The organism is Streptomyces jumonjinensis, from assembly GCF_009600885.1.
GTDB lineage: Bacteria > Actinomycetota > Actinomycetes > Streptomycetales > Streptomycetaceae > Streptomyces > Streptomyces jumonjinensis.
The window spans coordinates 88,149-131,788 of record NZ_VCLA01000023.1 but is presented as its reverse complement, the minus strand read 5'-3'; the positions used below and the strand labels follow the sequence as shown (position 1 = coordinate 131,788).

At 69.9% G+C, this 43,640-nt stretch carries 43 protein-coding genes and 1 pseudogene; 19 read left to right on the top strand and 25 right to left on the bottom strand.

Annotation, left to right across the window (positions count from 1 at the left end):
- The first annotated feature begins 276 nt into the window (after positions 1-276).
- Positions 277-1,392, top strand: a complete 1,116-nt coding sequence (locus FF041_RS03165; RefSeq protein ID WP_153520921.1) for a hypothetical protein — start codon at positions 277-279, stop codon at positions 1,390-1,392.
- 112 nt (positions 1,393-1,504) lie between these two features.
- On the opposite strand, the gene FF041_RS03160 is transcribed toward FF041_RS03165, so the two are convergent.
- From FF041_RS03160 to FF041_RS03150, 3 genes are all read right to left on the bottom strand, one after another.
- On the bottom strand, positions 1,505-1,891 hold the full coding sequence (locus FF041_RS03160; RefSeq protein WP_153520920.1) for a hypothetical protein: 387 nt from the start codon (positions 1,889-1,891) through the stop codon (positions 1,505-1,507).
- A gap of 195 nt (positions 1,892-2,086) precedes the next feature.
- Positions 2,087-2,332, bottom strand: coding sequence for a DUF7848 domain-containing protein (locus FF041_RS03155; protein ID WP_456154179.1), 246 nt, complete (start codon positions 2,330-2,332; stop codon positions 2,087-2,089).
- Positions 2,329-2,553, bottom strand: a complete 225-nt coding sequence (locus tag FF041_RS03150; RefSeq protein WP_153520918.1) for a hypothetical protein — start codon at positions 2,551-2,553, stop codon at positions 2,329-2,331. The genes FF041_RS03155 and FF041_RS03150 overlap by 4 nt, the downstream gene beginning before the upstream one ends.
- 118 nt (positions 2,554-2,671) lie before the next feature.
- Here FF041_RS03150 and FF041_RS03145 point away from each other — a divergent pair, with 118 nt between their 5' ends.
- The gene (locus FF041_RS03145; RefSeq protein ID WP_153520917.1) at positions 2,672-3,415 is read left to right on the top strand and encodes a helix-turn-helix domain-containing protein; all 744 of its coding nucleotides are present in this window, start codon (positions 2,672-2,674) and stop codon (positions 3,413-3,415) included.
- A gap of 2 nt (positions 3,416-3,417) precedes the next feature.
- A complete protein-coding gene (locus FF041_RS03140) occupies positions 3,418-3,888 on the top strand; it encodes an NUDIX domain-containing protein (protein ID WP_153520916.1) in 471 nt (156 codons plus the stop codon).
- Positions 3,889-3,914: 26 nt separating this feature from the next.
- On the opposite strand, the gene msrA is transcribed toward FF041_RS03140, so the two are convergent.
- The 3 genes from msrA to FF041_RS03125 all read right to left on the bottom strand — a co-directional run bounded on the left by msrA (position 3,915) and on the right by FF041_RS03125 (position 7,267).
- Positions 3,915-4,628, bottom strand: a complete 714-nt coding sequence (gene msrA, locus FF041_RS03135) for a peptide-methionine (S)-S-oxide reductase MsrA (protein ID WP_153520915.1) — start codon at positions 4,626-4,628, stop codon at positions 3,915-3,917.
- A 141-nt stretch (positions 4,629-4,769) separates the two neighbouring features.
- Positions 4,770-5,771 carry a hypothetical protein gene (locus FF041_RS03130; RefSeq protein WP_153480672.1) on the bottom strand — a complete coding sequence of 334 codons (1,002 nt, stop codon included), beginning with the start codon at positions 5,769-5,771 and terminating at the stop codon, positions 4,770-4,772.
- A gap of 389 nt (positions 5,772-6,160) precedes the next feature.
- The gene (locus FF041_RS03125; RefSeq protein ID WP_153520914.1) at positions 6,161-7,267 is read right to left on the bottom strand and encodes a hypothetical protein; all 1,107 of its coding nucleotides are present in this window, start codon (positions 7,265-7,267) and stop codon (positions 6,161-6,163) included.
- A 241-nt stretch (positions 7,268-7,508) separates the two neighbouring features.
- Here FF041_RS03125 and FF041_RS03120 point away from each other — a divergent pair, with 241 nt between their 5' ends.
- Positions 7,509-8,666: a cystathionine gamma-synthase gene (locus FF041_RS03120; RefSeq protein WP_153520913.1), complete on the top strand. Its 1,158-nt coding sequence runs from the start codon at positions 7,509-7,511 to the stop codon at positions 8,664-8,666.
- A 126-nt stretch (positions 8,667-8,792) separates the two neighbouring features.
- On the opposite strand, the gene FF041_RS03115 is transcribed toward FF041_RS03120, so the two are convergent.
- From FF041_RS03115 to FF041_RS03100, 4 genes are all read right to left on the bottom strand, one after another.
- Positions 8,793-8,984, bottom strand: a complete 192-nt coding sequence (locus FF041_RS03115; protein WP_153520912.1) for a DUF1059 domain-containing protein — start codon at positions 8,982-8,984, stop codon at positions 8,793-8,795.
- Positions 8,985-9,032: 48 nt separating this feature from the next.
- A complete protein-coding gene (locus tag FF041_RS03110) occupies positions 9,033-9,284 on the bottom strand; it encodes a hypothetical protein (RefSeq protein ID WP_153520911.1) in 252 nt (83 codons plus the stop codon).
- On the bottom strand, positions 9,281-9,781 hold the full coding sequence (locus FF041_RS03105) for a sigma factor-like helix-turn-helix DNA-binding protein (protein WP_323391077.1): 501 nt from the start codon (positions 9,779-9,781) through the stop codon (positions 9,281-9,283). Before FF041_RS03105 ends, FF041_RS03110 begins: the two co-directional genes overlap by 4 nt.
- A 202-nt stretch (positions 9,782-9,983) precedes the next feature.
- On the bottom strand, positions 9,984-10,490 hold the full coding sequence (locus tag FF041_RS03100) for a MarR family winged helix-turn-helix transcriptional regulator (RefSeq protein ID WP_153480667.1): 507 nt from the start codon (positions 10,488-10,490) through the stop codon (positions 9,984-9,986).
- 155 nt (positions 10,491-10,645) lie between these two features.
- Between FF041_RS03100 and ilvA the strand changes: the two genes are divergently transcribed.
- The 3 genes from ilvA (at position 10,646) to FF041_RS03085 (ending at position 14,074) form a co-directional block, all read left to right on the top strand.
- Positions 10,646-11,881, top strand: coding sequence for a threonine ammonia-lyase (ilvA, locus tag FF041_RS03095; RefSeq protein ID WP_153520910.1), 1,236 nt, complete (start codon positions 10,646-10,648; stop codon positions 11,879-11,881).
- A gap of 274 nt (positions 11,882-12,155) precedes the next feature.
- Positions 12,156-13,220 carry an ATP-binding cassette domain-containing protein gene (locus FF041_RS03090; RefSeq protein ID WP_153520909.1) on the top strand — a complete coding sequence of 355 codons (1,065 nt, stop codon included), beginning with the start codon at positions 12,156-12,158 and terminating at the stop codon, positions 13,218-13,220.
- Complete coding sequence (locus tag FF041_RS03085; protein ID WP_153480663.1) at positions 13,217-14,074, top strand: ABC transporter permease; 858 nt, start codon at positions 13,217-13,219, stop codon at positions 14,072-14,074. Before FF041_RS03090 ends, FF041_RS03085 begins: the two co-directional genes overlap by 4 nt.
- Before the next feature lie 107 nt (positions 14,075-14,181).
- On the opposite strand, the gene greA is transcribed toward FF041_RS03085, so the two are convergent.
- On the bottom strand, positions 14,182-14,679 hold the full coding sequence (gene greA / locus FF041_RS03080) for a transcription elongation factor GreA (RefSeq protein ID WP_323371066.1): 498 nt from the start codon (positions 14,677-14,679) through the stop codon (positions 14,182-14,184).
- Between the two features lie 236 nt (positions 14,680-14,915).
- Entirely contained in the window at positions 14,916-15,320 is a 405-nt protein-coding gene (locus tag FF041_RS03075; protein ID WP_153520908.1) for a DUF4307 domain-containing protein, read from the bottom strand.
- A 177-nt stretch (positions 15,321-15,497) separates the two neighbouring features.
- Here FF041_RS03075 and mca point away from each other — a divergent pair, with 177 nt between their 5' ends.
- Entirely contained in the window at positions 15,498-16,379 is an 882-nt protein-coding gene (gene mca, locus FF041_RS03070) for a mycothiol conjugate amidase Mca (RefSeq protein WP_153480658.1), read from the top strand.
- The gene (locus tag FF041_RS03065; RefSeq protein WP_194291917.1) at positions 16,372-16,608 is read left to right on the top strand and encodes a hypothetical protein; all 237 of its coding nucleotides are present in this window, start codon (positions 16,372-16,374) and stop codon (positions 16,606-16,608) included. Before mca ends, FF041_RS03065 begins: the two co-directional genes overlap by 8 nt.
- Positions 16,609-16,679: 71 nt before the next feature.
- Here the strand turns inward: FF041_RS03065 and FF041_RS03060 are convergent, their stop codons facing one another.
- From FF041_RS03060 to FF041_RS03035, 5 genes are all read right to left on the bottom strand, one after another.
- Positions 16,680-19,883 carry a tetratricopeptide repeat protein gene (locus FF041_RS03060; RefSeq protein ID WP_153520907.1) on the bottom strand — a complete coding sequence of 1,068 codons (3,204 nt, stop codon included), beginning with the start codon at positions 19,881-19,883 and terminating at the stop codon, positions 16,680-16,682.
- Positions 19,884-20,026: 143 nt separating this feature from the next.
- Positions 20,027-20,536 carry a hypothetical protein gene (locus FF041_RS03055; RefSeq protein WP_153520906.1) on the bottom strand — a complete coding sequence of 170 codons (510 nt, stop codon included), beginning with the start codon at positions 20,534-20,536 and terminating at the stop codon, positions 20,027-20,029.
- A gap of 149 nt (positions 20,537-20,685) precedes the next feature.
- Complete coding sequence (locus tag FF041_RS03050; protein WP_153483001.1) at positions 20,686-20,922, bottom strand: hypothetical protein; 237 nt, start codon at positions 20,920-20,922, stop codon at positions 20,686-20,688.
- A gap of 248 nt (positions 20,923-21,170) precedes the next feature.
- Positions 21,171-21,578 (bottom strand): PIN domain-containing protein, encoded by a 408-nt coding sequence (locus FF041_RS03040; RefSeq protein WP_323391073.1) that lies wholly within the window; start codon positions 21,576-21,578, stop codon positions 21,171-21,173.
- Positions 21,575-21,847 carry a hypothetical protein gene (locus tag FF041_RS03035; RefSeq protein WP_153520904.1) on the bottom strand — a complete coding sequence of 91 codons (273 nt, stop codon included), beginning with the start codon at positions 21,845-21,847 and terminating at the stop codon, positions 21,575-21,577. Before FF041_RS03035 ends, FF041_RS03040 begins: the two co-directional genes overlap by 4 nt.
- 212 nt (positions 21,848-22,059) lie before the next feature.
- Between FF041_RS03035 and cas3 the strand changes: the two genes are divergently transcribed.
- The 7 genes from cas3 (at position 22,060) to FF041_RS03000 (ending at position 31,927) form a co-directional block, all read left to right on the top strand.
- The gene (gene cas3, locus FF041_RS03030; RefSeq protein WP_153520903.1) at positions 22,060-24,576 is read left to right on the top strand and encodes a CRISPR-associated helicase Cas3'; all 2,517 of its coding nucleotides are present in this window, start codon (positions 22,060-22,062) and stop codon (positions 24,574-24,576) included.
- A 96-nt stretch (positions 24,577-24,672) separates the two neighbouring features.
- Positions 24,673-26,490 carry a type I-E CRISPR-associated protein Cse1/CasA gene (gene casA / locus FF041_RS03025; protein ID WP_194291915.1) on the top strand — a complete coding sequence of 606 codons (1,818 nt, stop codon included), beginning with the start codon at positions 24,673-24,675 and terminating at the stop codon, positions 26,488-26,490.
- Between the two features lie 46 nt (positions 26,491-26,536).
- Positions 26,537-27,199, top strand: a complete 663-nt coding sequence (gene casB, locus FF041_RS03020) for a type I-E CRISPR-associated protein Cse2/CasB (protein ID WP_153520901.1) — start codon at positions 26,537-26,539, stop codon at positions 27,197-27,199.
- Positions 27,196-28,392, top strand: coding sequence for a type I-E CRISPR-associated protein Cas7/Cse4/CasC (gene cas7e, locus FF041_RS03015; RefSeq protein WP_153520900.1), 1,197 nt, complete (start codon positions 27,196-27,198; stop codon positions 28,390-28,392). The genes casB and cas7e overlap by 4 nt, the downstream gene beginning before the upstream one ends.
- A 14-nt stretch (positions 28,393-28,406) precedes the next feature.
- Positions 28,407-29,159, top strand: a complete 753-nt coding sequence (gene cas5e / locus FF041_RS03010) for a type I-E CRISPR-associated protein Cas5/CasD (RefSeq protein ID WP_153520899.1) — start codon at positions 28,407-28,409, stop codon at positions 29,157-29,159.
- Positions 29,156-29,860: a type I-E CRISPR-associated protein Cas6/Cse3/CasE gene (gene cas6e, locus FF041_RS03005; RefSeq protein ID WP_153520898.1), complete on the top strand. Its 705-nt coding sequence runs from the start codon at positions 29,156-29,158 to the stop codon at positions 29,858-29,860. Before cas5e ends, cas6e begins: the two co-directional genes overlap by 4 nt.
- Positions 29,861-29,902: 42 nt before the next feature.
- Positions 29,903-31,927, top strand: coding sequence for a thioredoxin domain-containing protein (locus FF041_RS03000; RefSeq protein ID WP_153520897.1), 2,025 nt, complete (start codon positions 29,903-29,905; stop codon positions 31,925-31,927).
- Between the two features lie 126 nt (positions 31,928-32,053).
- Here the strand turns inward: FF041_RS03000 and FF041_RS02995 are convergent, their stop codons facing one another.
- Both FF041_RS02995 and trhA read right to left on the bottom strand, forming a co-directional pair.
- Entirely contained in the window at positions 32,054-32,719 is a 666-nt protein-coding gene (locus tag FF041_RS02995; RefSeq protein ID WP_449657495.1) for a TetR/AcrR family transcriptional regulator, read from the bottom strand.
- 150 nt (positions 32,720-32,869) lie between these two features.
- Complete coding sequence (gene trhA / locus FF041_RS02990) at positions 32,870-33,544, bottom strand: PAQR family membrane homeostasis protein TrhA (protein WP_153483012.1); 675 nt, start codon at positions 33,542-33,544, stop codon at positions 32,870-32,872.
- A 380-nt stretch (positions 33,545-33,924) separates the two neighbouring features.
- Between trhA and FF041_RS02985 the strand changes: the two genes are divergently transcribed.
- Positions 33,925-35,760, top strand: a complete 1,836-nt coding sequence (locus FF041_RS02985; RefSeq protein ID WP_323391070.1) for a phosphoenolpyruvate carboxykinase (GTP) — start codon at positions 33,925-33,927, stop codon at positions 35,758-35,760.
- 298 nt (positions 35,761-36,058) lie between these two features.
- On the opposite strand, the gene FF041_RS02980 is transcribed toward FF041_RS02985, so the two are convergent.
- The 6 genes and pseudogenes from FF041_RS02980 to FF041_RS02955 all read right to left on the bottom strand — a co-directional run bounded on the left by FF041_RS02980 (position 36,059) and on the right by FF041_RS02955 (position 40,677).
- A complete protein-coding gene (locus FF041_RS02980) occupies positions 36,059-36,445 on the bottom strand; it encodes an SCO4983 family protein (protein ID WP_153520895.1) in 387 nt (128 codons plus the stop codon).
- Positions 36,446-36,599: 154 nt separating this feature from the next.
- A pseudogene (locus FF041_RS02975) lies at positions 36,600-37,810 on the bottom strand (pyridoxal phosphate-dependent aminotransferase).
- Between the two features lie 429 nt (positions 37,811-38,239).
- Positions 38,240-38,473 (bottom strand): chaplin, encoded by a 234-nt coding sequence (locus FF041_RS02970; RefSeq protein ID WP_153520894.1) that lies wholly within the window; start codon positions 38,471-38,473, stop codon positions 38,240-38,242.
- Between the two features lie 376 nt (positions 38,474-38,849).
- On the bottom strand, positions 38,850-39,260 hold the full coding sequence (locus FF041_RS02965; protein WP_323371532.1) for a rodlin: 411 nt from the start codon (positions 39,258-39,260) through the stop codon (positions 38,850-38,852).
- 489 nt (positions 39,261-39,749) lie between these two features.
- The gene (locus FF041_RS02960) at positions 39,750-40,160 is read right to left on the bottom strand and encodes a rodlin (RefSeq protein ID WP_153483016.1); all 411 of its coding nucleotides are present in this window, start codon (positions 40,158-40,160) and stop codon (positions 39,750-39,752) included.
- Between the two features lie 223 nt (positions 40,161-40,383).
- Positions 40,384-40,677, bottom strand: coding sequence for a hypothetical protein (locus FF041_RS02955; RefSeq protein ID WP_153483018.1), 294 nt, complete (start codon positions 40,675-40,677; stop codon positions 40,384-40,386).
- Between the two features lie 438 nt (positions 40,678-41,115).
- Here FF041_RS02955 and FF041_RS02950 point away from each other — a divergent pair, with 438 nt between their 5' ends.
- Complete coding sequence (locus tag FF041_RS02950; RefSeq protein ID WP_153520893.1) at positions 41,116-42,300, top strand: DUF3344 domain-containing protein; 1,185 nt, start codon at positions 41,116-41,118, stop codon at positions 42,298-42,300.
- A 64-nt stretch (positions 42,301-42,364) separates the two neighbouring features.
- Complete coding sequence (locus FF041_RS02945; protein WP_323391068.1) at positions 42,365-43,564, top strand: glycosyltransferase family 4 protein; 1,200 nt, start codon at positions 42,365-42,367, stop codon at positions 43,562-43,564.
- Positions 43,565-43,640 lie beyond the last annotated feature (76 nt).

Genomic DNA, 43,640 nt, shown 5'->3' with positions numbered 1-43,640 from the left:
CAGATCACCCCTTGCCACCAGCCCAGAAGCCCTAACTTCACGGCCTTGGGCTTTAGGCAGCCACCATGGGGCGAGCCTCGAAGATCGGGGCCCACACCGGGCCTTAGCGGGCAGGTCCACAGACCGCCCGAATCGCCAGCAGCTTACGGGCCCCGATCTCTCGCCCCATGGCAGCTCCCGCCCAAAGCCGCTCCACCGATCTTGATGACAGTAGCAGGGGTAATCTTCGTCAAATGAGCTCGACAGTATGTCGCTCTGATGGCATAGTCGCTTTTTGTGACGACGGAAATGCAGACTGCGGTAACTTGGTCCGGAATATTTAACGATGCGAACTATTTTGGCCGCTATTTCCGCGATCTGATTCGACATGAAAGTGAACCCTTGGAATCCGCGTCGGCCTTGTGCATGGCGCCGTATTTCTCGCTGGCTATGCATGAGTCGCTACAAAAGGCGAAGATGGTCGACGCGAACATCTCTGCGGCGTTTGAGCAGGATACGACTACGGTCAGCGCCCGATCCCGACACTCGTTGAAGCTGTTCGAGGACAATAAGCGAGGGATTGAGGGGCAGATTTCATATTTCCGGGACGAGATTTTCGCTGCACATTCTGACGTATTTCTTGATGGCGCGCGACCCTTGGCTCTATTCGCGAGGGGTGATCTTTCCTTGCATGGCTATAGTGGGAGACTCGTAACAACCTCACATGCTGCGATGTTCCATCTCGGATTTGAGCCGAGGGAGCTGCTTACACAGGGGTTCGGATCGCATATTCATGCGGTTTATGAGGAGTATGGATCATATTTCGCTGGTTTGGGGGCCAGTCTCGAAGACCAGGGGGGCGAGACATTTGCCGCAGGGCTGAATGCTTCGGTCCTGGACAAGTCGTACGATGTACGCGCCAGTGACTACTATCGAGGAGTCTTCAACGGGCCTGGCTTTCCGGAACTGAACGCGATTCTCACAACTTTCCGGGCAATGCTCAACTTTGCCGAGATCGTTGTATCGCTCAGCCCTGATCGTCAGAGTATCGACTACACCGCGTTTAAGATTGGATATATTTCCGTTTATCAGGTGTTGCGCAGCGTGCAACTTCTGCTAAATGATCCAGCCTACCCCCTAACTGTGCGATCCGTTGCTCTCGCTGATCGGATTGTGAGTCTTGAATCGGCGCAGGAAATTTTGAATCCTAGGGCCAGGCGTTTTCGTAACATGGTGGTCCACTATAATTTGCCGCATGATATAGATGAATCCAAGGTGGACTTGGATGAGTCTCTTTTTGGTGTAGTGCCGATCTACTTCCCTCTGCATAACTCTGCGAGCCTTATGCAGTTGATGAAAGAGTGTGTAGTTGTCGCTGCCGCGCTTTTTGATGAGTGGGCGGTAGGTGATTGATCCGACAGGTGGGGGATGTCTCTGGTGAGAATCGGGCACCGCGCAACTTGTGCTGCGGAGATCCAGGTTGTGGCAGGGGAGATGTGAGGGCTTGGGGCTGGCTATTCTCTCGTCAATGGCCAGCCTGCCTCGAACCTGCCTCCCCCGTCCCATCCCGTTGCGCCGATTCCCCTCTGAACGCCCGCGCCATAGCGAAGGCCACCTCAGCAGGAAGCGACACCCGCAGCAGCCCCGACCCATCCGGAGCCGCGTCCGCCGTCGCCGTCATCTCCGACGTGTCGATGCCGGCTGCGTCCATCGCGGCAGCCAGATCCGCCGCCGCGTTCCTCGCGCGTCGCCACCCCGCCAGGTAGTCGACCCCTTGCGTCCACACCCAGGCGTCCGGGTCCAGGACTCCGTCGCTGTCGACGCCCGGGTCTATCGGCTCGTGCTGCACAGAACGTCCCCTCAGGAAGCTGAAGTTCAGCACCTGGGCCGTAGCTCCGCTGATCAGCGGCATGGCTGCGGCCCCAGTACCATCGGCACTGGGGTCCGCGAGGGCTCCGGGCCGGATCACCCCGGTAGCTGTCCAGGCGAGGGGTGGTCCGGTCTCAATGTGTGGTGGGTCAGTGGGTGCTTGGGTCGCTGAGCAGGGAGGCGGATACGACCGCCGCCAGCCAGGAGATCAGCACCAAGGCGTGGAGCAGGGTCCGTCTCACCGGCGATCCCCGTCAGCGGGGACCAGGCGCCAGGGGCGAGCGGCCATTTCGAAGTAGCGCAGGTGCGTGGGGTTCGCGTCGGTGTGGGCGAAGGCCCAGTCGCGTACGGCGTCGAAGTCGCCCTGCGCCCCGGACGCCACTTCGCATGTCGTGCAGACCAGTTCGTGGATCATCTCCGGTGCGTCCCTGACGGGATCCGGGCGCATGATCCACCGGGCGGGGTGTAAGCCGAAGCGCCTCACAGGGCACGCACGCTGTTCGCATTCCGTTCGGCCAGCCGCTTCCGGAGCCGGTCGGAGGCATCGGCCGGCTGGACGTTCTCCGGGGAGGCGTCCCACTCCAGGCCGCCCCCGGGCGGGCGCAACTGTACGTAGGGGCCGACGTGACCCATGACCGTACCGATGCGCCTGGTAACGGAGTCCAGCGCCAGAGTGCCCACTTCCAGGGCGGAGTTGTTCGTCATGGGGGGAGGATCACGCGGGTCACCAGGACGGGGATACCTCCCCCAAAACCCATTTGGGGACGTCCTGGCTGCGGTAGAACGTCCCTAGCAACGTCCCCAGCTCCAGGGAGAGACTGCGATGCCGAACGAACGGCTCCGCGCCGCCATGGCAGCCGGTGGGTGGACCTATGCCACTCTCGCGACGAAGGCAGAGGTCGACCCGAAGTCCGTTGAACGGTGGGTCAATCTGGGCCGCACGCCACGTCGAACTACGGCCCTGCTCGCGGCAGAGACCCTAGGAGAAGACGTGCACACCCTGTGGCCCGCACTGCGTCAGGCCCGTGCCGCCCGCGCTGTCAGCCCGGAACTGGTCGCCCTCTACGAGAAGCGGGCGGACGTCCCGGTGTCGGTCATCACCGACATGTTCGCTCAGTCCCGCGAGCACATCGACGTACTGGTCTACGCCGCGATCTTCCTGCACGAGGCGTATCCGCGACTCAATGATCTGCTGCGGGAGCGCGCCGCCGACGGCTGCACCGTACGGATCGCTCTCGGGGACGCGGACAGCCAGAACGTCCGGCAGCGGGGCGAGGAAGAGAAGTTCGGGCACGGCATCGAGTCCCGGTGCCGACTGGCCCTGATGCACTACCGGCCGCTGATCGGGGTACCGGGCATCGAGGCCCGGACCCATGGGACGACGCTCTACAACTCCCTCTTCCGGGCAGATGATCAACTGTTGGTCAACGCCCATGTCTGGGGAGTGAACGCCTACGGAGCCCCCGTCTGGCACCTCAGGCGCAACGGTGCCGGAGGGATCTTCGACACCTACGCGCAGAGCTTTGACGCCGTATGGGCGACGGCGTCCCCGATCCGCGAGGAGTGACCATGGCCCGTACCGAGTTCTACGACGATCCCGAGGCCCCCGAGCCGAACAGTCTCGTTGTCGCCGCGTCGGCCGTCGTGACCGACGAACAGGGGCGCATCCTGCTCCAGCGGCGCCGCGACAACGATCTCTGGGCCCTGCCCGGAGGCGGCATGGATATGACCGATTCCCTCCCCGGCACGGCGGTGCGCGAGGTCCGGGAGGAAACGGGCCTGGACGTCGAGATCACGGGGCTGGTCGGGACGTACACCGACCCCCGTCATGTGATCGCCTACTCGGACGGCGAGGTGCGGCGGCAGTTCAACATCTGCTTCACGGCCCGCGTCACCGGCGGCGAACTCGCCATCTCGGACGAGTCCACCGAGCTGCGGTTCGTCGCCCCGGACGATCTCGCCGGCCTGCCCATGCACCACACCCAGCGGCTCCGCATCGGGCACTTCCTCGAACGCCGCGACCGGCCCTATCTGGGATGACAGGGCCGGATGACGAAGGCTGAGGACTACTTCTCCTCGGGGTCCGGGGACGCCGTCAGGCCCGTCGGGCAGGACGCGCCCCAGTTCGTCTCGAACGGGTCACCCAGCTTGACGCCCGTGCCGCCGATGCCGCAGTAGCCCGCCGGATTCTTGTAGAGGTACTGCTGGTGATATGCCTCGGCCGGATAGAAGGGGCGGCCCTCCGCCGGGAGGATCTCCGTGGTGATCTGGCTGTGGCCGGAGCCGGTCAGGACCTTCTGGTAGGTGTCGCGGGACGCCTTCGCCGCGGCTTCCTGGCCGGGGGAGTGGGTGTAGATCGCGGAGCGGTACTGGGTGCCCACGTCATTGCCCTGGCGGAAGCCCTGGGTGGGGTTGTGGGACTCCCAGAAGATCTTCAGCAGCTGCTCGTACGACACCACCGACGGGTCGTACACCACCCGGACCGCCTCGGTGTGGCCCGTCATGCCCGAGCACGCCTCGTCATACGTCGGGTTCGGGGTGTAGCCGCCCTGATAGCCGACCAGAGTCGTCCAGACACCGGGGGTCTGCCAGAACTTCCGCTCAGCGCCCCAGAAACAGCCCAGGCCGAAATCCGCCGTCTCCAGGCCCTCGGGGTAGGGGCCCAGCAGCGTATTGCCCAGGACCGTATGGCGGTCGGGGACGGTGAAGGACGGTTCGGCGCGGCCTCTCAGCGCCTGCTCGGGGGTGGGGAGCTGGGGAGTGCGATGGGACAGGAACATACGGGGCTCCTCGGGGATTGCCGACCGTAGACAGAACGCGCACGGCCGTCCCCGAATTCCCCCGGTCCGGGCCGCGGGCAGCGGGGAAAGCGGCTGGTCGGCGGCTGGCCGCGGGCCGTGCCGGCGGGGCAAACCCGCCGGTCAGCGGCGGGTCATATTGACCGCCAGATCGCGGAAGGCGCAGTAGGTCTCCGCCGGATCCGCCGCCTCGCTCCACGGGAACGCGCCCACATACCCGTCCACCAGCCGGAACTGCTCCAGCGCCAGTGCGCCCCTGCCCTGCCGTACACAGAAGTACGCCAGCACATGGCGAATCTCCGCCAGATACGGATGATCGGCGTCCGCCGCGGTCACGTCCTCGTGGAGGCGGTCGACCGCCTCCATCACCTCCCGCGCCCCGTACGCCTTGCCGTCCCCCGGCCCCTCCCGGTGCGTCAGCCACGCGGTGAGCCAGAGCGAGCTGATCAGCCGGCCGGGCGGGGCCGAGGCCGCCGCGTCCTCCGCGAAGCCGAGAGCCAGCTTCCGGGAGCCGGAGCACTGGCCGCTCCAGTACGCGAGAGCCGCCCGGTGCGCCGGCAGATGGTGCGGATCGCGGTCCACCGTCCGGGACCACACCCGGCGCATCTCCTCGGGCGGGCGTCCCATGCCGATTCCGCGCCAGATGTCCGCCACATACGGCGTCGGATCGCGCTCGCCCAGCTCCTTCGCCCGCGCTATCTCCTGGCCCGCCCGGCTGAGCAGGCGGAAGAAACCCTCGCTCCGCTCCCGCTCGGTCCGCGCGGGCCGCTCACCGTCCCGGATCTGCCAGGCCAGATCGATCATCGCCTTCGCCTGCACCGCCGGCGCCCCGGGATCATCCGGCCGGTCCGAGCGCCAGTGCCGGAGCCACACATCGTCCCGCCGGGCCGCGCCCGCGAGCCCTTCGATCACCGCCGTACGCCGGTCCCACCGGGCGCCGGTGGCGACCAGGTACTCCGCGCCCGGCCGCCAGTCCCCCGAGTGCGCCGCCGTCACGACCCGCTCAAGCCCGGGGTCGGGCATCGCCCGCGCGGTGTTCTGGCACTCCCGGGGCAGCAGCCCCAGCTCGGCGAGCCGCTCCGCGCCCACCGGCCGGTCCAGTCTGCGCCCCAGCCGCAGCCCCATGCCGAAACGGGCCCGGGAGCGGAGGCCAGGACCGCCGGATCTGGCCCCGTGGCCATGGGCATGACGCCCAGACGCAGACGGCACGGATGACGCAGACGGTACGGGCGGTACGGACGACGGGGGTTTTGAACGGCGCGAGAACAGAGACATGGACCCGGACCTCTCTCAGTGGCCGCGGAAGGCGCCCGTCGGCCGGGGCCCCGGCCGCCCAGCGGGACACGACCGCGCGATGAGCGAGGGCGTGACACCCGCACGACAGGGCGGACCGGCACGTAGGGGAGTCGGAGTATCACCTTGTGTCGGCTCCGGCCGCAACCACGCATGCGTGATACCGCTATGCGCCCGGCCACCCGCCCGCGCGGCTCAGGCCGGGCCGTCCCGCGGCCCCGTCAGCGCGGCAGCGTCGCCGGGCTCCCGCCGTTCGCCTCGTATCCCGCCACCGCGAGATTGCGGTACACCGTGTACTCCGCCGCGGGGTCCTCGCTGAACGTCCAGGGCAACGCCCCCACATGGCCGTCCACCTGGACCAGCTGGTTCATCGCCTCGGCCCACCGCTCCGACCTCACGAGGAAGAACACCAGCAGATGCCGCACATGCGCGAGCATCGGATCGCCCGGGCGGGCCGAGTGGGCCGCGAAGAGCGCGCCGTCCATCGCCTTGGACACCACCGCGGTCCGGAAGAAGTTCTGCACCATGACCAGGTCGGGGAGGTGCTCGTACACCGCGAACAGCGGCAGCGCCGCCAGCAGCGAGCCCTGCGGGGCGCGCGCCGCGGCCGTCGTCGCGAAGTGGTCCGCCTCCTCGCGGCTGCCGTGCCACTTCTCGCACCAGTAGTGCAGCGCCGCCAGATGCGCGCCCATGTGCTGCGGCGCGCGGTCGATCACCTTGGCCCACACCTGGTCGAACTGCTCATGCGGATACCCGAGGCCACGGGCGATGGCCAGCTCCACGATGTACGGAACGGGGTCGCCGGGCGAGAGCAGCGCCGCCTCCGCGCAGACCGTACGGGCCTCCTCCAGGATGATCCGGAAGTCGTCGGCGCCCACGGTGGAGGACCGCCACGCCTGCTGCACCAGAAACTCCGCGTGCACCTGAGCGGCGCCCGCGTCCTTCGGGGACTCCGAACGCCAGGTGCGCAGCCAGGCGCCGCCCGCCCCGGGCCGCTGCTGCAACTCCAGCGAGGCCGCGCCCGCGAACGCCTGCACCCGCTGCCAGCGGACCTCGCCGTCCTTCGGCGTCCCGGCCAGCAGCTGGGAGGCCGCCCGCCAGTCCTGGGTCCGCTGGACCACGTCGAGCACATCGAGCAGATCCTGGTCCGGCCCGGGGAGCCGGATGTCCTGCTCCTCCTGGCGTACGAACCCGTACGTCTCCGGGTCGGCGGCGTCGGGCGTGCCGGGGGCGACCTGGCGGATGCCGCCGCCCCTGCGGCGCAGCACGTAGGGAACGATGACCGCGGTCAGCATGCCCATCGCGATCAGGAACCAGAGAATGTCCATGCCGCCATTCTCCAGGACACCGCCGGGACCGGGCCACGCCCTGGTGTGCGCCCGCCACCGCCGCCCCGGGCCCGGCGCCGGAGAACCCCCGCGCCGGGCCGGTTCTCAGGAGCGATGACCGCGTCCGAGGGCCGGTTCTCAGGAGCGACGACCGTGTCCGAGCGCCGGCGCCCAGGCGCGACGACCGTGCCCGGTGCTTCGGCTCTCCGGCGCGAAGACCGCGCCCGTATACGCTCGTCCCATGAGCCATCAGCACAGCTCCCAGCACCGTGAGACCCTCGCCATCCACGCGGGCAACACAGCCGACCCGCTGACGGGCGCGGTCGTTCCGCCGATCTACCAGGTCTCCACCTATAAGCAGGACGGCGTGGGCGGACTCCGCGGCGGATACGAGTACAGCCGCAGCGCCAACCCCACGCGTACCGCGCTGGAGGAGAACCTCGCGGCACTGGAGGGCGGCCGGCGCGGACTCGCCTTCGCCTCCGGGCTCGCCGCCGAGGACTGCCTGCTCCGTGCGCTGCTCGCACCCGGAGACCATGTGGTGATCCCGAACGACGCGTACGGCGGCACCTTCCGCCTCTTCGCGAAGGTCGTCGCGCGCTGGGGCGTCGAGTGGTCCGTCGCCGACACCTCCGACCCGGCCGCGGTGCGCGCGGCCCTCACCCCCCGGACCCGGCTGATCTGGGTCGAGACCCCGTCCAACCCGCTGCTCGGCATCACCGACATCGCCGCCATCGCGGAGATCGCGCGCGCCGGGGGCGCCCGGCTGGTCGTGGACAACACCTTCGCCACCCCCTATCTCCAGCAGCCGATCGCGCTGGGCGCGGACGTCGTCGTGCACTCCCTGACCAAGTACATGGGCGGGCACTCGGACGTCGTCGGCGGCGCGCTGATCGCGGCGGACGCGGAGACCGGCGAGGAGCTGGCGTACCACCAGAACGCGATGGGGGCCGTCGCGGGCCCCTTCGACTCCTGGCTGGTGCTGCGCGGCATCAAGACCCTGCCGGTCCGGATGGACCGGCACAGCGAGAACGCCGGCCGGGTCGCCGAGATGCTCTCCCGCCACCCGAGGGTGACCCGGGTGCTCTACCCCGGGCTGCCGGACCACCCCGGCCATGAGATCGCCGCGAAGCAGATGAAGTCCTTCGGCGGGATGGTCTCCTTCCTGGTCGAGGGCGGCGAAGAAGCGGCGGTCGCGGTCTGCGACCGCGCGAAGCTGTTCACGCTCGGTGAGTCCCTGGGCGGCGTCGAGTCCCTGATCGAGCATCCGGGCCGGATGACGCACGCCTCGGTCGTGGGCTCCGCGCTGGAGGTGCCCGCCGCGCTGGTACGTCTCTCGGTGGGCATCGAGGCCATCGAGGACCTGCTCGCGGATCTCCAGCAGGCGCTGGCGGTCTGACCGGGCCCCGGGAGGGCCCGTCCGACCGGGCCCCCGGAGGGCGGCCGGTGTCCCTGGGGCACCGGCTCGCCCGGCTCCCCGTGTCCATGGGCCGCCGGCGCTCGCCCGTCTCCCCGTGGACGGCCGTCAGGCGGAGACCTTCTCGTCCTCCAGCATCGTACGGATCTGCGCCCGCAGCTCGGGGGAGTCGGCGTGCTGATGCACGGAGACCGCGTGCTCGGAGGCGGCCTTCACGACTTCTTCTTCCTCACCGGAGATCGTGAGGGTGCACTTCGTCTCGCTCGGGAATTTGCGGCAGTCGGCGACTTTTCTGGTCATGACGACCTCCTTGGTCAGCTCGGGTACCGCTTTTCCAGGGTAGTCCGGTCACCACACCTTGAGCGCGGGCGTCGTGTGCACCGTCGTCCGCGCTCCCCACGGCTCGACGGCCGCCGCCCACACCGTGAAAGCGATCACCGCGAGCATCAGCAGCGCCCAGGCCGCCCGGCGCACCGTACGCCGCCGGCGCAACCGCTCACCGTGGGTCACCGCACGCTCCACGAGCCCGGTGGGCACCGGTGCGGGACGGTCCGCCAGCATCCGGCGGACCTGTTCCTCCCGGCGGCTGAGACGGCTCATCCCGACGCCTCCGCGGTCCGTTTCGTGGGGGCCGGCCGGCGCTCCCGGCCGGCCGCGCCGGGCGGCGGTGCGCACAGCGCCGCCACCGCGCGGTGGAGATGCGTCCGCACCCGCTCTGCCGGGAGACCGGTCATCGCCGCCGTCTGCTCCTCGGCGACCCCTTCGTACAGCCGCAGCACCACGATCGTCCGCTCCCGTGGGGTGAGTCGGTCCAGTACGCCGCCCCGCGTCCGCCGGCGCCGCCATGCGCCGTGCTCGAAACGGAAGGCGAGTTCGTCGCGGGCGCGGCTGTAGGGGTCCTCGCCGCGCAGCCGGTCCCATCCCGCGTAGGTGTGGGCGAGCGCGTGGGCCAGCAGCCGCTGGGCATACGGATTGTTCTGCGGCGTCTCCGCCGTCAGCAGCGTCGCGGTATGCAGCAGCCGGCCCGCCGCGCCCGCGACGAACGCTTCGAACTCGCGGGCACGGCGGCACCGGGACCCCGTCCGCCGCTTGCTCACGTCCTCATATAGAGGCAGCGGCACGGCCTCGGTCAAGAGGGCGGTTCCCGGACGCCGTGCCCGGCTCCACTACCCAGGTGGTCGGCGAACCCGGGTCGTACAGCGGATCGGCGGGGCGGTACAGCGGATCGGCGGGGCGGTCACCTCGGGGCCTGCGCTCCGGGCTCCGGCGGCCGGGCCAGGGGAGCGCGGGCGGGCCGGGTTATGAGGCCCCGGCCTGACCCAGTGGCGCCGGACCGGCCTGGCGGGCCGAGAGCGCGGTGTTGAAACGGGTCAGCAGGGAGCAGAACGACTCCCGTTCGTGCTCTGTCCAGCCATCCGTCACCTGCGCCATCAGTTCGCGCCGTGACGAGCGGACCTCCTCCAGTCGGGCCTGTCCGCGCGGGGACAGCTGGAGCACGACCGCGCGGCCGTCCTCCGGGTGCGAGGTGCGTTTGACGAGGCCGGTGTCGACGAGCGGCGCGACCTGGCGGGTCACGGTCGATGAGTCGATGCCCATCCCCGCCGCGAGCGCCTTGACGCCCATCGGGCCCTCCCGGTCGAGCCGGTTGAGCAGCAGATAGGCGGCGCGGTCCATGGAATTGCGGACCTGGCCGACCCCGCCGAGCCGGGTCTGCTCCGCGCGGCGGGCGAACAGGGCGACCTGGTGCTGGAGAACATCGAGGAGGCCAGGATCGAGCTGAGTCGTCATGTCCTGAGAAGTGGGCATGGCCAGGGGGCTCTCTCGTGCGGTGGTCGATTGGTGGGGGACAGAGTACGCGGCTGTGACGCGGTCCGGACGGGCTTGGGGAAACCCATAGGAAGCGGTTCACCGAGAGGGGATCCGGAGGGCTGTCTACCGTATGAGCTGCGAGACTTGAGGCCATGAGCTTCCGCCTGTCTGACACCTTTCGCCCGGTCATCCTCGACGACGTCCGGGGGGCGCGGAAGATGCTCGCCGGGGTCGCGCGCACCACCGCGATGGAGGGCAGCAGGCATCTGTCACAGCTGGTGGGCGCACCCGTCCATCTCAAGTGCGAGAACCTTCAGCGGACCGGCTCGTTCAAGCTGCGCGGCGCGTATGTACGGATCTCCGGGCTGCGCCCCGAGGAGCGCGCGGCGGGCGTCGTCGCCGCCTCGGCCGGAAATCACGCGCAGGGGGTGGCGCTGGCGTCCTCCCTGCTCGGAGTGCGTTCCACCGTCTTCATGCCGATGGGCGCACCGCTGCCGAAGGTCGCCGCGACCCGGGAGTACGGCGCGGACGTACGGCTGCGGGGCCAGGTGATCGAGGAGACCCTGGACGCGGCGCAGGAGTACGCGAGCCGTACGGGCGCGGTCTTCATCCACCCCTTCGACCACCGGGACATCATCGCCGGGCAGGGCACGGTGGGTCTGGAGATCCTGGAGCAGTGCCCGGAGGTGCGCACGATCGTCGTCGGCATCGGCGGCGGGGGGCTCGCGGCGGGGATCGGGGTCGCGGTCAGGGCGCTGCGCCCCGATGTCCGGCTGATCGGGGTGCAGGCGGAGGGGGCCGCGGCGTATCCGCCGTCGCTGGCGGCCGGGCGTCCGGTGTCGGTCGACGGGCTGGCGACGATGGCGGACGGGATCAAGGTGGGCCGCCCCGGGGATCTGCCGTTCGCGATCATCGCCGATCTCTTCGACGATGTCCGTACGGTGTCGGAGGACGCGCTCTCCAGCGCGCTGCTGCTCTGTCTGGAGCGGGCGAAGCTGGTGGTGGAGCCGGCCGGGGCGGCGCCGGTGGCGGCGCTGCTGAGCGAGCCGCACGGTATCGCGGGGCCGGTGGTGGCGGTGCTGTCGGGCGGCAATGTGGATCCGCTGCTGATGCAGCGCATCCTGCGGCACGGAATGGCCGCGGCGGGCCGCTATCTGTCGCTGCGGCTGCGGCTGACCGACCGTCCCGGGGTGCTGGCGGCCCTGCTGGGGTCGCTCTCGGTGCTCGACGCCAATGTGCTCGATGTGAGCCATGTGCGGACCGATCCACGGCTCGGGCTCTCGGAGGTGGAGGTCGAGCTCCAGCTGGAGACCAAGGGGCCGGAGCACTGCGCGGAGGTGGCGTCCTCGCTGCGTGCGGCGGGGTACACGGTCACCGTCGTCGGCTGAGGCGGAGGCGGAGGCTGATCGGCCGGGTGGATCGGCAGGATGGATCGGCCGGATGGCCGGATGGCCGGATGAATCGGGCGGGCCAAGTCGCGATATAAATCTTGCCCTGTCGCGATGTATCTCGTTATCGTGTGGCCCCTGTCTCGCCCCGGAGCTCCCGGCCCGGCCGCGTCCTGAAGACCAGCGGCCCACGGCGGTGATCCGGGCCATCCGCGGCGTCCGACGGCCCGTCCACGGCCCGTTGGACGCATCCGCCCCACCCTGGGAGACCTCTATGCCAGGCGCCATCTACGCCGAGGGTCTGATCAAGACCTTCGGCGAGGTCAAGGCACTGGACGGCGTCGATCTCGACGTCCCCGAAGGCACGGTCCTCGGACTTCTCGGCCCGAACGGCGCCGGGAAGACCACCACCGTACGCGTGCTGACCACCCTCCTCCGGCCGGACAGCGGAAAAGCCGTCGTCGCCGGGATCGATGTGCTGACGCACCCCAACGAGGTCCGCCGCTCGATCGGTCTGTCCGGTCAGTTCGCCGCGGTGGACGAGTATCTGACCGGCCGGGAGAACCTCCAGATGGTCGGCCAGCTCTATCAGTTGACCGCGCGCGACGCCAAGGCGCGGGCGGCCCGGCTGCTGGAGCGGTTCAATCTCGCGGACGCCGCCGACCGCCCCGCGAAGACCTACTCCGGCGGTATGCGCCGGCGGCTCGACCTGGCGGCGGCCCTGGTGGTCTCGCCGCCCGTGATGTTCATGGACGAGCCGACCACCGGTCTCGACCCGCGCAACCGCCAGCAGCTGTGGGAGGTCATCCAGGAGCTGGTCAGAGGCGGTACGACACTGCTGCTGACCACCCAGTACCTGGAGGAGGCCGACCGTCTCGCCGACACCATCTGCGTGGTCGACCACGGGAAGGTCATCGCCCGGGGCACCGCCGACCAGCTCAAGGACCACACCGGCGGGGAGCGGGTCGAGGTCGTGGTGCACCAGCCCGACCAGATCGCGCCCGCCCGCGAGGTGCTGGCCGGTCTCGGCAAGGGCGAGGTCTCCGTCGACCGGCACACCCGGAAGCTCACCGTCCCGGTCGCCGGGGGCGCGAAGCTCCTCGCCGAGGTGATCCGCGAACTGGACTCCCGGGATGTGGAGATCGACGACATCGGACTGCGCCGCCCCACCCTGGACGACGTCTTCATCTCGCTCACCGGACACGCGGCCGACCAGCCGGCTCAGGAGACCGCCGAGACGGCCGAGACCGCCGATACCGCCGAGACCGCCGAGATCGCCCCCGCCCGTCAGGAAGAGGGGCGGGCCGGCCGCGCCTCCCGTAAGGAAGGCGTCAAATGACCGCACCGGCCGAGCTCTTCAAGGCCGCGGCCCCCCGGCCACGCGGCGGGATCGTCCAGTCGGTCGCCGACTCGCTCGTCATGGCCCGGCGCAATCTCATCAGGATGACCCGTATTCCCGAAATGATCATTTTCGGCCTGATTCAGCCGATCATGTTCGTGGTGCTCTTCACCTATGTCTTCGGCGGATCGATCCAGGTCGGCGGCTCCACCTCGGCGCAGGCATACCGGGAGTTCCTGATGGCCGGGATCTTCGCCCAGACCGTCACCTTCGCCACCGCGGGGGCCGGCGCGGGCATCGCCGACGATATGCACCGGGGGCTCATCGACCGCTTCCGGTCGCTGCCCATGTCCCGGGGCGCGGTCCTCACCGGACGTACGCTCGCCGATCTCGTCCAGACCGCGCTCACCCTGGTCGTGCTCGCCGCGGTGGCGCTCCTGGTCGGCTGGCGGACGCATGAGCACCTCGGCAAGGTGCTGCTCGGGTTCGTCCTCCTGCTGCTGCTCGGATACGCCTTCTCCTGGATCGGCGCCCTGATCGGACTGTCGGTGCGCACCCCCGAGGCGGCCACGTCCGGCGGGCTGATCTGGCTGTTCCCGCTGACGTTCATCTCGAACGCCTTCGTGGACGCCAACCAGATGCCGACCGTCCTGCGGCACATCGCCGAGTGGAACCCCTTCAGCGCCACCGTCCAGGCCTGCCGCGAGCTCTTCGGCAACCTCCCGCCCGGCTTCCAGGCCTCGGACGCCTGGCCCATGCAGAACCCGGTCCTGGCCTCGGTCCTCTGGTCGGTGCTGATCCTGGTGATCTTCCGGACGCTGGCGGTCCGCAAATACCGCTCGGCGAGCGGCTGAGACGGGGCCGTCCGCTCTCGGCGGAGTACGACATGCCCTGACCGGGCGGGCGGGAACGGAAGAGGGCCCCGGGGAGAACCTCCCCGGGGCCCGTCGTATCGGTGCGCTCAGCCGGTGTAGGGCTTCGCGGCGAGGATCTTCACCGAGGCCGACCTGCCGTTCGGCAGCTCGTACTCGGCGGTGTCGCCGACCTTCTTGCCGTTCACTCCGGTGCCGAGCGGGGACTGCGGGGAGTAGGTCTCGATGTCCGAGCTGGCGTACTCACGGGATGCCATCAGGAACGTCAGCGTGTCGTCCTCGTCGCCGTCGAAGGCGATCGTGACGACCATGCCGGGCTCCACGATGCCGTCGTCCGCCGGGGCCTCGCCCACCTTCGCGGTGTCCAGGAGCTGGGTCAGCTGGCGCACACGGAGCTCCTGCTTGCCCTGCTCCTCCTTGGCCGCGTGGTACCCGCCGTTCTCCCGCAGGTCCCCCTCCTCGCGCGCCGCCTCGATCTTCTTGGCGATCTCGGTGCGCGCGGGACCAGACAGGTACTCCAGCTCGGCCTTGAGCTGGTTGTACGCCTCCTGGGTGAGCCAGGTGACGTTTTCGCTGGTCTGGGTCACAGGTGCTCCTCGTAGGTACTGGGAATACAAAGCATCGCCCTACCCAGAAGCATGGAGCCTTCATGGATGGGCGAAACCACGAGCCTAACAATTTTGCCGCGGTAGGGGGAGGACAAAAACCATCAGAATTACATCAGTGCAGGTCAGGGCCGGTGCTGAAGGCAGCGCTCCGGCGGTTGTCACCGAGCGGGCACGCCACTGGTCCAGAAGCCTTCACGCCCCTGCGGGCGCGGGCGCTATTCCCCGGCGCACTGCACCAGCTCGGCGCTGGTGGCCCGCGCGGTCGTCCGGACCGTGACCACCTGGTCGATCCGGGTCTCGTCCGCCCGGTCCACGGCCACATCGAGACGGCCCACCTCCGCGCCGTCCTCGGAGCGCGAGCGCACGGTGCAGGAGCCGGTGACCCCGGCGTCCTTGCGGATCTCCAGATGGACCTGGACCTCACGGTCCGAGGAGACCGAGAACTTGATCAGCTCGGCGCTGATCTTCTGCTCGGTGATGTAGTCGTAGCCGAACCAGCCGACCATCGCCAGGAACCCGGTCCCCAGCACGGCACCCAGGATCTTGAGCCGACGGTCGGCACGCTGGTCCGCGGAGCGGCCGTAACGGCCCTCGGGAAGCTGCTCGCGCACGGCGCTCATGACCAAGTCCTCTCAAGGGGATCCCCCTGGCAGGAGGACGCCGGAATTTTCCGTCCCCCGATTCGGTCACTATAGAAGCCGTCCATCCGCCATCCGACCGCCGCCCCACGGTGACGCACCACGGGGCGGGGCACCGACCACCATGCGACCGTGCGACGAATCTTTGAGGATCGAGTCTTGACTGAGCAGCTGCGACTGATGGCCGTTCACGCCCACCCCGACGACGAGTCGAGCAAGGGCGCTGCCACGATGGCCAAGTATGTGTCCGAGGGGGTGGACGTGCTGGTCGTGACCTGCACGGGCGGCGAGCGCGGCTCTGTCCTCAATCCCAAGCTCCAGGGTGACGCGTATATCGAGGAGAACATCCACGAGGTGCGCAGAAAGGAGATGGACGAGGCCCGGGAGATCCTGGGCGTCGACCAGGAGTGGCTCGGCTTCGTCGACTCCGGGCTGCCCGAGGGCGACCCGCTGCCGCCGCTGCCCGAGGGCTGCTTCGCCCTGGAGGACGTGGAGAGCGCCGCGGGCCGGCTGGTCCGCTCCATCCGCTCCTTCCGCCCGCAGGTGATCACCACCTATGACGAGAACGGCGGCTATCCGCACCCCGACCACATCATGACCCACAAGATCACGATGGTGGCCTTCGACGGTGCGGCGGACGCCGAGCGCTTCCCCGAGTCCGAGTTCGGGCCGGTCTGGCAGCCGCGGAAGCTCTACTACAACCAGGGCTTCAACCGGCCGCGTACGGTCGCGCTGCACGAGGCGCTGCTGGCGCGCGGCCTGGAGTCCCCGTACGGGGAGTGGCTGGAGCGCTGGAAGGAGTTCCAGCGCGACGAGCGCACGCTGACCACGTATGTCCCCTGCGCCGACTTCTACGAGATCCGGGACAAGGCGCTGATCGCGCACGCGACCCAGATCGATCCGGACGGCGGCTGGTTCCGGGTGCCGATGGAGCTCCAGAAGGAGGTCTGGCCCACGGAGGAGTACGAGCTGGCGAAGTCTCTGGTCGATACCTCCCTCCCCGAGGACGACCTCTTCGCGGGCATCCGCGAGAATGCCTGATATGAGCGCAAGCGCAAACCTCGCAATGATGCACACGGCCACCCTGGCCAAGGAGCTCGACGAGAACAAGGTCACCCCCGGCGTTCTCGGCTTCCTGGTCTTCGCCGCGCTGGCCGTGGGCGTATGGGTGCTGATGAAGTCGCTGAACCGGCACATGGGCCGGGTCAACTTCGAGGAGGCGCCGGCCGAGCGGCCGGACGCCGCCGTACCGGGGACGAAGAAGGTCTGAGCACGGGGTTCCGCCACGGCTCAGCGGGCCCCCGCCCGGGGGCCCGCTGAGCCGTGCCCTCGCCGGGAGCGCTAGGCGGCCCCCGGCACCGGGACGCCCATCACCTCCCGGGCCTGCCGGCCGGGCACCAGCCCCAGCTCCCACGCCTGCCAGCCGTCCTCCAGGCGCACCCCGCGCTCCAGCATCACCGTGAGCGCCTTCGCGCAGTCCTCCAGCCTGCCGTCCCGGGCGGCGTGCGCCGCGCCCATCAGCCGGACCAGCTCCTCCTGCGCGACGACGGCGCCGACCTCGGCCCCGCCCGGGGAGGCGTACGGCAGCAGGGTGCAGCGGAGGAAGCGGGCCCAGTCGCCGCCGCGCTCGTCGCCGTACGAGTCGAACAGCTCCGCCGCCTCGTCGCAGAGCCCCAGCGCCTGCCCGGCGCGGAGATTCCCCGCGTCGATCACGGCGAGCTCCAGACAGGTCCATGCCTCCCCATGGGCGACCTTGATCCGGCGGAAGTCGGCGCGGGCGTCCAGCAGCAGCTGACGGGCGAAGCCGGAGTTGCGGAGGTTGCCGGTCCGCGCCGCGCGCTGGTCGCGGGTGACCCGGCCCGCGTGATGGCGGGCGCAGGCCAGCCCGTACACATCGCGCATCCGCGAGAACATCGTGCGCGCCCGCTCCAGCTCCCGTACCGCCTGGTCGCGGTCGCCGCTCTCCTCCAGGGCCTGCCCCAGGTAGTACAGGGTCCACGCCTCACCGCGCGCGTCCTCCTCGTCCCGGTGCCGGGCGAGCGCCTGCCCGAGCCGCTCGGCCGCCGCCGCCGGATCCCCGTCCACCAGCCGGGCCCGGGCCAGCTGGGTGAGCGCCCACGCCTGGCCCCGGCCGTCGCCCGTACGTCCGTACAGCTCCAGCGCGGTCCGCAGCTCCGACTCGGCGCGCTCCACATCGCCCATCCGCAGACAGACCTGGCCCAGCTGGAAGTGGGTCCATGCCTCGCCGTGCAGCGACTCGCCCTTCCGGTGCAGTTCGAGCGCCGTCGCCAGCAGGGCGAGCGCCTCGGCCAGCTCGGCCTGGTCGCGGCGGACCGCGGCGAGCGCGTGCAGGGACCACGCCCGGTCCGCGGCCTGCTCCGGCGGCGACTGGAGCTCGATCGCCTCCGTCAGCCGGGTCGCGGCCTCGGTGAGATTGCCCTGGTGGTGCAGGGTGATGCCGAGCGAGCAGAGGGCGAGCGCGGTGCCCGCCTCGTGCTGCGCCTCGCGGTAGCGGCCGACGACGGAGGAGAGGGTGGTGCGGGCCTTGTCCAGCTCGCCGAGCTGACGGGCCGCGATACCGGTGCGCCACTGCACGGAGCGCTCCAGCAGCCCCTGGTCGACGGCCTGGGAGAGCTCGCTGATCTCGCCCAGCCGGTAGAGGTCGCCGCGCAGCAGACAGTAGTCGGCGAGCGCGCCGAGCAGATGGACCACGGCCTGCTGGTCCACGCCCTCGGAATGGCGCAGCGCGGAGGTGATGAAGCTGGATTCGTCGTCGAGCCAGCGCAGCGCCGAGTCGAGCGAGGAGAAGCCGTGGGAGCCGAATCTCCCCGCCCGGGTGGACATCTTGCCGTCCACCATGCGGATCACGGCTCCGGCGAGGTCGGCGTGGTTGCGGATGAGCCGTTCCTGTGCGGCGGTGCGGTCGGCGGCGTCCTCCTCGTCGCGGAGCCGGTCGGTGGCGAAGGCGCGTACGGCGTCGTGCAGCCGGTAGCGGCTGGAGCGGACCCGGTCGACGAGTCCGGCGTCCGCGAGCGAGGTCAGCAGGGACTGTGACTCCTGCTCGTCGGCGGCGAGCAGGGCGGCGGCGGCAGCCGCGCCGAGGGAGGCCCGGCCGGCGAGCGCCAGCCGGCGCAGCAGCCGCCGGCCCGGCTCGGGCTGGTCGGTGTAGCGCAGCCAGAGGGCGCGTTCGACCGGGCCGTGGGCGCTGTAGGCCGCCAGGTCGGCGGCGAGCCGCTGGGCGGTGCGCTCGCCGAGCGAGGAGCCGGCGATCCGCAGGGCGAGCGGCAGCCCGCCGCAGAGCTCGCGCACCCGCATCGCCGACTGCCCGTCGTAGGGGTCTTCCGACGGTCCGGCGACGGCCTGGAGCAGTTCCTCGGCTCCGGCGTCGTCGAGGGCCTCGACGGGGAGATGGTGGACCCGGGCGGGGGTGCCGGGCGGGAGTTCCAGCGGTTCGCGGGCGGTGACGAGCACCAGGCTGTCGGAGCGCTCCGGGATGAGGGCGCGGATCTGCTCGGGGTCGTCGGCGTCGTCGAGGATCACCGCGACGGGGAGGCCGGTCAGCCGCTGGTGGTAGAGGTCGCCGAGCCGCTTCACCTGCTGTTCGGCGGATGAGCTCTCCCGGAAGAGGAGTTGCTCGCGGGGTGCGCCGAGCCGGTTGAGGAGATGGAGCAGGGCGTCACGGGTGGTGAGGGGCTCTCCGCTGGCGCCGCGCAGATCGACGAGGCAGGCGCCGCGGAACTGGTCCTTGAGATGGTGGGCGGCGCGTACGGCGAGGGTGGTGCGGCCGGAGCCCTGCGGTCCGTGGAGTACGACGACGGTGGGCCTGGTCTCGGTGGCGGCGCGGGCGGCGCGCACCCACTGGGCGATCCGGGCCACCGCCTCGCGCCGGCCCGCGAACGGGCCGTCCGGTTCGGGGAGCTGGCCGAAGGACTGGGCGAGCAGGGAACGGCTCCGGGCGGCGGCGCTGCGGTCCGCGCCGCGCAGCTGGGGCGCGGCGGCGGGCTTCTGGGGCGTCCGCGCCGTGGCGGCGAGCACCCGTTGCTGGTCGAGGAAGGGCCGGATGCCGCGTACCTCCAGGGCGGTGAGCCACTGGAGCCGCAACTGCTCGGCGCCGCCGGGCTGTCCGAGCGCTCCGGCCCGGCGGTGGGCCGCGGGCCAGTGGGCGGCGGTCGCCTTGGCGACGGTGGCGGCGGCTCCGGCGACCGCGACGGCGGCCCCGGCGGCCAGCGCGGTGCCGGCCGTGGTGCCGAGGGCGATGTCGGCGCCCACGGCGGCGGCCGAGGCGACGGCGGTCACCAGTGCGGGGGCCACGATATGGCGCCTGTCGAACTGGGCGGACAGGGGCTGCCGGGAGGCTTCCGCCTCGGTCAGGGCCTGTTCGTAGGCGGTGTACTCGTCGGCGGCGTTCGCGGCCATGGCGTCGAGCGCCGCCCGCCCCCGGGCCAGCAGCACCTGGGTGTCCGTACGCCCGCCGGTGCGCCGGGCCTCCTCCTCGATCGCGCGTGCCAGCAGTCTCTCGGCTTCGGTCCGGTGGCTTTCCCGCATGGGGGTCCCCCTCCACTGTTCCGTGTTCGTTTCCCTTCAGGTGTCCGGGGTGCGGGGCTTCCATGCGCGGGAGGGGGAGATCGTCCGGGTGGTCTTGTGCCGGGCGTCCGCGGGCGTCCGCGGTGGTTCTCGGTCGCTCTCGGTCAGCTGGGCAGCCGGTCGGGCCACCAGGGCGGTACGTTGCCGACGGCGCAGCGGCCCCGGTCGGGGTCGTTGCCCCCGGCGGCGGGAGTGCCGAGCCAGGCGAAGTGCCAGAGGGCCAGGGCGGCGAGCGCTCCGGCGAAGACCGCCCAGGGTGCGAGCCGCCATGCTCCGTGCCGCCATGCTCCGCGCTGCCGTCCGCGCCGTCCGGTCCACCGCAGCAGCGCGGCGGGCAGCCCCCAGGCGATGAGTCCGGTGAACGCGGCGGCGATGACGGTGAGCGGCGCGCTCCAGGTCCACCAGTCGAACAGGCCGGGGTGCTCGCGCAGGATCACATTGCACTCCTGCCGCGCGGCGCGCGAGAGCCGGTCCGCGCCGTATCCGGCGAGCCCGCCGAGCAGGAGGCTGAGACAGCCGGGGGCCCAGGGGGCTCCGGGGTCGGGGCGGCCCGCGGCGGGGCGGCCCGGCGGAGGGCGGTCGGCGAGGAAGCGGTCCAGCGGCGAGCGGTCCATATGAGCCCGGGACGCGGACGCCGCACCGCCGGTTCCCTCGCAGCCCGGGATCACGGCGAGATCGGGGGGAACCGGGGGAACGGGATCTGTGGACCGGGGCGGCCGACCGGAGTTCAGGGGCTGAGCGGACCGGGTTCAGCGGACCGGGGTCAGTAGAACATCCACGCCGGAACCAGATTGCCGTTGACGCTGAAGACGACGTCCCCGGACAGACACGCCGGAGGCGAGTTCGCCACGGTGACCGCGTCGACGGGGTCACCGTAATTTCCCATCCAGTGCCATTGCCTGCTGTCTCTGCGCCCGGCGATGCGGCTCTTGGCCTCCACCCCCTCCTGCGCGGTGAGTACTCGGTCGGTGGCGACGCCGACATCGTTCTGGCCGTTCATCGCGACTCTCCTTTCCTGCTCGACTGGTTCCAGGATGCGCCGCCCCCCACCGCCCCGCCACCGCGTCCCGTCGTGATGCCGAATCGGCCGCCGGACAGGGGTGATTGATTGTTTCGGGGTCATCAATTGCCGTGGTGAACTGTTCACCGTGCGGAGGCCGGCAGCGCGCGGTCCCCGTGCTGCTCAGCGTCGGGTACTCCAGCTGCCACTGGTGCCAGTGAACTCGCAGACCCAGTAGTCGGTGGTGCTTACACGTCTCTGATGATCACGCGCTTCCCGCAGAGCTTCGACCAGTCGTCACGGTCGGAGGTCAGGGCGATCACGGGGGCCGGAGCGCGGAGCGCGAGCGCGGCGACGAGGGCATCGATCGCGTACTTGTGCCCGTGCAGCCCGCCTGCGTCCCGAAGCAGCGCTACTGCGGTCAGCGAGTCCTCCTGGCTGACCGGTTCCACCCGCAGCCGGGAGAGCACCCACTTCAAGCGCGCCAGATCAGTCTTCCCGTGTACTGCTTCAACGATGGTCAGTGCGGACACGAGGACGGGAACCCCGACCTGCCGGGATGCCTCGATGCGAGCCGCCATGCCTCGGTCGTTGCGTAGGAGCAGGGAGAGAGCCTCGGAGTCGAGCACCAGCGAGCGGGCTGGCTGCTCCTTCACGCGGCGCCCCGCTCGACATCCTCGGCGTTCACGTCTCCGAACAGCTCGCGACGAGCGGCTTCGATCTCCTGCTCCGTGAGCGCGCCGTGCTCTTCCTCATGGGCCGCGACGATCTCGGCGAGCCCGTCCATGGCGAGCTGGTGTCTGACAGCTTCGGTGATGTAGCTGGACAGGCCGCGGCGGCCGGTTCGGGAGCGGAGCTCGCTGACCAGCTCGGCGGGCATGGACACGGAGATGTTCTCGGTGGTCCCGGGGCGGGATGGCTTCATGGCCCTAGTGTAATACATTGTCTATTACAGGGAGAGGGTTTGTGAGGGAGCGAGGGCTTGCGGTGCTCCGCGTACTCCGAGGTCGACATGGCGGGGGAGCCCTCTCGACCCGTCGCGAGGACAGCAGGCGGGATTGATGGAGCGGCGGTTCGTAGGGGGTGAGGAGCGGAATTCCCGCCCGTCGGTGTCCGGCATTTGGTTGGGTGGGCGTCGTGTCCCTCTCGAACGGTGAATTCCGCCTGCCAGTCGATGTCCGTCCGATCTGGGGGAAGCTGGGCAACGGTTCCCGGCCGCACCCCCTCATCTGTCATGCGTTGGACACCGCGGAAGTGGCGTCCCAGTTGTTCGACCTATGCCTTGGGCCCTATCTCAAGAACCGTCTGGAAGCGGCGCTGGAGCCGCTCGGGGACGCGCGGGAGTGGGCCGCGAGGCTGGCGGGACTGCACGACCTGGGCAAGTGTTCACCCACCTTCCAGGGGTTGAGGGCGGACGTCGCCAAGACGCTGCTGCCAGAGTCCGATCACGCGGCCATCGACCGGTTGCGGGAAGGTCCGAGGAGTTCCGGGGCGCGGACGGATGTGGCGCACGGGCTGATCAGCGCGCTGTACGTACGGAAACTGCTGGTGAAGTGGGGCGCCTCGGCGGAGACTGCCGAGTCCATCGGGGTCGTGCTTGGCGCTCACCACGGGTACGTTCCGGGCCCGGCCGATCTCCGGCAGGTCTCCTACAAGCGCGGTGCGATCGGAGGGGAGACCTGGGCCACCCGTGTGGAGGCGCTGGCCGACGAGTTGTGCAGGTTGCGTCGCACCTCGGAAGGTGAGCCGAGTGCGGCCGACTGGGCGCGGGTGACGATGGACGGGCCTGCGGAACTGGCCCTCGCGGCGCTCACCTCGGTCAGTGACTGGGTCGCGTCCGATCGGAAGGAGGTGGCCCACGCCGGTGCGGGCGTCGACATGACCGCGTATGCCGCCGGAGTGGCAGCGACCGAGCAGCCGAAGGTCAAGTCCTTGGGGTGGGAGGCGTGCACGGTACCCGAGGACACTTCCTTCGGATCGTTGTTCCCCCAGAGTTCCGAACGGCGCGACCTCCAGACCCGGCTGGAGCAATTGGTCGCCGGTGAGCGAGGACTCGGGGTGTTCCTGTTGTCCGCGCCGACCGGTGAGGGCAAAACGAAGGCTGCCTTGCAGGCTGCGGCTTGCATGATCCGTCTGCATCATCTGCGGGGGTTCCACGTGGCCATGCCGACCAGGGCGAGCGGTAACCAGGCGTACGAGGTTGCCGCCGAACTGCTGAGGCCGTGGGATGGACACGCAATGGGTCGGCTAAAGCTGTTCCACGGCGCCGCGGGCGAGTACCTGGACCGGCGGTCCGCCGCCGGTCCGCCACCGTTGTGTCCCGAGTGCGTCGCGGAGGACGGCGGCTCCGGGGCATCGGAGCAGTTCGGGTGCGACAGTGACGCGCAGGCGAAGGCTCAGCTGTCCTCCAAGGCCGATCACCTGAATCCGCTGGTGGTGAGCACTGTCGATCAGGTGTTGAAGGCTGCCGTTCGCTCGGGGCACGTCTTCGTGCGACTGGCGGGGCTCTCGGGCAAGGTGATCATCTTCGATGAGGTGCACGGCTACGACGTGCACGCGGGGGTTCTGTTCGAGACCTTGTTGTACCGATTGGGCGTGCTGCGGACACCGGTGGTGCTCCTGTCGGCGACCCTGTCGACTCGCCAGCAGCACGCCTTGGTGAACAGCTGGCGGGCGGGAGCCCTGGGGCTGTCGGTGGGGGAGCTGCCGGAACCCGAAGTTCCGGGGACGGCCGCCTATCCGCGGATCCTTTCCGCCGATGTCTCCGTCGGGGGCACGGTGTCCGCGGTGGGCGTCACCGCCGCTCCCGTCAACCGTGACCGGGTGGTCCAGCTGCACTGGGTGGATCGGCAAGACGTCGTGGAACTCGCCTTGCGGGAGGCGCGTCGGGGTCGGAACGTCGCGATCGTGCACAACCTCGTCGGGGAGGCGGAGAGGGACTGGGAGTCGCTGCGGAGGGCGGTGGGGGACGTGGCCGGGCAGACCGTGGTGACGGAGTTGATTCACGGGCGGCTCGATCCGGCGGAGCGGCTCGCGGCGGAAGGGCGCCTGCGCGCCCGCTTCGGGCCGCGGGGTTCGATGACCGCAGCGGCTGGGAGCGGGGGATCGGTCGTGATCGGCACCATGGTCCTGGAGAGCAGTCTCGACCTGGACTTCGACGTGATGATCAGCGCGGTGGCGCCGATCGACAGCCTGATCCAGCGGATGGGACGGATCGGGCGGCACCGGGTGGGCGCCGAACGGCCTGAAATCCGGTTCGTCCTCATCAGGGTGCCGGAGCCGCGCTCAGGACGGAAGGCGGTCAATTTCAGTTACGCCGTGAACGTGTACGACGAGGCGATCCTTCTTCGCACGTTGGCGGTGCTGAGGGAGCGGGACGTCATCCAATGCCCCGACGAGGTACAGGAATTACTCGACAGGGTGTACGACGACGGCGAGGAACTGCGTTCCCCGCTCGGATGGGAGGAGCAGTGGGAACGTGCGGCGGCCCGGTCAGAGAGGGGCACGCCGAAGGCGGGTCGCGAGGCGCTGATGGCCCGCATCCCCATGTCACCGGGTACGAGATGGGGTCTGCGGACCCTCACGGAATTCGGTCGTGCTGGTACCGGCACACGTCAGAGCGGCCATAGAGCCGACCGGGACCGCAAGGCCTGACCGAACTCCACGGCCGGGGCGATAGGCCATTTTCGGGCAAGCTCGCTGCCTCTTGGCCGAATGTATGCGAGATGGCCGCGATTTCTTGAGGAACGTGTGCGCGGTGCGCCGGGATTCGCTTCACTGATCCCGCGCCGCAGTTCCAGAAGACGGAGGGGTCGAGTGACGTTCGATTTGTTGCGCGAACCCTGGCTTCCAGTGCTTCCGCTCGATTCCGACCACATCACCCAAGTGAGTCTGGTCGACCTCGTCCTCAACGCGCACCGTCACCGCCGCCTCGTCGGCAGCAGCCCGACGATGACGGCGGCGCTGCACCGGCTCGTGCTGGCCCTCCTACACCGGGCGTTCACCCCCGATGACGACGACTGGGACGAGCTGTGGATGGCCGACCCAGCACATCTGCTCGACGAGGAAGACGAGTTCCGACGTCGGCTCGATCGCTATGTGGAGCGCACGGAGCCCCGGTTCGACCTGTTCGATGCCCACCGGCCGTTCCTGCAGTGCCCGGATCTCGCGAGGCGTCCCTCGTGGAATCCCGCCAAGGATGCCGAACCGCACCAGAGCACCGCCGTCCTCGTCGCGCCGTGGGCCACCGGCAACAACCGCACCCTTTTCGACCACACCACCGCCACCGAACGGCCGGAACTGTCACCAGCCGAGGCCGCGCGCTGGCTGGTCACGTTGCAGGCGTACGACACCGGTGGGCAGAAGACCGGATACGAGAAGAGCCCGGCCTCTTCACAGACCTCTCTGGGCAGCTACTTCGGATGCGCCCTCCTGGAGGGGGACACGCTCCGCAGGACCCTTCTGCTCAACCTCGTCGCGTACCGGCCCGACGAAGGGCGTCCGACCGGTACCGGCCCTGCGGATCGGCCCGCCTGGGAGGACGACGAGGTGCACCGGCCCGATCCGGGCCCGCCGCGTCCCCCTCGGGGGCTCACCGACGCCTTGACCTGGCCGTCGCGGCGGGTGCTGCTCTTCCGCGGCCGGGAGGCCGCGGGGGCTTCGGTCGTGGGTGTGCTGCGCACTCCGGGGACCCGTCTCGACGGTGACTTGTCCCAGGACGTGGAACCCATGGCGGCCTTCCGCGAACGGTGGATCTCGGATTCCAAGCCGGCACGCACCGTGCCCGTTCGGCTGGAGGGGGTGCGCGGCGTGTGGCAGTACACGCAGGAGTTGTTGTTGCCGGAGGTCGCGCGCTGGAGCCGCTCCGGCCGTAAGTACCAGGGCAAGGCGGGGGAGAAGAAGCTCGCGTCGAAGAACAAGCTCGTTCCCTCACTGGTTCCCGGAGCCGAGCCCGCCCGGTTGCGACCCCTTGCGGTGTCCAGGGTGGACGGTTCGCACGTCATCCCCGACTCGACGGTGTTCACGCTGCGGGTCTTCGGACAGGAGTTGGGAAAGAACGGCGGGAACATCGTCGCGTGGTACGAGGAGGAGGTTCCGGCCCCCGTCGCCCTGATGCGGGCTCGTGATCGCCGTATCGGGTACGTCATCGGAGAAGCCGTCGCCTATGCCGACAACCTCGGTAACGCCCTGCGCGTGATGGAGACGACCTACCGCCAGAGTTTCGCCCCTCCGTCCTCCGGCCGTCGCGGAAAACCGTCTGCGGCCTTGCGGCGCGCGGCTCTGGAAATCGACTTCTGGCCGAGGGTGGCTGAGCCCTTCAACGAACTCGTTCGGCGTCTCGGCGTCTCGGTGGGTTCGGACGCCGAGATCGAACAGGCCGCGACCGAATGGGCGGACGTCGTTCACGGCACTGCGGGCCGGGCCGCTCGACGCTGGGCGGAGGACGTCGGACGACGAGACCGGGAGCTTTTGGCGGCCGGTGAGAGCTACACGCACTACCTCCGTGCCGCCACGTGGCTCCGCGACCGTCACCGCGAGAACCTCGCCCAGTACACGGAGGTCTCATGAGCTGTCGAACACGGACGACGAGAATCGACGCGAGGAGGAGCGCCCGATGACGGTACGGACCGAAGCCCGTGAGGAACGGCAGACTCGGCGTGACGCGTTCGTCTCCCACCTGCACTCCCTCGCGACGGCGCGGGAATCGGACGCCACGCATCTGGTGGCCCGAGGGCGTGCGGAGCTCGCCGTGCTGAGCCGGGGCTTCAGCGGCGGGCGACACCAGGCGCAGGCGTACGGGATCGTCGTCCCGTACGGCCCGCCGGAAGAGGAGCAGGGCGTCTGGCTGCTGGTGAGCGGTCTCTTCGCCCTGCACCCCCTGCCCCGCTCGCTGGGCGGACCACACGCACCGACCCTCGCCCGTTCCCTCGGGGCTCTCGCACGGGCGAAGGGGAGTTCGGTCGAGCGCCGCTTCACCGAACTCGTTTCCGTGGAGGGCGCGGCCCTGGAACACCAGGTGCGCCAGGCTGTGCGACTCCTGCGCGGCAGCCACACGCCGTTGAACTACGGACGGCTCCTCGACGATCTCGTCGTCCTCCTCTCGACGGACCAGACGGATCACCGGGTGAAGGAGCGGCAACGCGTGCGACTGCGCTGGATCAGCGACTACCACCATCACCCGGTCGCCCGGTCCCGGAGGGCGGACGACGAGCCGGGCGGCGACCCTGGCACCCCGCTCGACCAGGCCCCCGATTCGACCACCCAGGATGACGAATGATCATTGAGCTCCACCTGCTCCAGTCCTTCCCGGTCAGCAACCTCAACCGGGACGACATCGGGCAGCCGAAGACAGTGCGGTTCGGCGGGGTCACCCGGGCCCGGATCTCCAGCCAGTCACTGAAACGGGCGGCACGTGAGCTCTTCACCTCACACGGCCTGGAAACGGGTGACATCGGGCGGCGGACGAAGCAACTGCCGGAACGGGCCGGCATTCTCCTCGCTGAGCGCGGCAAGTGCGAGGTGGGCAGGGCGCAGCTGGTGGCCCAAGAGGCGCTGGCGGCGTTCGGATTCGGGGTGACCGAGGACCGGGGGCGGTCCGAGTACCTGTTGTACGTGGGACCGGCCGCCGTGGAGCATCTCGCGGACTACTGCGAGAAGCGCTGGGACATCCTGGAAAAGGCGCTGGAGAAGGAGGAGAAGCGCAAGGCGGACGCGAAGAAGGCGTCACGGACCAAGGTCAAGCCGACGCAGAAGGAGCTCATTGAAGCGCGGAAGGTCTTCGACTCCTCCCGGGTCGCCGACATCGCGCTCTTCGGCCGGATGATCGCCGACAACCAGGACTTCTCCGTGATCTCCGCCAGCCAGGTCGCCCACAGCATCTCCACCCACGCCGTGGCCAACGAGTTCGACTTCTACACGGCCATGGACGACATGCGGCCGGCCGAGGAGCCCGCCGCGGACATGATGGGCACCATCGACTACAACGCGGCTTGCTACTACCGCTACGCCAACCTGGACACGGACCGTCTGCTCCGCAACCTCTTCGGTGAGGAATCGGTGCCCCCGGAGGAACTCTCCGCCGAGGACAAGACGCTCTTGGTCCGCAGTGTCCGGGCCTGGCTTCGGGCCTTCGTCCACGCCGTCCCGCGCGGCAAGCAGAACTCCATGGCCGCGCCGACGGTCCCCGACGTCCTGTTGGGAGTCGCACGCACGGACGGGGCGTGGAGCCTCGCTAACGCGTTCCTCTCGCCCGTCGGCGACGTTGCGGACCTGATGGACACGTCCGCCCGGCGCATGACGGGTTACTTCGATCAGATCCGTGACTTCTACGGGGACGAGGAGCTGCGCGGCGTGCACTACGGCTCCCTTGATCCGAGCGGAGGGCTCTCCGACCGCCAACCACGTGGTTGTCAGGAGGCGAAGGGCATCGATGCCTTCGTCGAGGGGCTCATCGGCTCGGCCGGTCTCTGAGGAGCGGTGCGGTGATGTCCACCCTGATCCTGTGCCTCGACGCTCCCATGCAGTCCTGGGGCGTCTCCTCCCGCTTCGACCGCCGGGACACGGCCCGTGAACCGACGAAGTCCGGCATCGTCGGTCTGCTCGCGTCGGCCCTCGGCGTGGCGAGGGACGACGACGATCGCGTTCGGGAACTCGCCACACTGTCGATGGGCGTTCGGGTGGACCGCGAAGGCGAGCTGGAACGCGACTTCCACACCGTTTCCAACGTGCCCAACACCGAAGGCGGTGCGGGAGCCACCGTCGTCAGCGAGCGGTTCTACCTGTCGGGGGCGCTCTTCCTCGTGGTTCTCGAAGGAGCGGACGAGGAGGTGCGCGGCCTGTACCGGGCCCTGAGACGTCCTCGATGGCCCCTGTTCCTCGGCCGCAAGGCATTCCCGCCCGGTACTCCCGTCGTACACCCGGACGAGAGCCGTGCGGTACACGACGGTCACGTGGACGACGTGCTGGAGGGCCATCCTTGGCTGGAGACACGTCCAGCGCGGCTGCGCCGTGCACGCGAGCGCCTGGACGCGGGTACACCGCTGCACCTGCGGACCGTGCGCGACACCGTGCCCGTGTTCGTAGGAGCCGAGTTGCGCCACGACCACCCGATCTCATTCTCGGCACGGCGGCGGCACGGAACGCGCGCGGTACGTGTCGGTCACGTCCCTCTGACCGCTCCGATGCTCCCACGACAGCCGGAGGCCACCTCGAAGTCCGAACAGGTGGGAACAGCATGAGCCTCTGGCTGACCCGGTTGACCCCCGATCTGCGCAGAGGGGACGTGTTGAACGACCTGAATGACGCCCACTTGATGCACCGCCGCGTCATGTCCCTCTTCCCCGACCGCCTCTCCGACACCCCCCGCAGCGACGTGGGTGCCCTCTACCGGACGGAGCCCGTGCGAGACGCGGTACAGGTCCTCGTGCAGAGTCACGTGCAGCCCGAGATCGGACGCCTGCCCGAGGGATACGCCGAGACGGGGGTGCTGCACCTGACGTCGTACCTCGACACGCTCGCGGGGGGCATGCGGGTGCGCTATCGGATCGCTGCCAACCCTTCGAAACAGTTGGCCGTTCCCTCGGCGGGAGGCGGCCGGGTCGGGCAGCGGGTGGCCTTGCACGGGGAGGCCGCCGAGGAGTGGTGGAGGTTGCGTGCGGCCAAGGCGGGGCTCCGTCTCCAGTCCGGGCTCGTGACCCCCCGGCATCCGCTCGTCAGCCGACTCCGCGCACGCGCGGGCCTCCGATTTCACCTCGCACAGTTCGACGGGGAGGCGGAGATCCACGACGTGTCCGCCCTGCGGCGAGCCATGTGGGAGGGAATCGGAAGAGGCAAGTCCTACGGCTGCGGGCTGTTGAGCATCCTGCCGGTCCGGCAACCCACCAGCGAGCCCGCCGACCACGGACGCCCCCCCCACCTGACCGCGGCACGCCGTTCCTGACTGGCGGGTGGGGTGAAGCGGGCGGGGGCATAGGTTGGGGGGATGCCGAATCGACTCGTGGGGGAGACCTCCCCCTATCTGTTGCAGCACGCCGACAACCCGGTCGACTGGTGGCCCTGGTCCCCGGAGGCCTTCGCGGAGGCCCGGCAGCGCGCGGTCCCCGTCCTGCTCAGCGTCGGGTACTCCAGCTGCCACTGGTGTCATGTCATGGCGCACGAGTCCTTCGAGGACGACGCCACCGCCGCCTATCTCAATGAGCACTTCGTCTCCGTCAAGGTCGACCGCGAGGAACGCCCCGACGTCGACGCCGTCTACATGGAGGCCGTGCAGGCCGCCACCGGACAGGGCGGCTGGCCCATGACCGTATTCCTCACCCCCGACGCCGAACCCTTCTACTTCGGCACCTACTTCCCGCCCGAGCCGCGCCACGGCATGACCTCCTTCCGCCAGGTCCTCGAAGGTGTCTCCGCCGCCTGGTCCGACCGGCGCGAGGAGGTCGACGAGGTCGCGCGCAGGATCACCCGCGATCTCGCGGGACGGTCCCTCGCCCACGGCGGACAGGGCGTCCCCGGCGAGGAGCAGCTAGCCCAGGCGCTGCTCGGGCTCACCCGCGAATACGACGAGCGGCACGGCGGGTTCGGCGGAGCGCCCAAGTTCCCGCCGTCGATGGTGCTGGAGTTCCTGCTGCGCCACCATGCCCGCACCGGATCCGACGGCGCCCTCCAGATGGCCGTCGACACCTGCGAGGCCATGGCCCGAGGGGGCCTCTACGACCAGCTCGGCGGCGGGTTCGCGCGCTACTCCGTGGACCGCGAGTGGATCGTCCCCCACTTCGAGAAGATGCTGTACGACAACGCTCTGCTCTGCCGGGTGTACGCGCATCTGTGGCGGGTCACCGGCTCCGCGCTCGCCCGGCGCGTCGCGCTGGAGACCGCCGACTTCATGGTGCGGGAACTGCGCACGGCCGAGGGCGGCTTCGCCTCCGCGCTCGACGCCGACAGCACCGACAGCACGGATGAGTCCGGCCGGCGGACCGAGGGCGCGTATTACGTGTGGACCCCCGAGCAGCTCCGCGAGGTCCTCGGCGAGTCGGATGGACGGCGCGCTGCCGAGCTGTACGCCGTGACCGCCGAGGGCACCTTCGAGCACGGCGCCTCCGTGCTCCAGCTCCCCGGCGGGGAACCGGACGACGGGGTACGGGAGCGGCTGCTCGCCGCCCGCGAGCGGCGGGAGCGGCCCGACCGGGACGACAAGGTCGTGGCCGCCTGGAACGGGCTCGCCATCGCCGCGCTCGCCGAGACCGGCGCCTACTTCGACCGGCCCGATCTGGTCGAGCGCGCCACCGAGGCGGCCGATCTCCTGGTCCGGCTGCACATGGACAGCGCGGCGCGGCTCACCCGTACCTCCAAGGACGGCGCGGCGGGCGGGAACGCCGGTGTGCTGGAGGACTACGCCGATGTCGCCGAGGGCTTTCTCGCGCTCGCGTCCGTCACCGGGGAAGGCGTCTGGCTGGAGTTCGCCGGTTTTCTGCTGGACATGGTCATCGACCGGTTCACCGGCGAGGGCGGGACCCTGTTCGACACCGCGCACGACGCCGAACAGCTCATCCGCCGCCCGCAGGACCCCACCGACAACGCGACCCCCTCCGGCTGGACCGCCGCCGCGGGAGCGCTGCTCTCCTATGCCGCGCACACCGGGTCCGAGGCCCATCGCACCGCCGCGGAGGACGCGCTCGGCGTGGTGACGGCGCTCGGGCCGAGGGCGCCCAGGTTCATCGGATGGGGGCTCGCCGTGGCGGAGGCGCTGCTGGACGGGCCGAGGGAGGTCGCCGTCGTCGGGGCCGAGGACGATCCGGAGGCGGCCGGGCTGCTCCGTACGGCGCTGCTGGCGACCGCGCCCGGCGCGGTGGTGGCGTCCGGGCGGCCGGACGGCGACGAGTTCCCGCTGCTGCGGGATCGGCCGCTGGTGGACGGGAAGGCGGCGGCCTACGTCTGCCGCGGATTCGTCTGCCGGGCCCCGGTGACGGAGGTCGACCGGCTGGCCGGGGAGTTGACCCCGGGACGGTGAGCACGAGTACGCGGCCGGGGGCCCGCAGATCGGGTACGGCACGGCCACGTGGTGCGGCGCCGGGGCACGCGGGCCCGGCCCGATCCTGATCCGGCCGGGACATCCAAACCTCACAGGGCGATACGCCTAGATCCGCGGCCCGCCCTTCAGCGCCCGCAGCGCCCGGTCCACCAGCGCCACCGGATCGCCCTCGTGGCCCCGGGCGGCCCAGTGCAGCAGCACCTCGCGCACCGCGGCGAGGACCGTCGCCGTGAACACCCGTACGTCGAGGTCGTCATGGGGTCTGCCCGCGCGGTCCGCCAGCGTCACGGCCAAGGTCTCGAAGGCGCCGGAGAAGCTCTCGGTCATCCGGGCGCGCAGCGCCGGGACCTCCGCCATCAGCCGGGTGCGCTGGACGACCGCGTCCCGCTCCTCGTGGAGGGCGAGTGCCAGCCGGTGCGTCAGCACCCGCCGGACCGAGTCCAGGGGGTCCTCGCCGGCGGGTCTCGCCCGCAGCGCCGACTCCAGCGCCGGGTCGTAGTCGTCGGTGAGCACGATGTCTTCCTTGGCGGGGAAGTAGCGGAACACCGTGGAGGGGGAGACCTCGGCCGCCTCCGCGATCTGCTCGACCGTGGTCGTCTCGTACCCCTGGAGGGCGATCAGACGGTAGGCCGCCCGGCGGATCGCGCGCCGGGTCTTGAGCTTCTTGCGCTCCCGCAGGCCCATCGTCCCCTGCCGGGGCTCGGGTCCGGCGAGCCCGGTGGGCGAGGGGGCGCGGGAGGGGGTGTGCGCGAGGGCGGCCATGGCGGTCATTGTCCCGCATCGACCGCCTTGGGAGCCATGTCCGTGTCGTCTGCCAGGGGGAACGGCCGGACGGGCTGGGGCGGACGGGCTGGGGCGGTGCGGCACGGCACGGCACGGCACGAAGCGACACGGCCCGGTGAAGGTGCCGCGCCGGAGGAATCAAGCCTGGTAGGCCACCAGCGAGATGCCGACGTAATGCACCGCGAACGCCGCCAGGGTGAGGGAGTGGAACACCTCGTGGAAGCCGAACCAGCGCGGCGACGGGTTGGGCCGCTTGATCCCGTAGACCACTCCTCCGGCGCTGTAGAGCAGTCCGCCGACGATGACGCAGACCAGGACCGCGATCCCGCCCGTGCGCAGGAAGTCGGGCAGATAGAAGACCGCCGCCCAGCCCATCGCGATGTAGCAGGGCGTGTAGAGCCAGCGTGGTGCGCCGACCCAGAAGACCCGGAAGGCGATCCCCGCCGCCGCCGCTGCCCAGACCGCCCACATGAGCGGCTGGGCGGTGGAGTCGGGGAGCAGCAGCATCGTCAGCGGGGTGTAGGTGCCCGCGATGATCAGAAAGATATTGGCGTGGTCGAGCCGGCGGAGCACGGCTTCACCGCGGGGGCCCCAGTTCCCCCGGTGGTAGAGCGCGCTCACCCCGAAGAGCAGACACGCGGTGAGCACATAGATCGCGCAGGCCACCCGGGCCCGGGTGGAGCCGGCGAGCGCGGTGAGCACCAGCCCCGCGACCAGCACGGCGGGGAACATCCCGGCGTGCAGCCAGCCGCGCAGCTTCGGCTTCACCGGGGGCGGTTCTGTCTCGGTCACTCGGGGCGCGGCAGAGGTCATTCCTGGATGGTACCTACGCAACCGTAGGTAGGGCATGGGCAGCCTCCCTCCCGCCGGGACTCACCATCGGCCCACCTCTTTGGAGTGGATCGCCAAGACCCTCGGTCGCGCTCCGGCGTGCCGGAATGCCACTCGGCGGCGATCTCGATATCAGTATCAATCCCAACGTAACCGGACGAAAAATATCGCAGCTCAGATATGACACACGTGGCGATGCTCACATGAGAAGCCCTCTGGACATATGGGCATGAGCCACGGATGATCAGATGAGTGCGGTCGGCACCGGATGAGCGGCTACGAAGCATCCGGGTCGCGGCCCCCACGGGGCAGCAGGACAACCAACACAGTGCTAACCCTCGAACTCTCATTTAGGAGCGATCGTGGCGCGCGACATCGCGGCTCCCACCACCGTCCACCCCACCGTCCCCACCGAGCACAAGGCGCTGATCTCCTGGGTGGACGAGATCGCGGCGATCACGGAGCCGGACAGCGTCGTCTGGTGCGACGGGTCGGAAGCCGAGTACGACCGGCTCTGTGGAGAGCTCGTCGCCAAGGGGACCTTCCGCAAGCTGGACCCGGCCAAGCGCCCCAACTCGTACTACGCCGCGTCCGACCCCACGGATGTCGCCCGGGTCGAGGACCGCACCTACATCTGCTCCGAGGACGAGAAGGACGCGGGCCCCACGAACCACTGGAAGGCCCCCGCCGAGATGAAGGAGATCTTCACCGGCGAGCAGGGCGTGTTCCGCGGCTCGATGCGCGGCCGGACGATGTACGTCGTCCCCTTCTGCATGGGCCCGGTGGGCTCCCCGCTCTCGGCCATCGGCGTCGAGATCACCGACTCCGCCTATGTCGCGGTCTCCATGCGCACCATGACCCGCATGGGGCAGCCCGTCCTGGACGAGCTGGGCACCGACGGGTTCTTCGTCAAGGCCGTCCACACCCTGGGCGTGCCGCTCGCCGAGGGCGAGCAGGACGTTCCCTGGCCGTGCAACTCCACCAAGTACATCTCGCACTTCCCCGAGACCCGCGAGATCTGGTCGTACGGCTCCGGCTACGGCGGCAACGCCCTGCTCGGCAAGAAGTGCTACGCGCTGCGCATCGCCTCCGTCATGGCGCGGGACGAGGGCTGGCTCGCCGAGCACATGCTGATCCTCAAGCTCACCCCGCCGAAGGGTGAGGCGAAGTACGTCGCCGCCGCCTTCCCCTCCGCCTGCGGCAAGACCAATCTCGCCATGCTGGAGCCCACGGTCCCCGGCTGGACCGTGGAGACCATCGGCGACGACATCGCCTGGATGCGCTTCGGCGAGGACGGCCGGCTGTACGCCATCAACCCCGAGGCCGGATTCTTCGGCGTCGCGCCCGGCACCGGCGAGCACACCAACGCCAATGCCATGAAGACCCTCTGGGGCAACGCCGTCTTCACCAACGTCGCCCTCACCGAGGACGGCGATGTGTGGTGGGAGGGCATGACCGAGGAGCCCCCGGCCCGCCTCACCGACTGGAAGGGCAACGACTGGACCCCCGAGTCCGGCGTTCCGGCCGCCCACCCCAACGCCCGCTTCACCGTGCCGGCCGCGCAGTGCCCGATCGTCGCCCCGGAGTGGGAGGACCCCCAGGGCGTGCCGATCTCGGCCATCCTCTTCGGCGGACGCCGGGCGAGCGCCGTGCCGCTGGTCACCGAGTCCTTCGACTGGCAGCACGGAGTCTTCCTCGGCGCGAACGTGGCGTCCGAGAAGACCGCCGCCGCCGAGGGCAGGGTCGGCGAGCTGCGCCGCGACCCGTTCGCGATGCTGCCGTTCTGCGGCTACAACATGGGCGACTACATGGCCCACTGGGTGAAGGTCGGGCAGTCCGCGGACCAGTCCAAGCTGCCGAAGATCTACTACGTGAACTGGTTCCGCAAGAACGACGCGGGGAAGTTCGTCTGGCCCGGCTTCGGTGAGAACAGCCGCGTCCTGAAGTGGATCGTGGAGCGCCTGGAGGGCACGGCCGAGGGCGTCGAGACCCCGATCGGCGTGCTGGCGACCGCGGACGCGCTGGACACGGAGGGCCTGGAGCTGGCCGACGACGACCTCGACTTCCTGCTGAAGGTCGACACCGAGGTCTGGCGCGAGGAGGCGGCGCTGATCCCCGAGCACCTCAACACCTTCGGCGATCACACGCCGAAGGAGCTGTGGGACGAGTACCGCGCACTGGTCGCCCGCCTGGGCTGACCGTCCTTCGAGAACGTCGCGGCGGACCCGCCGACATCCGCCCTGACCTGTGGGGTCACCCAGGTCCGCCGCGTCCGGGGCCGTACCACGGAACCGGCTGGGCACACTGAGCCCGCCGGCCGGCCCCGGGGCCCCCGAAGACCACCCTCAGGGTCTTCGGGGGCCGCTCCTCGTCAGGGGGCCGTCAGGGGGCCGTGAGAAGGCGCCCTCGGCCGGGGCCCGGGGGAAGGGGGCCCCGTCCGAAGGCGCCGAGGGGGCGCCCGGTCCACGCGCCTTCGCGGCCCGTGGACCGGGGCCGTCAGTGGGCGCCGACCAGACGGAAGGCGTCGAGCACGGCGGCATGCGCGTCCATGCGCTCCGCCGCGAGGACGGCCGCCGTCGTGTCGGCGCGCGCCGCCGCGACGACGAGCGCCCGCCCGGCCAGGGTGTGGGCGCGCTGGTGCAGGGCCTGGGGCTCCGCCCGGCTCAGCCCGGCATGGCGGACCGGCGGCGTGCCGCGCAGCCTGGCGATCTGGGCCGCGACGCGTTCGGCGGCTTCGTCCAGCGCCAGCTCGTCGGTGACGGCCAGCAGCGCGGAGAGATGACCGGCGAGCTGGATGTCCAGCTCCTCCTCCCGCGAGCGGTGGGGGTACCCGGCGGGCTCGGCCATCGTGTGGACCGACTTGGTGCGGATCGGCTCGTACATGGGGATGGCCTCCTGCTCACTGTCAGGAGACCATCCTAGCTTAGATTCTGTCTAAAGTTGAGCCGAGTCGGAATCGCCGGTGTGCGATCCCGGCGGACCGGAGGTCCGGCAGACCGGCGGACCGGAGGTCCGGCCGGGGGCGGCCGGGGCGCGGTCAGGGCTGGCTGTAGCCGTCGAGGAACGTCCCGATCCGGGTCACGGCGTCGGCCAGCTCGGGTGCGGCGGGCAGGGTCACGATCCGGAAGTGGTCGGGCTCGGGCCAGTTGAACCCCGTACCGTGCACGACCATGATCTTCTCGGCGCGCAGCAGATCCAGGACCATCTGCCGGTCGTCCTTGATCTTGTAGACCTTCGGGTCGAGCCGGGGGAAGAGATAGAGCGCGCCCTTGGGCTTCACACAGCTGACCCCGGGAATCCGGGTGAGCAGCTCATACGCCACGTCCCGCTGCTCCAGGATGCGACCGCCCGGCAGTACGAGATCGTCGATGGACTGCCGTCCGCCGAGGGCCGAGGCCACCGCGTGCTGTGAGGGCATGTTCGCGCACAGCCGCATATTGGCGAGGATGGTGAGCCCCTCGATATAGGAGGCGGCGTGGGCCTTCGGGCCGCAGACCGCCATCCAGCCGGAGCGGTAGCCGGCCACCCGGTAGTTCTTGGAGAGCCCGTTGAAGGTCAGCACCATCAGATCGGGGCGAGCGCGGCGGTCGGGGTGTGGGTGGCCCCGTCGTAGAGGATCTTGTCGTAGATCTCGTCGGAGCAGACGATCAGATTGTGGCGGCGGGCGATCTCGGTGAGCCCGCGCAGCAGCTCGTCGTCGTAGACCGCGCCGGTGGGGTTGTTGGGGTTGATGATCACCAGCGCCTTGGTGCGGTCGGTGATCTTCCGCTCCACATCGGCGAGGTCGGGCATCCAGTCGGCCTGCTCGTCGCACCGGTAGTGGACGGCCGTGCCCCCGGCGAGGGAGACCGACGCGGTCCACAGCGGATAGTCCGGGGCGGGTACGAGCACCTCGTCGCCGTCGTCGAGCAGCGCCTGCATCGACATCTGGATCAGCTCGGAGACCCCGTTGCCGAGATAGACGTCCTCGACGTCCAGCTCGATGCCCTTGGTCTGGTAGTGCTGGGTCACCGCGCGGCGTGCGGAGAGCAGCCCCTTCGCGTCGCCGTAGCCGTGTGCGCTTCCGACATTGCGGAGTATGTCCTCCAGAATCTCGGGCGGGCACTCGAAACCGAAGGCTGCCGGGTTGCCGGTGTTGAGTTTGAGGATGCGCTGGCCCGCTGCCTCCAGCCGCATCGCCTCCTCAAGGACCGGGCCACGGATCTCGTAACAGACATTGGCGAGCTTCGTCGACTGGATCACCTGCATGCCGGTGAGCTTACGGGCGCTTAACCGGGATCGCCGCGCTTTTCGCCCGTCATGGCGCGGTACGGGAATGTCCGCCCGGCTGCTCGGGATGGTGCGCGGGGGCCCTGTCCTTGGAATGCGATACCGGGATGGGCTCATCGCCTGCGGTTTATACCGTGCGGAACGGAGAGGGCCGATCCGGTGTTGCTCTCGTCACTGCCGGGGGAACGATCGGGGGTTCGGCCGGGGTTCGGCCGGGGGGTTCGGCCGGGCGCGTCCCGCCGTGCCGGGCCCGGGACACCGGCGGCGCCCTCCCCCTGACGGACGTCGCCGTGGACGCGGCGGAAAAGAATCCCGAGGTGCTGGAGAGCGCACCTCGGGATTCATTGAACGCCGGTGTACCGCCGGTCATTCTCCACCGCCGCGACGCCGGTCGGCATCGCCGCGATATCAGGCGTTGGCGCAGGTGTTGCCGAAGGCCGGGTTCAGCAGGCCGACGAGGTTGACCGTGTTGCCGCAGACGTTGACGGGAACGTGAACGGGAATCTGGATCACGTTGCCGGACAGCACGCCGGGCGAGCCGACGGCGGCACCGCTGGCACCCGCGTCTGCCATGGCCGGAGCGGCGGAACCCAGAGCCATGAGGGCGCCGACGACGACGACGGCAGCCTTCTTGTGCTTCATTTCATTGATCCTTTCAGTGGCGGTGCTGTACGCAGCTACGGCCTTCGCACTGCGCCGACAGTTCTCTGTCCATGCGCACCCCCGCAGAGCTAGTAACGACTGGCTTCCCGGAAAGCAACTTTCGTATGGCCGTCGGTTCGAAAATTCACTCGTATACAGCACGGTGTCTTTTCAAACCGAGGGAAGGAGGCTACGAAGGCCGATTACGGGCTTCTTCTTCCTTCATGGGGCATCGGCTCTCGGGGCCGCTGCGGGAATCCGCCGGCCGGAGCATCCGACGCCCCGAAGAACTCCGAATGGAATCCGAATGGGACCCGAATGGGAGATGCCCCCGAACGCGCCGCGCTCAGGGGCACACTCCGCCTCAGTGCGGTGCTCAGCTGTTGCCGGCGCCGTTGCCCGACAGGATCGGGATGTTGCTGAGGATGTGCGACAGCGGCTCGTCGCCCTTGGCCTGCGTCGAGTTCTCGGTGCACTGCTGGTTCTGCGGCGAGGACAGGATCGGGATGTCCTGAACGGTGATCGGGATGAGACCGATGAGGGAGCCGACGTTGGCCTTGGCCGGCAGGCCGATGCAGGGCTTGTTGAGCGAGCCCTGGATCAGCGCCATCTGCGGGCTCATGTCGCCGTGGGTGGCGGAGTTGCCGTACGCCTGGGTCGAGCCGTTGCCGCTGAAGGACGTGGTGCCGTTGTCGTTGCCGATGGCCATGGCCTGGGGGGCCATCGTGGCGCCGGCGCCCACCATCGAAGCGGTGACCGCCGCGGTAGCCAGAATCTTCTTGATCACTTGGTGTTCCTTTTCGCTATGAACGATCGATCGTGGAGCAACCTGATCAACTGCTCTGGGCCCGTTTGGTTCCGCGTGTTCACCCGAATGCCGTAATGGTCGGAGGGGTTCGCACGGGATGTCGGCGGAGGGCCATTCGAGTGAAGCCCTCCGCCGCCGGAGCGGACCGTCGAGCGCACCCGGACGCGCCATGCCGAGGGGAGGACACGGCTGCCTCGCGACGCGCTGCGCCGCCGGCTGGAGGCCCGCGTCCGGCGCGGAGTCCGATTTCGTGCTCCACGGTCATTCAAACACCGGCACGGGCCGGACGGATGCGTCCTTCACCCGTCTGCGGAATGAATTCGCCGGGCGGCGCATACGTTTCTGGAGCGGGTCGTGACGCCGTATCCGCTTTTCGGCAGCACATATACCCCGGCTCCGAAAGGGGCCGGGGTATACGCGTGTTCACAGCGCCGCCGTCCCCGGGGGAGTCGGGGACGGGCGGTGCGATCAGCTGTTGGCGACGCCGTTGCCCGAGAGCACCGGGATGTTGCTGAGGAGGTGCGACAGCGGCTCGTCGCCCTTGGCCTGCGTCGAGTTCTCGGTGCACTGCTGGTTCTGCGGCGACGACAGGACGGAGATGTCCTGAACGGTGATCGGGATGGCGCCGATGAGGGAGCCGAGGTTGGCCTTGAGGGGCAGACCGACACAGGGCTTGTTGAGCGAGCCCTGCACCAGGCCGAGCTGCGGGCTCATGTCGCCGTGCGTCTCGGAGTTGCCGTACGCCTGGACCGAGCCGTTGCCGCTGACCGAGGTGGTGCCCTCGTGGTCGCCGATGGCCATGGCCTGGGGGGCCATCGCCGCGCCCGCGCCCGCCACGGAGAGGGTGACCGCAGCGGTCGCCATAACCTTCTTGAGCATGTTCTGTCCTTCTGTCATGGGGTTGCCCGCAAGTGGAGCGCACTGAGCAACTCCGCCAGGGGTGTTTGGTTCCGCCGGTTCACTCCAATGGGCTGGTGCCGGTAGCTCATCGGACTAATGGGTCGAACGGGTGGCGCGTCGCCGCCGGACGCGCGCGGGGCGCAGGGGTGCGGCCACCGACTGCCGTACCCCTGTGCCGGACACCGCCTCGCGGCCGGCCGGATCAGCTGCCCAGCTCGACGCCGCCGAGCAGCGGCGTGACCTGGCCGACCGTCTTCAGGGCGTTCTGCGGGGCGTCGCCCTTGACCTGGTTGAGTCCGGCCGCGGTGTCGGCGACGTCCTTGACCGCGTCTCCGCTGCCGCCGTTCAGCAGCGGCGTCTGGCTGATGGCCTGGGTCAGGCCGCCGTTGAGGCTCATGGGGGGCATTCCCGAGGCGGGCGCCGCCATCGCGGGAGAGGCCGCGCCGACGGCGGCGAGAGAACCGGCGATGAGCGCGGCGACCCTGGTGTACTTCATCTGATCGATCCCTTTCTCCGGCGACGGTTCTCCCCGCCGTCCACAGGGATAACGAGATCCCGGCGTGTGAGAAACCCTCGGTGGAGATTCTCGTATCGACCTTTTGTAGGACTATCGGATCATGTGCTCAATAGATAGGAGAAAGGGAGACTTCCCCCGGGGAAAGGATTTCCCTTCCGCCGGGCCGCATGCGCGGGATCAACGAGCGGTCCGCCCAGGGGATGTGAGAGGTCACCCGAAAGGCTAAATGCGCAATACCGTTTCTCTGCCGACTTCACGGCCGATTCGCCGGTGACCGCCGGTCGGCCCGCTTTAAGCGGGGATAGTCGCCGAATGGCCCCAAGAGATCCCGCGAGCGCGTCTTACGTGTTTTCCAACCTGCTTCTGACAAACTGCACTCCTGTTTTTGTCATGTAGTTCGAGCAGGAAGGGCCAGTCATGCCGAAGCCGACCGGCTTCGCCGCGCGAAGCATCCTGGGAGCGATGCTCCTGCTGGCGTTTTCCACCACCCCGCTCGCCGCCACCCCACTCGCCGCCGCCCCGCTGCCGCCGGCCACCGCGGTGGACGGCGCGCTCGACATCGCCGATCTGCCACGGCTGCCGGAACTGCTCGGGACCGACGTCTCCGGGCAGGAGGAGTCCTCGCGCATCCCCTTCGCCCAGCGCTACCAGGCCGTGCACCACGGAGGCATCGTCCGCGCCGCCAACTCCTCCATCACCTGCCGCGCCGCGCGGAGCGGCTCGGCCGCCGCCTGCTCCTCGGTCCAGCAGGGCGCCGCCGGAACCAACGGCGACTACGACATGCACTACATCGACGAGGACGACGACCCCAATACCTACAATTCGAGCCGCGCCGAAATCGCCCTGCCCGGGAACTCGACCGTGACCTACGCCCGGCTGTACTGGGGCGGAAATCTCCGGGCCGGCGAACAGAAGCCGCCGGAGGACAACGGACGCGTTCTCATCGCCGAACAGGGCGGCCAGTACCAGCAGGTACTCGCGGACACCACCATCGCCCACCGCGACGCCGACGGCATGGACGCCTTCCAGGCGTCCGCCGACATCACACCACTGGTGCGCAGAGCGGGATCCGGCCTCTACACCGTGGCCCAGATCAACGTCGCGATGGGGAATTCAAAGGCCGGGACCTGGGGCGGCTGGACACTCGTCGTCGCCTACGAGAACAGCGCCGAACCCCTGCGCCAGCTCTCCGTCTGGGACGGATTCGAAGCGCTGGACACCAGCCGGACGACCCATGAGATCACCCTCCCCGGGCTGCGCATCCCCGCCCGGGCCACCGGGAGCGCGGGAATCGTCTCCTACGACGGAGACCGCGGCCACCAGGGCGACTCGGTGAGCGTACGGACGGACACCGGAGAGGCGTTCGCGCTCCGCGACGCCGCCAACCCCGCCACCGACCTCATGAACTCCACCATCAGCGGGCCCGGCCGTGCCATCACCCGGCAGCCCGCCTATCCGAACACCCTCGGATACGACTCCGACGTGTTCGACATCGGGCCCGCCCTGGCGTCCGGAGGCACCGGTCTGACCTTCCGGTTCACCGCCGAGGACCCCGGATACCACCTCGGCGCCCTGTTCGTGCAGGCGGACACGCGCCGCTGAACCTCAGCGCGGTGCGCCGCTCGCCCGTGCCGGACCCACCCTCCACGTACCAAGAGAGCCGCACGTGCCGCAACGAAGCCGGACCGAGCCCAGCCCAACGACCGTTCTCCATCTGGTGCAGCCCGTGGAAGGAGGAGTCGCCCGCGTCGTCACCGACCTGGTCCGGGCGCAGACCGCCGAGGGAGTGCGGACGGTCGTGGCCTGCCCGCCCGGCGGCGAACTGGCCCGCCGCGCGGCCGAAGCCGGAGCACGGGTGCACATCTGGCACGCCGAACGGGCCCCCGGCCCCCGGCTCCCCGTCGAGCTGCTGACCGCCGCCCGGCTGATCCGCCGCGTACGCCCCCATCTCGTCCACGCCCACAGCGCCAAAGCCGGACTCGTCGCCCGCCTCGCCGTCCGCGGCCGGGTGCCGACCCTCTTCCAGCCGCACGCCTGGTCCTTCGACGCCGTCGCCGGACGGAGCGCCGGATACGCGCGCGTCTGGGAGCGTTACGCCACCCGCTGGAGCACCCGCACCCTCTGCGTCAGCGAGACCGAGCGCCAGGCCGGGGAGCGCGCCGGGATCGCCGCCCGCTGGGCCGTCATCCGCAACGGCGTCGACCTCGGCCACTTCGCCCCCGAGGACGGGGACGAACACGCCCAGGACGCCGGACGCGCCCGCGCCCGCGCCGCCCTCGGCCCGCTGCGGACCATCCCCGGCGACGCCCCCCTCGCCCTGTGCCTCGGCCGGCTCTGCCGCCAGAAGGGACAGGACACCCTGCTGCGCGCCTGGCCCGCCGTGCGCGCCGCCGTGCCCGGCGCCCGGCTGGTGCTCGTCGGCGACGGCCCCGACCGGGACCTGCTGGCCGCCGGCGCACCGCCCGGAGTGCTGTTCGCCGGAGCCGTCGACGACCCCAGGGACTGGCTGCTCGCGGCGGACCTCGTCGTCCTCCCCTCCCGCTGGGAGGGCATGGCGCTCGCCCCGCTGGAGGCCATGGCCTGCGGACGGCCCGTTCTGGTGACCGACGTCAGCGGGGCCAGAGAGAGCCTGCCCCCCGGTCACACGGCCCACAGCCTCGTACCCCCGGACGACCCGCCCGCCCTCGCCGCGGCCCTCGTCGCCCTGCTCGGCGACGCCCGGCTGCGCGCCGAACTCGGGCGGCAGGCACGGGCCCACGCACGGGCCGCCTGCGATGTACGGAAGACGGCCGCCGCCGTTCTGGACCTCTACCAGGACCTGGTCCCGACGCCCCACCCCCTGACGAGGAAGAGCGCCACGCGATGACGACGGAGAGTGTTCCAGCGCCCCTCACCACCGCCGAGGGCCGCGGCACCGCCCTCCACCCGCCGCGCGGCCCCGC

Bases quoted from the DNA above. Each gene is read 5' to 3' on its own strand.
- FF041_RS03160 (WP_153520920.1), bottom strand. From the start codon at position 1,891: ATGCCGCTGATCAGCGGAGCTACGGCCCAGGTGCTGAACTTCAGCTTC.
- FF041_RS03150 (WP_153520918.1), bottom strand. From the start codon at position 2,553: ATGACGAACAACTCCGCCCTGGAAGTGGGCACTCTGGCGCTGGACTCC.
- FF041_RS03145 (WP_153520917.1), top strand. From the start codon at position 2,672: ATGCCGAACGAACGGCTCCGCGCCGCCATGGCAGCCGGTGGGTGGACC.
- FF041_RS03140 (WP_153520916.1), top strand. From the start codon at position 3,418: ATGGCCCGTACCGAGTTCTACGACGATCCCGAGGCCCCCGAGCCGAAC.
- msrA (WP_153520915.1), bottom strand. From the start codon at position 4,628: ATGTTCCTGTCCCATCGCACTCCCCAGCTCCCCACCCCCGAGCAGGCG.
- FF041_RS03130 (WP_153480672.1), bottom strand. From the start codon at position 5,771: ATGGGGCTGCGGCTGGGGCGCAGACTGGACCGGCCGGTGGGCGCGGAG.
- FF041_RS03125 (WP_153520914.1), bottom strand. From the start codon at position 7,267: ATGGACATTCTCTGGTTCCTGATCGCGATGGGCATGCTGACCGCGGTC.
- FF041_RS03120 (WP_153520913.1), top strand. From the start codon at position 7,509: ATGAGCCATCAGCACAGCTCCCAGCACCGTGAGACCCTCGCCATCCAC.
- FF041_RS03115 (WP_153520912.1), bottom strand. From the start codon at position 8,984: ATGACCAGAAAAGTCGCCGACTGCCGCAAATTCCCGAGCGAGACGAAG.
- FF041_RS03110 (WP_153520911.1), bottom strand. From the start codon at position 9,284: ATGAGCCGTCTCAGCCGCCGGGAGGAACAGGTCCGCCGGATGCTGGCG.
- FF041_RS03100 (WP_153480667.1), bottom strand. From the start codon at position 10,490: ATGCCCACTTCTCAGGACATGACGACTCAGCTCGATCCTGGCCTCCTC.
- ilvA (WP_153520910.1), top strand. From the start codon at position 10,646: ATGAGCTTCCGCCTGTCTGACACCTTTCGCCCGGTCATCCTCGACGAC.
- FF041_RS03090 (WP_153520909.1), top strand. From the start codon at position 12,156: ATGCCAGGCGCCATCTACGCCGAGGGTCTGATCAAGACCTTCGGCGAG.
- FF041_RS03085 (WP_153480663.1), top strand. From the start codon at position 13,217: ATGACCGCACCGGCCGAGCTCTTCAAGGCCGCGGCCCCCCGGCCACGC.
- FF041_RS03075 (WP_153520908.1), bottom strand. From the start codon at position 15,320: ATGAGCGCCGTGCGCGAGCAGCTTCCCGAGGGCCGTTACGGCCGCTCC.
- FF041_RS03065 (WP_194291917.1), top strand. From the start codon at position 16,372: ATGCCTGATATGAGCGCAAGCGCAAACCTCGCAATGATGCACACGGCC.
- FF041_RS03060 (WP_153520907.1), bottom strand. From the start codon at position 19,883: ATGCGGGAAAGCCACCGGACCGAAGCCGAGAGACTGCTGGCACGCGCG.
- FF041_RS03055 (WP_153520906.1), bottom strand. From the start codon at position 20,536: ATGGACCGCTCGCCGCTGGACCGCTTCCTCGCCGACCGCCCTCCGCCG.
- FF041_RS03050 (WP_153483001.1), bottom strand. From the start codon at position 20,922: ATGAACGGCCAGAACGATGTCGGCGTCGCCACCGACCGAGTACTCACC.
- FF041_RS03035 (WP_153520904.1), bottom strand. From the start codon at position 21,847: ATGAAGCCATCCCGCCCCGGGACCACCGAGAACATCTCCGTGTCCATG.
- casB (WP_153520901.1), top strand. From the start codon at position 26,537: ATGACGGTACGGACCGAAGCCCGTGAGGAACGGCAGACTCGGCGTGAC.
- cas7e (WP_153520900.1), top strand. From the start codon at position 27,196: ATGATCATTGAGCTCCACCTGCTCCAGTCCTTCCCGGTCAGCAACCTC.
- cas5e (WP_153520899.1), top strand. From the start codon at position 28,407: ATGTCCACCCTGATCCTGTGCCTCGACGCTCCCATGCAGTCCTGGGGC.
- cas6e (WP_153520898.1), top strand. From the start codon at position 29,156: ATGAGCCTCTGGCTGACCCGGTTGACCCCCGATCTGCGCAGAGGGGAC.
- FF041_RS03000 (WP_153520897.1), top strand. From the start codon at position 29,903: ATGCCGAATCGACTCGTGGGGGAGACCTCCCCCTATCTGTTGCAGCAC.
- FF041_RS02995 (WP_449657495.1), bottom strand. From the start codon at position 32,719: ATGACCGCCATGGCCGCCCTCGCGCACACCCCCTCCCGCGCCCCCTCG.
- trhA (WP_153483012.1), bottom strand. From the start codon at position 33,544: ATGACCTCTGCCGCGCCCCGAGTGACCGAGACAGAACCGCCCCCGGTG.
- FF041_RS02980 (WP_153520895.1), bottom strand. From the start codon at position 36,445: ATGTACGAGCCGATCCGCACCAAGTCGGTCCACACGATGGCCGAGCCC.
- FF041_RS02970 (WP_153520894.1), bottom strand. From the start codon at position 38,473: ATGAAGCACAAGAAGGCTGCCGTCGTCGTCGTCGGCGCCCTCATGGCT.
- FF041_RS02960 (WP_153483016.1), bottom strand. From the start codon at position 40,160: ATGCTCAAGAAGGTTATGGCGACCGCTGCGGTCACCCTCTCCGTGGCG.
- FF041_RS02955 (WP_153483018.1), bottom strand. From the start codon at position 40,677: ATGAAGTACACCAGGGTCGCCGCGCTCATCGCCGGTTCTCTCGCCGCC.
- FF041_RS02950 (WP_153520893.1), top strand. From the start codon at position 41,116: ATGCCGAAGCCGACCGGCTTCGCCGCGCGAAGCATCCTGGGAGCGATG.